The sequence below is a fragment of the Spirochaeta cellobiosiphila DSM 17781 genome (assembly GCF_000426705.1).
In the GTDB taxonomy this organism is placed as follows: domain Bacteria; phylum Spirochaetota; class Spirochaetia; order DSM-17781; family DSM-17781; genus Spirochaeta_E; species Spirochaeta_E cellobiosiphila.
The window spans coordinates 115,343-157,671 of the sequence record NZ_KE384555.1 but is presented as its reverse complement, the minus strand read 5'-3'; the positions used below and the strand labels follow the sequence as shown (position 1 = coordinate 157,671).

The 42,329-nt window shown below is 38.2% G+C and carries 34 protein-coding genes and 1 tRNA gene (1 of these 35 cut by a window edge); 11 read left to right on the top strand and 24 right to left on the bottom strand.

The window, feature by feature from the left end:
- Positions 1-252: 252 nt before the first annotated feature.
- From K345_RS0111050 to K345_RS0111035, 4 genes are all read right to left on the bottom strand, one after another.
- Positions 253-780, bottom strand: a complete 528-nt coding sequence (locus tag K345_RS0111050; protein WP_028974197.1) for a hypothetical protein — start codon at positions 778-780, stop codon at positions 253-255.
- Positions 781-908: 128 nt separating this feature from the next.
- Entirely contained in the window at positions 909-1,625 is a 717-nt protein-coding gene (locus K345_RS22395) for a hypothetical protein (protein ID WP_028974196.1), read from the bottom strand.
- 987 nt (positions 1,626-2,612) lie between these two features.
- Positions 2,613-2,686, bottom strand: a tRNA-Pro gene (locus tag K345_RS0111040).
- Between the two features lie 70 nt (positions 2,687-2,756).
- The gene (locus K345_RS0111035) at positions 2,757-3,824 is read right to left on the bottom strand and encodes an ATP-binding response regulator (protein ID WP_169714803.1); all 1,068 of its coding nucleotides are present in this window, start codon (positions 3,822-3,824) and stop codon (positions 2,757-2,759) included.
- A 229-nt stretch (positions 3,825-4,053) separates the two neighbouring features.
- On the opposite strand from K345_RS0111035, the gene K345_RS22390 reads away from it, so the two are divergent.
- Positions 4,054-5,520 (top strand): sensor domain-containing diguanylate cyclase, encoded by a 1,467-nt coding sequence (locus K345_RS22390; protein WP_053228239.1) that lies wholly within the window; start codon positions 4,054-4,056, stop codon positions 5,518-5,520.
- Here the strand turns inward: K345_RS22390 and K345_RS0111025 are convergent.
- From K345_RS0111025 to hflK, 4 genes are all read right to left on the bottom strand, one after another.
- Positions 5,517-6,743, bottom strand: a complete 1,227-nt coding sequence (locus K345_RS0111025) for a peptidase U32 family protein (RefSeq protein ID WP_028974194.1) — start codon at positions 6,741-6,743, stop codon at positions 5,517-5,519. The genes K345_RS22390 and K345_RS0111025 overlap by 4 nt on opposite strands.
- 56 nt (positions 6,744-6,799) lie before the next feature.
- Entirely contained in the window at positions 6,800-7,927 is a 1,128-nt protein-coding gene (locus tag K345_RS0111020) for an HD domain-containing phosphohydrolase (protein ID WP_037572085.1), read from the bottom strand.
- 87 nt (positions 7,928-8,014) lie between these two features.
- The gene (gene hflC, locus K345_RS0111015; RefSeq protein ID WP_028974192.1) at positions 8,015-8,992 is read right to left on the bottom strand and encodes a protease modulator HflC; all 978 of its coding nucleotides are present in this window, start codon (positions 8,990-8,992) and stop codon (positions 8,015-8,017) included.
- The gene (hflK, locus tag K345_RS0111010) at positions 8,992-10,026 is read right to left on the bottom strand and encodes an FtsH protease activity modulator HflK (RefSeq protein ID WP_028974191.1); all 1,035 of its coding nucleotides are present in this window, start codon (positions 10,024-10,026) and stop codon (positions 8,992-8,994) included. Before hflK ends, hflC begins: the two co-directional genes overlap by 1 nt.
- 117 nt (positions 10,027-10,143) lie before the next feature.
- On the opposite strand from hflK, the gene metG reads away from it, so the two are divergent.
- A complete protein-coding gene (gene metG / locus K345_RS0111005; RefSeq protein ID WP_028974190.1) occupies positions 10,144-12,324 on the top strand; it encodes a methionine--tRNA ligase in 2,181 nt (726 codons plus the stop codon).
- Complete coding sequence (locus K345_RS20760; protein ID WP_037572082.1) at positions 12,325-13,281, top strand: lipid II:glycine glycyltransferase FemX; 957 nt, start codon at positions 12,325-12,327, stop codon at positions 13,279-13,281.
- Here the strand turns inward: K345_RS20760 and K345_RS0110995 are convergent.
- Positions 13,278-14,315, bottom strand: a complete 1,038-nt coding sequence (locus K345_RS0110995; RefSeq protein ID WP_156888378.1) for an OmpA family protein — start codon at positions 14,313-14,315, stop codon at positions 13,278-13,280. The genes K345_RS20760 and K345_RS0110995 overlap by 4 nt on opposite strands.
- A gap of 65 nt (positions 14,316-14,380) precedes the next feature.
- The gene (locus K345_RS0110990; RefSeq protein WP_037572079.1) at positions 14,381-15,463 is read right to left on the bottom strand and encodes a 6-phosphofructokinase; all 1,083 of its coding nucleotides are present in this window, start codon (positions 15,461-15,463) and stop codon (positions 14,381-14,383) included.
- 108 nt (positions 15,464-15,571) lie between these two features.
- Here K345_RS0110990 and K345_RS20755 point away from each other — a divergent pair, with 108 nt between their 5' ends.
- Entirely contained in the window at positions 15,572-16,072 is a 501-nt protein-coding gene (locus K345_RS20755; RefSeq protein ID WP_053228238.1) for a chemotaxis protein CheX, read from the top strand.
- Here K345_RS20755 and K345_RS0110980 read toward each other — a convergent pair whose 3' ends face one another.
- Both K345_RS0110980 and K345_RS0110975 read right to left on the bottom strand, forming a co-directional pair.
- Positions 16,073-16,480 carry a response regulator gene (locus K345_RS0110980; protein ID WP_028974187.1) on the bottom strand — a complete coding sequence of 136 codons (408 nt, stop codon included), beginning with the start codon at positions 16,478-16,480 and terminating at the stop codon, positions 16,073-16,075.
- An 18-nt stretch (positions 16,481-16,498) separates the two neighbouring features.
- Positions 16,499-18,955 (bottom strand): ATP-binding response regulator, encoded by a 2,457-nt coding sequence (locus K345_RS0110975; protein ID WP_028974186.1) that lies wholly within the window; start codon positions 18,953-18,955, stop codon positions 16,499-16,501.
- A 74-nt stretch (positions 18,956-19,029) separates the two neighbouring features.
- On the opposite strand from K345_RS0110975, the gene K345_RS0110970 reads away from it, so the two are divergent.
- A complete protein-coding gene (locus tag K345_RS0110970) occupies positions 19,030-19,473 on the top strand; it encodes a YiiD C-terminal domain-containing protein (protein ID WP_037572228.1) in 444 nt (147 codons plus the stop codon).
- Here the strand turns inward: K345_RS0110970 and trhO are convergent.
- Genes trhO through K345_RS0110955 form a run of 3 tightly spaced genes read right to left on the bottom strand, consistent with a single transcriptional unit; the run spans position 19,457 to position 23,612 of the window.
- Positions 19,457-20,353: an oxygen-dependent tRNA uridine(34) hydroxylase TrhO gene (gene trhO, locus K345_RS20750; protein ID WP_053228236.1), complete on the bottom strand. Its 897-nt coding sequence runs from the start codon at positions 20,351-20,353 to the stop codon at positions 19,457-19,459. The genes K345_RS0110970 and trhO overlap by 17 nt on opposite strands.
- Positions 20,354-20,403: 50 nt before the next feature.
- Positions 20,404-21,555 carry a POTRA domain-containing protein gene (locus tag K345_RS0110960; RefSeq protein WP_028974184.1) on the bottom strand — a complete coding sequence of 384 codons (1,152 nt, stop codon included), beginning with the start codon at positions 21,553-21,555 and terminating at the stop codon, positions 20,404-20,406.
- On the bottom strand, positions 21,552-23,612 hold the full coding sequence (locus tag K345_RS0110955; protein ID WP_028974183.1) for a DNA topoisomerase III: 2,061 nt from the start codon (positions 23,610-23,612) through the stop codon (positions 21,552-21,554). The genes K345_RS0110960 and K345_RS0110955 overlap by 4 nt, the downstream gene beginning before the upstream one ends.
- Positions 23,613-23,678: 66 nt before the next feature.
- Here K345_RS0110955 and K345_RS0110950 point away from each other — a divergent pair, with 66 nt between their 5' ends.
- Together K345_RS0110950 and K345_RS0110945 are read left to right on the top strand one after the other, a co-directional pair.
- The gene (locus tag K345_RS0110950) at positions 23,679-23,927 is read left to right on the top strand and encodes a hypothetical protein (protein ID WP_037572076.1); all 249 of its coding nucleotides are present in this window, start codon (positions 23,679-23,681) and stop codon (positions 23,925-23,927) included.
- A 3-nt stretch (positions 23,928-23,930) separates the two neighbouring features.
- Positions 23,931-24,551, top strand: a complete 621-nt coding sequence (locus tag K345_RS0110945) for a DJ-1/PfpI family protein (RefSeq protein ID WP_028974181.1) — start codon at positions 23,931-23,933, stop codon at positions 24,549-24,551.
- A gap of 56 nt (positions 24,552-24,607) precedes the next feature.
- On the opposite strand, the gene K345_RS0110940 is transcribed toward K345_RS0110945, so the two are convergent.
- From K345_RS0110940 to K345_RS0110925, 4 genes are read right to left on the bottom strand one after another with little or no spacing between them, the layout of a single operon-like run.
- On the bottom strand, positions 24,608-24,901 hold the full coding sequence (locus K345_RS0110940) for a PG0541 family transporter-associated protein (protein ID WP_028974180.1): 294 nt from the start codon (positions 24,899-24,901) through the stop codon (positions 24,608-24,610).
- 1 nt (position 24,902) lies between these two features.
- Positions 24,903-28,061 carry an efflux RND transporter permease subunit gene (locus tag K345_RS20745; RefSeq protein WP_037572073.1) on the bottom strand — a complete coding sequence of 1,053 codons (3,159 nt, stop codon included), beginning with the start codon at positions 28,059-28,061 and terminating at the stop codon, positions 24,903-24,905.
- 10 nt (positions 28,062-28,071) lie between these two features.
- Positions 28,072-29,040, bottom strand: a complete 969-nt coding sequence (locus tag K345_RS20740; protein ID WP_037572070.1) for an efflux RND transporter periplasmic adaptor subunit — start codon at positions 29,038-29,040, stop codon at positions 28,072-28,074.
- Positions 29,041-29,044: 4 nt separating this feature from the next.
- Positions 29,045-30,364, bottom strand: coding sequence for a TolC family protein (locus tag K345_RS0110925; protein WP_028974179.1), 1,320 nt, complete (start codon positions 30,362-30,364; stop codon positions 29,045-29,047).
- Positions 30,365-30,584: 220 nt separating this feature from the next.
- On the opposite strand from K345_RS0110925, the gene K345_RS0110920 reads away from it, so the two are divergent.
- Positions 30,585-31,886: a sensor histidine kinase gene (locus tag K345_RS0110920; RefSeq protein ID WP_037572068.1), complete on the top strand. Its 1,302-nt coding sequence runs from the start codon at positions 30,585-30,587 to the stop codon at positions 31,884-31,886.
- A complete protein-coding gene (locus K345_RS0110915) occupies positions 31,879-32,550 on the top strand; it encodes a response regulator transcription factor (RefSeq protein WP_028974177.1) in 672 nt (223 codons plus the stop codon). The genes K345_RS0110920 and K345_RS0110915 overlap by 8 nt, the downstream gene beginning before the upstream one ends.
- Positions 32,551-32,659: 109 nt before the next feature.
- Here the strand turns inward: K345_RS0110915 and xylA are convergent, their stop codons facing one another.
- The gene (gene xylA / locus K345_RS0110910) at positions 32,660-33,997 is read right to left on the bottom strand and encodes a xylose isomerase (RefSeq protein ID WP_028974176.1); all 1,338 of its coding nucleotides are present in this window, start codon (positions 33,995-33,997) and stop codon (positions 32,660-32,662) included.
- A 27-nt stretch (positions 33,998-34,024) separates the two neighbouring features.
- Entirely contained in the window at positions 34,025-35,506 is a 1,482-nt protein-coding gene (gene xylB / locus K345_RS0110905; protein WP_028974175.1) for a xylulokinase, read from the bottom strand.
- A 95-nt stretch (positions 35,507-35,601) separates the two neighbouring features.
- Here xylB and K345_RS0110900 point away from each other — a divergent pair, with 95 nt between their 5' ends.
- Positions 35,602-36,408, top strand: coding sequence for a helix-turn-helix domain-containing protein (locus K345_RS0110900; RefSeq protein ID WP_028974174.1), 807 nt, complete (start codon positions 35,602-35,604; stop codon positions 36,406-36,408).
- A gap of 168 nt (positions 36,409-36,576) precedes the next feature.
- On the opposite strand, the gene K345_RS0110895 is transcribed toward K345_RS0110900, so the two are convergent.
- The 3 genes from K345_RS0110895 to K345_RS0110885 all read right to left on the bottom strand — a co-directional run bounded on the left by K345_RS0110895 (position 36,577) and on the right by K345_RS0110885 (position 41,729).
- Entirely contained in the window at positions 36,577-36,900 is a 324-nt protein-coding gene (locus K345_RS0110895) for a hypothetical protein (RefSeq protein ID WP_156888377.1), read from the bottom strand.
- 172 nt (positions 36,901-37,072) lie between these two features.
- The gene (locus K345_RS0110890; RefSeq protein WP_028974172.1) at positions 37,073-38,242 is read right to left on the bottom strand and encodes an ROK family transcriptional regulator; all 1,170 of its coding nucleotides are present in this window, start codon (positions 38,240-38,242) and stop codon (positions 37,073-37,075) included.
- 64 nt (positions 38,243-38,306) lie between these two features.
- Positions 38,307-41,729, bottom strand: coding sequence for a hypothetical protein (locus K345_RS0110885; RefSeq protein WP_083963731.1), 3,423 nt, complete (start codon positions 41,727-41,729; stop codon positions 38,307-38,309).
- A gap of 262 nt (positions 41,730-41,991) precedes the next feature.
- Between K345_RS0110885 and K345_RS0110880 the strand changes: the two genes are divergently transcribed.
- Positions 41,992-42,329, top strand: partial view of an extracellular solute-binding protein gene (locus K345_RS0110880; RefSeq protein WP_028974170.1) — the beginning only. It continues 943 nt past the right edge of the window; only the first 338 of its 1,281 coding nucleotides appear in the window; the start codon lies at positions 41,992-41,994; its stop codon lies off the right edge, out of view.

The following is a 42,329-nucleotide window of genomic DNA, read 5'->3' as shown; positions in this document are numbered from 1 at the left end:
GTGGTTATTTTATCTGGGTTGTCGTTTGCTTTATCAGTGTTATCGTTTATAATATCGCATCCAACAATAAGAAAAAAAGAAAATAGTCCTAATAACAATAGTTTTTTCATATTTAATTCCTAAAAAATTTTTCCAATGGTAATAGTTTGTTTAATGAAAATCATATAACTATAGTGTTTACTTCTCTGTTTAAACTTCTAAGTAATTGAAAGACTCCCTTGTCTTGGCAAGGGAGGTTCAGTCTCAAAAATACTATTGTTTAGTATATACGAATGGTGTGTTATCATGGCCAGAAACTGTCATTTTGTTACCAGAAATAGAGTATTTAACATCATTTGGTGATGTATAGCTTTTATAGATCGGTACCCACTCAGAATCTGTTCGAGGTTCCCCATGGTCCTTTTCATATGCAGATCTAAATGCGCTCTCATTACTTACGTCATACATAGTTCCATCCATTTCCTGTTTAAGAAGTATTTGTCTTAGTGTGTAGTCTCCTAAATTTTGAATAGTTCCCAATGATTTATCCGAATCTTCATCTGTAACAGAACCGTCATTTTCTACACGTCTGTAGTTAGACTCATTTACAAAAGTAGTTTTTGTTAAAATTAATTTATAAGAATGATACTTAGTCCCATCGCCATCTTTCTCTGTAGATGAAGCAGTCCAAGTTCCAACATAGCTATAATCCTTATCATCGCCGTCGTTGTCATCGTTTATAATATTGCATCCAACAAAAAGAAAAAAAGAAAATAGTCCTAATAAGAATAGTTTTTTCATATTTAATTCCTTAAAAAAATTCCAATGGTAATAGTCACGTTTAATGGAAATCATAGAAATATAGTGTTTACTTCTAAGTAATTGAAAGACTCCCTTGCATTGGCAAGGAAGTATTGATATCAAAAATACTATTGTCTAGTATATACAATTTCTCCAACTGTCATTTTGTTGCCAGAAACGGAGTATTTTAAATCATCTGGTGATGTATCGTCTTGATAGATCTCTGCCCAGTCAGAATCTGTTTGAGTTCCATTTTCCTTTTCATATGCAGATCTATATACACTCTCATTACTTACGTCGTACATAGTACCATCAATTTCAGATTTAACAAGTATTTGTCTTAGTTTGTAGTTTCCTAAATTTTGAATAGTTCCCGATGATTTACCCGAATCTTCATCTACATACCCATCTTTGAGTATATATTTATAGCTATAGTTTTGTTCAAAAGTAGTTTTTGTTAAAATCAGCTTTGAAGAAATATACTCTGTTCCATATTCATCTTCAACTGTATATGAATGAGTCCAAGTTCCAACATAGCTATAATCGTAGACGATTTTATCATCATCGTCGCTTACTTTGTCATCGTCAGTGGTTGCTTTGTCATCGTCAGTGGTTGCTTTGTCATCGTCAGTGGTTGCTTTGTCATCGTCAGTGGTTGCTTTGTCATCGTCAGTGGTTACTTTGTCGTCGTCAGTGGTTATTTTGTCGTCGTCAGTGGTTATTTTGTCGTCGTCAGTGGTTATTTTATCAGGGTTGTCGTTTGCTTTATCAGTGTTATCGTTTACAATATCGCATCCAACAATAAGAAAAAAAGAAAATAGTCCTAATAAGAATAGTTTTTTCATATTTAATTCCTTAAAAATTTTTCCCATGTTAATAGTCTGTTTTAAAAAAAGCAATAGTTATTTAAACAATCTGTCATTTTAATAGTATTTGCCTGAGGTACAAAGGACATCTTTGTGGTATTGGTGATCATTATATAGTAGATCATAAGTAGGAAATTTACCTTTAAAAGTAAATAATAAAAAACGAAATAAAATATCAATTGCTAACGAGTGTAAAATTATAATGCTTTGCCCTTAACATTACAATTTCAAAGGTTGTTCAATGGTAACTATCAATTCGCCAACATTAAAACAAATACACAAGAATGGCGTTATTTGCAAAAGTATATTCTTTATACACTGTTTTCAATCCCAAAGATTAGTAGTGTAAGGATAATTTATTGTGTAGCTATTAATATTTATCTTTGTATCACTAGAAGAGAAACTATATTTCAGGATTCAGAAAATTAGTTAAAAAGTCAGTGGGGCTTCTTGCTTCTTCTTTTTTGTTCTTGTTGGACAAGTGTAATTGGCTATATCAAGGATGTCTATTGGTAAAGAACTGGATTCTTTCATTGTATGAAGTAATTATATACAGACAAATTTCCCTGTTTTCCTATCGAGTCTCTAGCATGAAGGAATAGATTATCTCAAATAGAAATGTTGTTACGAAGTAAAATAAACTGATATTATAAAAAATCTACTAATATGATGGAGTATCGTTTTAGTCTTAGTGAACATGACAGAAGTTGTAACTCCTATAAAAAATTGTAGATGATGTAGTTTTTTTTGATAACAAGACAAGAAGGCTGTCTCTATAGATCTTAAAAAGATATATAAACTCTATATATAAAGAAGTAACGAGTGTGGATCTAAAAAACTTTGGATATAAATGAAGAAAATATTACAGGCTTCAAAAATCTAGATATTAATTAGTCTCTAAAACGAAAATATCATAGACCTTTTCATAAAAAAGGATGACTTTCATAAAAGTCATCCTTTCTTCTATCGGGCTGGCCGGATTTGAACCGGCGACCCCAAGTCCCCCAGACTTGTACGCTAAACCCCTGCGCTACAGCCCGTTGTTAAAAACGCAAAAGAAAACTAGCATAGCCAATGTTTTATGTCAACTGGGCAGAACGTATCTCCTCTTTAGCTTCGTTTATTTATGGCGGGAAGGGTAATGATAAACTCTGTTCCCTTATTTAACTCGGATTGAACACTAATTCTACCATTATTCTTTTTGACAAATTCCCAACACACAACCAGGCCTAATCCTGTTCCTCTTTCCCCATTCGTTCCTTTGGTAGACTTCTTTGTTTCTATTTGGAATAGGTTGTCTTTTATTTGAGGAGACATTCCCACTCCATCATCTATGATATGAATTTCAACCTTTTCTCCCACTTTCAAAGCCTCAAGCCATACGTTTCCACCAGTTGGTGTAAACTTAATCGCATTTGTTATTATGTTTCGGATTATTGTATTCGTCATATCCTTGTCTGCGTAGATCATAATGGTTTGATCTATATTGTTATGAAGTTGTATCTGCTTTTCTTTTGCCTGCTGATTAGCTGCTAACAATGATTCCAAAACAATGGGATATAATTCTGTCAAATAAGCTTTGCATTCAATTCGATCCCCTTGGGCATTGGCCCAAAGAAGAAGGCTTTCTACCATTTTATAGGTGTTAGCCGATGCATTATGGAGGGCCATGATGAACTCTCTAAGTTTTTCGGGGGTGTATCTCTCTAAGTTGTCTGCCAGGAATTTTGTTGTTTCCATAAGACTGAAAAAAGGGCTGCGAAGGTCATGACTAATGATACTAAGTAATTTATTTTTGCTGGACACAGTAGTGCGAAGCATAGCCTTTAACTTATTTCTTTCGATACTAAAATAAATGGATCGTTTCAGCCATTCCACATCAAGTTTATCTTTAATAAGATAATCCTGTGCTCCTAACTTGACCATTTCAATGGCTAGTTTGTCGTCATGTTCTGATGTTATAACAATAATAGGTAATTCTTGAGCTATCGTTCTTACTCTAACTAAAAGGTCGACTTCTGCTTCTGTTGTGTTGCTTAGATTTAATATGATGATATCAGTTGAGTTTGAAGAAAGGAAATCAGGTAGTTCATCCATTAAGACCGTATCCGTTTGGATATTATTAATGTTATGGAGATAACTGAGTATCTCTGGGGTTCTTTGTTCTGTCTCTTCCACTAATAGGACTCGGAGGTCTCTGAAGATCAAATTATGAACCTCTCTTCATTGATAAATGATTATAACATATAGGTAAAATAATGGGCAAGAGAAAATCAAATAGCGCCTTTTCTTTGCGTATTCTTATATTATATATTATTCTATTACTATATTTTAAAAGAGCAGTGAAATTGTGATTTCTATGTGGCACAGTTCTCTATTGTTTCAATGGCGTGGGAGTATCAAAAAAATGATCAAGAAAAACATTGGTATAATAGTATTTATCTGTTCCTTTGGTTTATTTGTGTTGTTTGTCATGCTGTTTCAAACATATAGCTGGCTTGTTATTAATAAGAGTCAACAACAGGCCAATTTGTTAGATTACGCCGGTAATGTATATAAGAACCACTTATCAGGTTATCAACAACAATGGTCGGTTCTTACAAAAGAGAGTTTTTGGGTTGAAATTCTAAAGAATGATGATCGTGGTAATTATTTTCTAGATTCTCTAAGCCATGTTCTTGGGGAAGGACTAATTTATATAGTCGATACAAATGGTGTTGTTACCCATGCTTCATTGGAAGGGCGGTCGGATGATTTGGTCGGTACTGACTTGAGTTTTCGACCCTATGTAGAAAATGCTCTCAAAGGGGAGTCTTCTTTATACTCCGCTCTTGGGGTTGTTACTAACAAGCTTGGTGTTTATTTTGCAGAACCCGTATTTGATGGTGATCAGGTCTCCTTTGTACTAGTACTCAAGATACAGGCAGAGAAAATCTTGGAAAACATTAAACCTTGTAACGATGAAGTAATTTGGGTTACCGATCAATATGGAGTGATTTTAGCCTCAACCAACAAAGATCTTGTCCTGAAAAGTTATCCTAACTTAACGACTGCCGCTCTTATGCATATTAGAAATAAAAGAAATTATCCTGATGTTAATATCTACCCTTTAACCATCAGCTCTTATGGGGACTGGAGCATATGGGATGGGCGTAGGGGACTGGTGGATCAGCTAGATCTATCTATTCCCGGTTGGCACCTGTATTCCTTTCGTTACCGGGAGAGTTTTAATCCCATTGCCAATTCTCAAAAATACCTATTAATGGCTTTTCTCATTATTAGTTTTTTCTTTTCCCTTACTTTGAGTATTTTGACAATGGATATAAAAAGACGAATAGCTATCGAAAAGGAATTGGAAGCTATTGCCCACACAGATCCTTTAACTGGACTCCTTAATAGACGTTACTGTGTAGCAAAGTTGAAAACTATGATAGATAGGTCTTCCAGAGGACAACTTAATTTTTCCTTATGTTATGTAGATCTAAATTACTTGAAGCTTGTTAACGATGAATTTGGTCATAATGCTGGTGATAAGTACATTAAGTCAGTATGTTCTGTAATAGAAAAACACACCAGGACATCGGATATTTTTTGTCGTGTAGGAGGAGACGAGTTTATTGTGATTCATCCCCGTACCTCCTATGATGAGGTTCAGTCGATTTGGGAACGAATTGGAAAAACGATTGATGAGATGTCAAATGAAAATGACCTGCATCGCTATTCTATTAGTTATGGGATAGTGGAGTACAATACTGCAAGTTCTCAAACGGCTATGGAACTGGTTGATATGGCAGATAAAGTTATGTATAAAAGAAAGATAGCTTATAAAAACTCAGATGATGGTTCTCAAGATACCTTTCTTAAAAGAAATTAGCGTGATGTTTGCTTAAATTTAAGCTCCTTATCTGTAATTCCACGACGAATAAGATAACCTTCCTCTAAGGGGAGTTTTGTTTCAATAATATATTGTTTGCCATGATCTGCCTGGTCGACTACTTGGTTATTAACGTCATAGATCGTGTAATCCCTGTCTTTAAGAAAAAGAACATCAGGTCCTATAAATTCAAGCTCTTCAGGGGGGAGTACCTGATTCTTCAGGTTAAGCTCATATTGGCCTTCAGATATTTTTTTGCCTACGATTCCAAGGAATGTATAGTATCTCTCATATCCTTCTTTGTTGGGCTTTTCTATATCCTCTTTGCCAAAATAAAAGCCTGTGGAAAATTCTCTATGACTCACTTTGTCTAATTCTTCAGCATAACTTTCAAAGTCGGGAACATCTTTACCTTCCAGGACGTCAAGAGCTTTTCTGTAAGCCCTTGCTACTGTAGCTACATAATAAATGGATTTCATTCGCCCTTCAATTTTAGCAGAGTCAACTCCGGCCATCTTTAGATCCATTAAGTGATGTATCATATTTATATCTTTGGAAGACAGGATCGAAGTAAAACCATCTCCTTCATAGATGGGATAATATTCTCCAGGGCGTTTTTTTTCTTCTAGTACTTTATAGTCCCAACGACAGGAGTGACTACAACCTCCCTGGTTTGCTGAACGATCTGTCATCCAGGATGATAAGAAACATCTTCCCGAATAGGCAAGACACATAGCTCCATGGACAAAAGCTTCTAACTCTAGATCTGGTACTTTGTCTTTTATCTCTTTTATCTCGTCTAGTCTGACTTCCCTTCCTAGAACGACCCGGTCGAAGCCCATGTTTTTGTACATACTTGCCGCTTCTGCGTTTGTACAGTTTGCTTGTGTGCTAAGATGTAATTCTGTGTTTGGGAATTTTCTTTTAAGCATTGGTACGATTCCAATGTCTGAAACAATAAATGCATCAAAGGGGTATTTTTCAAAGTAATCGAGTTGTTCTTCCAGTCGGCGGATATCAGGATTGTGGAAATAGATATTGAGAGCACAGTATAACTTTTTATTGCCCTTTATCTCTTTAATTATCTCCCATTCGTTTTCATGAAAATTGTCAGCTTTCGCTCTTAACGAAAATTGGCTTATTCCAATATAAGCGGCATCTGCACCATATTGGTAGGCATATTTTAGTTTTTCCAAGTTACCTGCAGGGGCTAATAGTTCCACAGTCATCCTCCTAGGGAGGTTAAATTAGGCCAAAAGACGGGCTTTGGTCAAGTTGACTACTTTTGTAAGGCTAACTTTTCTTCATTACCTTCCACATTTTCTAAAGCGATTTGCCTAATGGATTCTGCAATCTCAAGAAAAACATCAACAATAGCTGGATCAAAGTGGCTTCCCCCTCCTTCTTTAATGATGGATACAGCTTTTGAATGGGGGAAGGGGATTTTATAGACTCTTTCTGAGATAAGAGCGTCATAAACATCAGCTACAGCCATGATTCTACCTGGAAGAGGGATTTTTTGTCCTTTTAAATGGTAGGGGTATCCAGAGCCATCCCACTTTTCATGATGTGATATGGCAATTTTTTTGGCTATAGCAAGGTAGGTCGTTTTTCCTATAGCCGCTTCAGCCTGCTCCAGAGCCTGATACCCATAGATTGTGTGTTTCTTCATTTCTTCAAATTCTTCAGCTGTGAGTTTACCCGGTTTTAATAAAATTTTATCTGGAACTCCTACTTTACCTATATCGTGAAGAGGGGCTGTCGCTGCCATTATATGAATAGTTTGTTCATCTAACTCTTTTACATAAACCCCGCGTTTACGTAACCCAAGAGCTAATTGTTCCACATATAGTTTTGTCCGCTTGATATGGCAGCCTGTTTCATTGTCTCTCGTTTCAGCGAGGCTGGCCAAAGCTGTAATGATGGCCTCTTGTGCATGGGTCACTTCCTTTGTTCGTTCCAGAACCAGGGCCTCTAGATATTCTTTTTGATGGGTGAGCCTCTGTTGTGCGAATTTAAGCGATAGATGCAAATCCACTCTTGCTTTAACTTCCTCTTTATCAAAAGGTTTCGTGATGTAATCCACCGCTCCTAAGGCAAAACCTCTTGTTTTATTATCCAGTTTATCCAGAGTTGATAGAATGATTACAGGAATATCCAGAGTAAAGGGGTTACCCTTCAATGCTTTCAAACATTCAAATCCATCCATCTTTGGCATTACAATGTCAGTCAGGATGATGTCTGGAAGGATTTCCTGAGCTTTCTTATATCCTTCACTTCCATTGGATGCTGTGTACAGGTTTTCATAATCTTCCAATGCTTCTTGTAAGAAGAACAAGTTGGTTCTTGTGTCATCAATCATTAATATTTTGGCTTTGCTTTTCTCAAAATTCCCGATCCCACTCATAGTTAGTAGCCTCTCATATTTTGTATGGTAAAAAAAAAGACCTCTATTAAATTTTAATAGAGGTCGTCAGGAATACAAGGGTTTATTTTAACGTCCGTCTGGACTGTAGAGATATTGGAAGTAATCCATATCAGTAGTAAGTGTCTTATTAAAGTTACCCATTGTCTTTTTATAGGATTCTAAAGCCAGCCAGAACTCTGTAAAGCTAGGATCTTGTCCGTAAGCCAAGGCATAAATATTAGCCGCTTGAGCATCCCCTTGTCCTTTGATCGTTTCAGACTTTGCGTAAGCATCAGATAGAATTTCATCTTTCTTTCGATCTAATTGTCCTAGGATTTCTTGCTTTTTACCCTGTCCATAAGAACGGTATTGTTCTGCTTTTTGTCTTCGTTCGGCAATCATTCTCGAATATACAGATTCTGTTAGGTCATCTGAGTATCTAATTTGTCTTATGACTACATCAATAACACGGATACCAAATTGTTCTTCTGTTATATCTGCGACTTTCTCTAACATCTCTTCGCTGAGAGCAGAACGTCCTTTTGTTATATTTTCATAAGTTTTTAATTCTGATTGTGACCCTAAGTCTTCAATAATAGTCATTTCTTCTGATTCAGTAGATGTACGATCTATTTCATTAATAACATTTGAGTTTCTCACTGATTCTAGTAGAGGATTGGTACTGACTACATTTTTAACAGCAGAATCAATAACATCATCAAGTCGAGAGTAAGCTCTATCAATATTGGCGATGGATTCATAGAAAGTCTGTAGGTTTGTGATTTTCCATCTCGCTGTGGTATCAACCCATATAAATTGATTTTCCTTCGTAGGTATTCGCTGGGCATCTCCATCCCAACTCATAATCTTTGTTGGAAATTTAACGACATTATCCACCACAGGCATTCTGAATTTTAAACCGGCTTTTTCTTCTGTTTTAATCATTTCCCCAAATCTGGTAATGGCCGCTTGTTGACCCTCTTGAAGTACATAGAAAGGTCCCATTGCAATGAAGACAATAAAAGCTATAAGAAGAAGTGATAAAATAACCATTAACTTTTTCATTATTGAACCCCTTCTACATTATTTTTATTATTAGTTCCTAGATTCTTGATGGGAATAAAGTTACTTAAAGACTCATCAATGAGGTCAATATCCTTTTCATTTTCGAATACTTCTTCAAGCATTTCGTAATAGAGTCTCGTTTTTGTTACACGGGGACTCTTACGATACTCTTCTAGCATGGCTTTGAATCTGGCCACGTCTCCTTCGGCTTCATTTATTCGTTTAGCCTTATATCCCTCTGCTTGCTGGATTATTTGGTCCCTTTCTCCATTAGCCTTGGGTATAACTTTATTATACTCTTCCTGACCTTCGTTAATGAGTCTGTTCATATCTTGTTGAGCAATATTTACATCTTCAAAGGCATCTTGTACGGTTCCCAGTGGTGGAACGATGTTCTGTAACTGAACTTGTTGTATTTTAGCTCCCAGTCCATATTTAACAAGAAGTTCATTCATTAATTCCTGACCTTTGGTTTCAATCATCGTTCTTTCAGATCCGATTACGTCAAAGATCGTTCTATCACCAACTAGCTGGTTCATTACCGTTTGGGAGATATCCCGTATTGTTTTTATTCGATTATCTAATCTTTGCATCGTGATTTCATCAGTACGTACTGAATCATCTACATTGAATAACCAAGCTTTGGGGTCTTCAATCCTGTACTGTATAACCCATTCCACATCTATGATGTTTAAATCTCCTGTGAGCATTCGTGATTCATTTGGGTATTCTTTATCAGAATATCGTGAGTCTACTCCTGCGTTTTCTGTGCGGAAACCAAACTCCTCTTTTTGTACAATCTTAGTGGGAACATTAAAGCTTTTTTCTAAAACAGGGATCTTCCAGTTCATTCCAGGACCGACAGTTCTGGAGTATTTGCCTAAAAACAAAACAACTGATTCTTCAGTTTGATCAACAATAAAAAAACTATTGAGACCTAGGAAAATAGCAAATACAACAACAATAATTAATACTACGCTTCCCACTCCTAAGTGAAAAGGCAGATTTCCAGGGGATACATCCCTTTCAGCCATAAGTTTCTCCTTTTTTAATAATAGTAGTCTAAGGTTAACAAGCCCTTTATCGGTCGTCAAGAAAACAATTTGTTAGGATTATTGACCTAAGCCTAAGCGTAGCCTAGAATAGGGCCTATGAAAAAGAGATTGATAACTTCAGCTTTACCTTATGTAAATAATATCCCTCACCTGGGAAATATCATACAAGTTTTGAGTGGTGATGTATTTGCTCGTTTTTGCCGCTCCTTTGGCTATGAAACTTTGTATGTGTGTGGAACTGATGAATATGGAACAGCTACGGAAACACGAGCGTTAGAAGAAAAAACGACACCGCGAGAACTGTGTGATCATTATAATAAGATTCACAATGAGATCTATGAGTGGTTCAATATTAGCTTTGACCGTTTTGGCCGAACTAGTGATCCTATACAAACTGAAATCGTACAGGATATTTTTAAGAAGGTAGATGCTGCAGGATATATCTCTGAGCAGGAAATCGAGCAACTTTATAGTCCTGACCAGGACATGTTTCTTGCTGATAGATATGTTCGGGGTACTTGTCCTCATTGTGCTTATGAAGAGGCCAGAGGCGATCAATGTGAAAATTGTGGCAAATTATTAGAACCTACTGAACTAATAAATCCCTATTCTCCTTTAGGGGGACAGTTAGAAATTAGGAAGACCAGGCATCTCTACTTAAACCTGCCAGCAGTGCTTCCTCAATTTGAAAAATGGATGAACAAAGCATCAAAAGACGGCTTTTGGGCACGTAATGCTATCCAGATGACACAAGCCTGGGTTCGCGATGGATTAAAGGAACGGGCTATTACTCGAGACCTTAAATGGGGGATTCCCGTTCCCAGAAAAGGTTTTGAGAACAAAGTCTTCTATGTGTGGTTTGATGCTCCTATCGGTTACATTAGTATCACCGCTGGTTTAACTGAGAATTGGAAGGACTGGTGGCAAAATCCTGATAATGTTGAATTATTTCAATTTATTGGAAAAGACAATATTCCTTTCCATACAGTCATTTTCCCTTCCTCCTTATTAGCGACAGGTGATAACTGGACAATGCTTCACCATATGTCCAGCTCTGAGTATCTGAATTATGAAGGGGGAAAATTCTCCAAGTCTGCCGGCATGGGTGTTTTTGGAAACGATTGTCAGGATACAGGTATTCCTGCTGATGTGTGGCGATTCTATATTTTCTATAACAGACCTGAAAAGTCAGATACTTTGTTCACCTGGAATGATTTTCAAGACAAGGTTAATTCTGAACTTATTGGTAATTTTGCTAATCTTATCAATAGAACATTAACTTTTAGCTATAAATTCATGGGTGATACTGTAGGTGAGTTTAATGAACTTCCTCTGTTGTGGGATCAAGTTAATCCTTTGTTAAAAAAGGTGGTTGATCATCTGGAAAGGGCAGAGCTTAAAGATGGTTTAAAAACTATTCTTCAAATATCTGATATTGGTAACAAAGTTTTTCAAGAAGCAGAGCCCTGGAAGACAAAAGAATCTGATCCAGAAGGAACAAAAGATCTTCTGTGTAACTTGATCTATCTTATACGTGACTTATCCATCATGATTGCCCCTTACCTTCCTGAAACCAGTAAGAAGATTGCTGATTTGTTTAAACAAGGGGATTTGGATTGGTCTACCGTTGGATCAAAAACAGGCATAATAAGGATAGGCAAGCCAGAGATTCTTTTCAAAAAGCTTGAAGATGACTTTATTGAGGAGATGCGAAATCGTTTTGCCGGTAGTCAAAAAGACAGACAAAAGAATAGTTCGTCAACAGAAGATACCTCTATCGAGAACCAATTCAATCATAGTGTAGATCTTCGGGTTGCTAGAATAACAGCTGTGGAACAACATCCTGAGGCTGATAAGCTGTATATTGAAACTCTTGATACGGGTGATGGGGAGCCATTACAGATTGTCTCAGGTATAAAAGATTATTATTCCCCTGAAGAATTGGTCGGAAAGAACATAATTCTTGTCAAGAATTTAAAACCTGCTAAATTACGCGGGGTAAAAAGTTTTGGTATGTTACTGGCGGCAAGCAGCGAAGAAGGGGATAAAAAAGCCTTGGAAGTTCTATTTGCTAATGACGATATAAATCCTGGTACTCCAGTCATTATCGAAGGCAAAGATGGTGGACCAGCAGTGAAAACAAAACTAAAAGTCGATAAGTTCTTTGAAATGCCTATCAAAACACAAGATGGTATTGTCTCTGTAGGGGAGACAGCCTTAACTGTTAATGGAGAGACACTCAAAACAAAATCTGTTCTCAATGGAGAAGTAGGTTAATTGAGTTCCTTTCTACAAACATCATACTGGGCTGAATTTAAAGGGCTCTTTGGCTGGACCAGTCAAAGAGTCACTATTAACTATGATAACAAATCTGTCGATTTTTACGTCTTGATACGTAAAATAATCGGACCTTACTCGATTGCTTATATCCCCTTCGGCTTAGGGGGAAGTATTTCTTTTGATCAATCCTTTTATGGAATGATCAAGAAGCAACTGAAAAGCGTATTACCATCTCATGTCATCTTTGTTCGTTTTGATCTGGATATACAGAGAAGTGTAGAAATAAAAGCTTTTAGGAAATCCCCGGTGGATGTTCAACCACCTGATACAGTCATTCTTTCCTTAACTAATTCAGAAGATGAAATCTTAAGTCAAATGAAGAAGAAGACAAGGTATAATATCAAATTAGCATTAAAAAAAGGTATTAAGGTTGTAAAATCCTCTATTGAGGAATTACCAGCATGGTATGCTTTGTATAAGGAAACCGCTGATAGAGATAAAATCGCCATTCATTCCTATGAGTACTATGCCAAACAGTTTGAACTGGCAGAACTAGATAAGAAGGTGAATTATCTTCTTTTACTGGCTTACCATGAAGAGGATTTACTGGCAGGCATTATACTTGTTCAATCTGGTAATCGTACTACTTATCTTTACGGTGCTTCTTCCAATGAAAAGAGAAATCTCATGCCCTCTTATTTACTCCAATGGGAAGGGATAAAAATTGCTAAGAATGAATGGAACTGTACGGAATATGATTTCTTTGGGATTCCTCCTGTGGATGATCCCAATCACCCTATGTCAGGATTATATAGATTCAAAGTAGGGTTTGGCGGGACTGTCGTCCATTATCATGGATGTTGGGATCTTCCATTAAAATCCCTTCTTTATTCTTCTTACCGTATCCTGGAAAAGATGAGACATTTTTATTACAAGAAAATACGGAAACACTAGTCTTCCAGGACAATTTGTACGCGTCTATTCGCATCTTGATTTTTACCAGTAGTAACAGGATCTGACATCCCTTTTGGGATAATACTGGGACTTGTTTGAGGTTTCCATCCTAATTTATAGAGATAATCCCTAACGGCAATAGCTCTGTTTTCGCTGATTTCTATTCTTCCTGCTTCCGATCCTGCTATAGCGGTATGTCCAATGAATAATACTTGACTGTTGGTCTGATTCAGTAGAGGTAAGAGGTTTTCCAATTTCTTTTTCTGTCCTGGTAATAGGCTCCAGTCGTTGGGTAAAAAGTAAATAATCTGTTTTTCTATCATGATATCATATTTGGCTATTTCAGCTTTCCTGGCTTCTTCTGCCTTCCTGGCTTCTTCTGCCTTTCTGGCTTCTTCTGCTTTCCTGGCTTCTTCTGCCTTCCTGGCCTCTTCTGCTTTTCTAGCTTCTTCTGCCTTCTTGGCTTCTTCTACTTTCGTAGCCTCTTCCGCTTTTCTGGTTTCTTCTGTCTTCTGAGGAATACTAGGTTGTTTGACTATTGGCGTATTTTGAGGAGCAGCTGTCCTTTTCACCATATTGGTTTGAGTATTCTGATTGGATTTTGTTTGACCTGTACGAGACGGTTGGTTCAACTTAGGAAGAAAAAATAATAATGATCCTATTAGTAAAAGAATCGCTCCCATAGTAATTAAGGCACCTATAAACCATTTAGGCATAACCCAAGGAAGAGTATAGCTCTCATTTAGCTTTTCTTTTCCTGATAAGGAGATTCGAAGGTCGAGAGCTCTATTACCGTTATATCTTCCCTTTAGGTAAATTATATTTTTGCTTGCTTCAGGATAGGGGAGGGGTTTTAGGACTATTTCCTGAAAAAGCTCTTTTCCCTTGTCATTAACAATGTAGAGCTTTATATGAGCTTCTTTTTGATTATCTTTAATGGGAGTCAGTTTTAATTCTTTTTGTCCAGAACTCTCTAGATCAATAAAAGAAATAAGATCTCTATTGTTGATCTCTACTTTCAAGCTTCTACTCATAAGTATTAATAATATGAGGTTAGTTAAAAGGGTGCAAGAACTTAAATTTTACTATTTGTTTTTATTTAGTCACCAAAACAGGTTCCTATCATACGTGCTGTTCTAATATGGTCATGATCTGTAGGGACAAGCTTTAGTTTTCCAGCAACTTTTGATAAATCCTTAGCGACTACTTTGTCATCTTCAAGGGCGACCATTTTTCCATATTCCCCTTTTTGTAAAAGATCTAATGCTGCTGTACCAAATCTCGTTGATAATATTCTATCATATGCCGAAGGTTTGCCTCCTCGTTGCAGATACCCAAGAACTGTCACTCTTGCTTCTGCATCTGAATGGGCTTCTATCTCCTGGGCTAATCTATAGCTTATACTGGGATAGCCTTCACTTGCACGTTTTTTACGTATTTCCTTTTTTCCTAATTTTGCTTCTTCTGTACTTACGGCTCCTTCTGCTACGGCGACAATGGAAAAGTTTTTGCCTTCTGATGATCTTTTACCTAGATGTTCTATAACACTGTTGATGTTATATGGTATTTCTGGGATGAGTATGACATCTCCTCCACCTGCTAAGCCAGAATAAAGGGTTAACCAACCAGCTTTATGACCCATTATCTCCACCACCATAACTCTATTGTGGGAATCTGCTGTTGAATGTAGGCGGTCAATGCCTTCTGTGGCAACATCCAGAGCGGAATGAAAACCAAAAGTCATATCTGTACCCCATAGATCGTTATCTATTGTTTTGGGAAGGGCTACAACGTTAAGTCCTGCTTCTGACAGTAGGTTTGCTGTTTTAACAGTCCCATTCCCACCTAGTACAACTAAAGCATCTAAACCCAACTTTTTATAGTTCTCAACAATCAAATCCGGTTTATGTAAACCTTCTTTACTATCCTTTTCGGATTTAAATGGTTTTTCCCGACTAGTTCCTAATATTGTCCCGCCTCTTGTCAAAATCCCGGATACTTCTTCAGATTCCAACCAATGTCCATCACCAGTGATCATTCCCCGAAAACCACCACGGCTTCCCCAAACGTTCATTCCATAGAGTCCGAAAGCTGGTTTGACAACCCCTCGAATAGCCGCATTTAAGCCGGGACAATCTCCTCCACTAGTCAAAATTCCAAATTTTTTTGTTGCAGAACTCATAATGTAACTCCTATGTCTTCCATTTTAACTTGATTTCAATGTAAAAAGAAAGGGAATTGTCAAATCTTGAATATAACAATAACATGATAGGGAGAGGAGTTACAGTTCATGAAGGCGGAATACATAAATCCCTTTTTAGATTCGACATTGAATTTGATTAAAAGCATGTTAGGTGAAGACGCTCGAGTGGGTGAGAAATATGTGCTAACCCATTTTGGAAACCATAGATGGGAGATCTCTGGAGTAATCGGACTTACAGGAAATGTGGAAGGTTTGGTTGTTATCAGATTATCCAGGATACTGGCTAAAAAGATATTAGAGAAATCCGGTTTAGAGGTTAGCAGGGATCCTGATGAGGTCAGTAAACTCATTAATGAAATGGTAGGAGAACTAGTCAATATAATCGCAGGTAATGGTCTATCAGGTTTAAATGATCCTGATGTGGATATTACCGTTCCTTTTTGTGTACAAGGTAAAAATCACAGCATAGCCTGGCCGATGAATAACCCTATCATTGTCATCCCTTTTAGTACCACAGCAGGACCTTTCGAAGTGACTGTGAGTTTGAAAGGTAATGAGAATCGAGTTTCAAAAGGAATAAGACGCTAATTACTCATAGAGTGGAACAAAGCCGATTTTTTGCATTTCAGACTCTATTTTATCTTTATCTACTGGCTTAACCATGTAACTGGTAGCCCCACCTTTATGGTAGGCTTTAACAACATTTTTAGGATCATCAAGCACTGTTGACATGATGATTTTAACTTCATCTTTTTGATGTATTTTCATTTCTTGTTCGATATTTCTAATGTCTTGTATGGCTTCATGACCTGTTTTTTCGGGCATCATTATGTCCATAAAGACAACGTCATAGGGAATATTCTCCTGCCAGGCCATTTGAAAGGCATTGACTGCTTCTTCACCATTTTCTGCCAGATCAACCTCTCCATAGGTTGTTAATAACTCTTTCATAAACTGTTGACTTCCAAAATCATCTTCAGCAACCAAAATTCGCATATAAACCCCCTCGTATCCTTAAGTATTAATGACATGTACTAACTGATTCAAATAATCTTTTAATTTTTCTATATTTTTATTTCTTACGGCGAATAGCATTCCTAAGAGGAATTGGGATAGACTTACACTTGACTCTCTGTATTCACTTCTTATTTCTTTTAATAGGCTATCTAGTTCATGCCAGTTATTTTTAGTTAGTAGATCTTGGATTTGTGGTAAGTGATTTTTGAGGTTAAACTTGTGTTCTTCATTGATAACTAAAGTCAGTTGGGTTGAATGTAATCTTTTCTCCTTGGTTAATTCTTCCATTAGTTGGTTGATGGCTGTGATAAAATGGGTAGATAAACTTGCTGTTTTCATAAATACCCGTATTCCTGCGTTCTTTCCTTTTTTAATGATGGAAGGGTTTAAAAAATTATCATGCACTAATATGGATAAATAACGGTTTAGATCGGGATTATCTGCTATAAAACTATCTATATCACTGTTTTCCTTTCTATACCAGATAACTATCTCTTTTCCTGTTGGAGCAGGAGGGGGCCAATCCATTGACCCAAAAATGTCATTATTCTCTTCAAAAAGGAATGAAGACCATGTAATAAGATCTGGTTGTATGTATATTTTATAGTTTTGCTCGGACAACTTTTTTTTAAAATTACTTACTTGGAAGAATCTTTTTTTGTCCAAGCCCATGGCTGATTTTATTTTTGTCCTATTCAGAGGACGAAGAATGATATGATCTTTTTTAATCAAGTTAGGGAGAAGTTCTTGTTGATGATGATCGCTAATAAAAAAGAAGTTATAAGGCCGAAGTTCAAATTCTTCATTCCATTCCTGAGGGATAGGGAAGCTATCGCAAAAGTAAAGAAATTCTTCTCCCTGTTCTTTTTTTGCTCCTTCTTCTTCAAGGAAATGGGTCAGCAATCTCTCTTCTTCTTTGTCCTTCAAACAGATTTTGTAAGCACGATTGGCTAGCAGTTGTGAAGAAAGGTTCAGAGTGTCTTTCATAACTAAAGGAAGATCAAATCGAAAAATACTCCCTGTGCCATGAAGAGATTCCACTGTAAGTTTCCCATTCATTATTTCAATAAGTTTTTTTGTGATACTGAGTCCTAATCCTGTGCCGCCATAGGATCTCGTATGTGATCCGTCTATCTGGTAAAAATCGTCAAAAATCCTTTTAGTTTCTTCAACCTTCATTCCTATACCAGTATCCTGAATAATGAAATCCACTTTCTTATTTTCAATGTCAATAAGACACTGAAAACTAATAGCACCTTGATTCGTGAATTTGATGGCATTCCCTACAAGATTATTGATGACTTGGGATAACTTTCCAGAATCACCAAGGAAAATATTATATGCCTCAGAAGGTATATCTGTGAGCAGGAGTAGATGTTTTTTACTGGCTTGTACAGCAATTTTCTCAAAGGTATTCTCAAGGTCTTCTCCAAGGTTAAAAGGTAAACGGGCTATTTTCATTTTTCCTGATTCAAGTTTAGAAAAATCCAGGAGATCGGATATCATTCCCAAAAGGAATTGAGCAGAATTAATGGACACATCCAGACAGTCTTTCAAGTAAAGGTCATTGACTTTTTCCTTTACAAGCTGATTCATTCCTATAACACTATTTAAGGGAGTTCTTAATTCATGGGTCATGTTAGTTAGAAACTCACTCTTTAATCGGCTATGAGTTTCAGCTCTTTCTCTGGCTAGAAGTATGGCTTTTTCATAAGCTAATTGCTTTGTGATATCATGAAAAGCGACTACAATTCCTGTAAATAGTCTATCTGTTTGAAGGAAAACTCCTATTGTGGCTTCTATAGGAATAGAGGTATCTTCCTTATTCCATGGCGTTAAGTCGCCTCTAATAATGTTCTCTGTAGCCATCAAATCAATATTATCACCGTTCATATCAAAGGAAAAAAAGCGCTCATAAGATTCACCGTGTATCTTGTCTGTGGCGGGTATTTGAATGAGTTCTAGAGCCTTCCTGTTTGCTTTATGAATAATACCTTCTTGGCTGATAAGCACAACACCTTCCGCTAAGGAATCTAAGGTCGTTTCTAATAACTTTTCTTTATCTTTTAGTGCATTATCTGATTTGTGTTTGGATAAAGCCCTTTCAATAGTAATATAAATGGCCTCATTTTGAATGGGCTTCAGAATATAGCCATGAGATTCTGTTTCATTAGTTCTTTGAATAGTTTCTTTATCAGAGTAGGCCGTTAGAAAAATAACAGGAATAGGGTAGAGTTGATTTATGACTTGTGTGGTTTCAATTCCATCCATAGTCCCACCTAAATTGATATCCATTAAAATAAGGTCAGGTTGATGATCTTTAAGGTACTCTAAGGCTTCTTCTCCTGATCTCATAATATCAGGAACAAAATAGCCTAATTTGTTTAATCTTGTTTGAATATCAATCCCGATAATTGGTTCATCTTCTACAACAAGTATTTTTATTGAACTCATGTAAGCAATTTTAATCGATGAAATATGACATTGCTAATTTTAGATAAAAAAAAGAAAGGCCGATAATGTATTTGATGAAAAGTAAAGAACTCCTTAAATATTTGAACAAAAATATACCAATCACAAAACGAATGGATTTAACTATACTCGAATCTTCTTCTCAGTGCGTTGCCATAAAAGCAGGATTAGAAGCTAACAGGAATCATAAAAAAACTGCTTTTGGGGGAAGTATAAACACTTTAATGGTATTGAGTTGCTTTTCCTTGCTTAAGATCATACTAGATGAGCAAAATATTGACGCAGATATTGTTATCCAACGATCACAGATAGAATTCTTAAGGCCTGTACAGACCGATTTTACTTCTCGTACAAGAATTGAGGATCAAAATAAGATAAACCTATTCATTGATCAATTGCAAAGACATGGAAAAGGTCGAATTGGCCTTCAGGCAACCATTTCTCAGGATAAAGAACTGGCTGCCTTTAAAGGTGATTTTGTTGCTATGCTGAAGCGTTAACTTTTTGACGGTGATCGTTTCTTTGGTTGAGTCTCTGTCGGGTTTCTTCTGTTAAGGAGTCATAACAGTGAGGACAACTAATACCTTCTTCATACAAATCTGATTCTATTTCCAGCTTTGTGAGTGGTTCTCCACAACCATAACAAACACGATGTATACCAGGTTCTAATTCCTGATTAACTGATACTCTATTATCAAAAACGAAGCATTCCCCTTCCCAAAGGCTTTCTGAAGCATCAATATCTTCAATATATTTTAGAATCCCACCCTTGAGGTGATAAACTTCCTCAACTCCTTCAGACTTGAGAAAGCTAGTTGCTTTTTCACAACGAATCCCACCAGTACAGAACATTGCTACCTTTTTGGGTTTTTGGGGAAGCACTTTTTGGCGAACCCAATCTGGAAACTGTCGAAAATATCTTGTTTGTGGATCCATGGCTCCCTTAAATGTCCCAATTTTGAATTCATAACTATTTCGGGTATCAATCAATAATACTTCAGGATCCTGAATGAGCTCATTCCATTCTGATGGAGAGACATAGGTACCTGCCATGGTGGTAGGATCCATACCTTCTATTCCCATGGTTACGATCTCTTTTTTAAGTTTGACTTTCATTTTATAGAAGGGTGGTTTTCCTGATTCCTGATAAGATAATTTGTACTCAAGATTGGTAAACCCTAATGTGTTTTCTATGTATACCCTTAAAGCTTCTATGGCTTTTTCAGACCCAGCTACTGTGCCATTAATTCCTTCTGAAGCTAACAATAAGGTACCATTAATGTGCCACTTTTTACAAAAGTGGAGCAGACCTGACTTTTCCTCTTTATACTCAGGAAAGTCTTTAAATTGATATAGCGCAGCTATGACATACTTACTCATAGCCGCTGATATTAATATACATTAGTAAAATAGTAAATAATAAGCTAAGCTTATCGGGATATTCCTATACTGAAAACGCTTTCCCAAGTATCTTCTTCTATATTATATATGGAGTAGAATGCCATAGCAGGTATAGCTATCTTCTTGAGAAGCAGCTGAAAGCCTCCTCCTATACCGCTAAACCAGAAAGGGTCTTCATCATCCTGATATCCCCTCTCTCCATATAAATTAAGAGTCGAATAGAAGGAATCTCCTTCATACAAGGCGAAAGCATACTCGCCGTAACTGGTAAAAAAGTTATTTGGATAGTATTCAGAACCTGGAAGACTAAAGCTTCCTTTGCTTCCTCCGATACTGGAACGAAAGGAATCCGGTTCATCAGAATATCTATAAGCGGTATTAACATTAAACAAATTCCGTTTAGAAAATCGGCCTTTATAGGACATTTCTAATGTAGTGGATGGTACCGGTCTTGTATTGCTTACGTCCCAAAATAAGTCATTACTTAAGCCAGCCATAAAACCAGTAGGAGATAAATCTTGCTGCTTTGTTTTATCCCAGTTTAGGTTAAGTGTTCCTCCAGGATAGGATTCCCATTTCTCATCTTCAATGAAGGTTCCTTTTAATCCTGTTGTAATACCAAAAGTTTTATCAAAAAAATCCCTTCCAAAGGCCTGTGTAAATGTTAAACGAGTTATATCCTCTTCATTTCCATAAAAGAAATTGGTAACATTTTTATATGGTGAGCCAAATAGGTTAGGATCAACATAAGTTAGTAGAAATATCAAACTGTCACTAGAGACCACAGATCCTGTTACAAGAGATTTACGCAAGCCCAATAGATTAGAATCTAATAAAAACAAACCACCTGATATGTTTCCTGATGAAACAGTCGCAAAGGGCAGGGGAATTAGGGTCCACTTTTCTTGTAAAAAAATAGTTAACTCACCTGTATCCTCATCGATGGAATTGAACTCTGTTTCAATATCAAAGAATAACCCAGATTTAAGTAAGTCCTGCTTCACCTTCTCATTAGTCTCCTCCGTATATTCGTCCCCTTTTTTGACAGACAATAGATCAAGAACTATAAACTTCTTGGTTCTCTGTAAGCCCATGACATTGATGTTCTCAATTCTTTGTGCTCCCAGAGAAGACAATAGACATAAACTCATTAGGGGTAATAGGAATAAATTTCTCATCATTTCTTCTTATCCTTTTTCTTTTGTGCTTCTTTTAGCATATCAGCTAAAGTATAGGTTTCTTTATCTTGTGATGAATACTGTTTGATAAGTTTTCTCCCAAGAGCTTGTTCTTTTCTACCTGGTTTTCCTCCGGGAGTCACTTCTGATGTACTTTCGTATCCGCAAGACAAGGAGCGACAAACCTGTATAGCCCGTCCCCGTTTGTCTTTAGTATCCAATAATGGTTTCCCACACATGGGGCATGGCTTCCCATTTCCTTTGGGTTCATAGACGGTTTTACTAAGCTTAATCAGATCTGTAAGTTTCTGGGCAGAATCTCTAATATCCTTCTTAAAGGCCTGGGGATTTTCCTTTCCTGTAGCAATATTATTTAGACGCTGTTCCCAGATTGCTGTCAGATTGGGGCTCTTTATCTCTTCAGGTACTAAAGATAATAAATCCAAACCTCTAGAGGTAGGGTGAATAGAGTGGCCTTGCTTCTCTGCGTAAAAACTTGAAAAGAGTTTTTCAATGATGTCTGCTCTCGTTGCAGGAGTCCCCAAGCCTCCTTCCTCTTTTAATACTTTCTGGTATTCTTTGGAATCCACTAAAGCGGAAGGATTTTCCATAGCTGTGAGTAGTGTTCCTTCTGTGTAGCGTGAAGGAGGGGATGTTTTAGACTTCTTTGAGTGAATACCGTTTATATTAAGTGTGTCTCCTTCCTTAATATTCTGTAAATCCTGAATGACTTCATTTTCTTCATTATCCGGTAAACGTCCTGTTATGGCTCGCCATCCCTTATCGAGAGTCTGACGACTCTTAATGAAAAAATATCCTTCTTTGAGTTTGATTTTTATACTAATTTGATTGTATTTGTAGGCTGGAGATAACACTTCAAGAAAGCGATTAACAATAAGTTGCCATAAATTTCTTTCTTCAGGGTTAAGGCGGTCCAGATTAACTCTTTCTTCTGTGGGGATTATGGCGTGGTGATCACTCACTTTAGCATTATTTACGATCATCTTATCATTTTTGATTTTATCCAGATCCAATTGAGGAAGTTTGGATGCATAAGATGTTTTACTTAAAGCTTTTAGCCTATCCCCAAGAGTAGGAACCATATCTGTGGTGATATGCCGGGAATCTGTACGGGGGTAGGTAACGATCTTGTGGCGTTCATATAAAGATTGAAGAACCTTTAATGTTTGCTTCGCTCCAAAGCCTAACCACTTATTGGCATCTCTTTGAAGTTCTGTCAAATCATAGGCTAAAGGACTATGTTCTGATTTTGTCTGATTCTTTCTTTCTGTACAAGTTCCTTCAGATCCTTCTAGGATACTAATAATCTCTTCTACTCTCGCTTCTTTAAATATTCTACTCTGGCCTTTGTCGTCTTGCCATCTGAAGAGTTTATCCCCTGCCTTACCTTCAATGGTCCAGTAGTCTTGAGGAATAAAGTTTTTTATTGTTTTCTCCCTCTCCGCAATAAGAGCTAAAGTAGGTGTCTGAACACGGCCACAGGTTAATTGACTATCATATTTACAACTTAATGCTCTTGATAGATTCAAGCCAATTATCCAATCCGCTTCCGAACGGGCTTCTGCTGCTAAATATAGATTCCAGTATTTCTGTGCTGGTTCTAAATGGGCAAATCCTTCCTTAATCGCTTTAGTCGTTTGGCTTGATATCCATAATCGACTTGTCTTCTTCTTCCAGGCACCCAGTTTTAGGATATTTCTGGCAACGGCTTCTCCTTCTCTTCCTGCATCAGTGGCAATAATGAGATGATCCACATCATTTCGCTGCATAAGCCTTTTAATTGCGTTGAATTGGTGGGATGTTTTTCTAATGACCTTTAACTTCATTTTTTCAGGAAGCATTGGTAAATAGTCTAGGCTCCATGTCGTATATCGAGAGTCATATACCCCCGGTTCTGCTAGTTCTACTAGATGTCCCATTGCCCAAGTCACGATATATTGAGCACCCTCTATATGTGTTTTTGTACTTTTATTGCAACCCAGAACTTTTGCTATGTCACGTCCGACACTTGGTTTTTCTGCTAAAACAATTGATTTCATGGTCATAGTATAAACTAAAAAGGCCTGTCCTTGAAATACACCATCATAATGGTGTAATAATTGTTTATGATTGAAGCTAACTGGGAACAAGAACTATTTGATCGAGTTTACAATGAAGTACTCGACAACCTGAATGAAAAAAAAGAGACAAATAAGATTCAAATGGAGGACGTTGAAAATCTTCTAAGAGATCTTTATATACGAGAGGATAACAATCAGACAGGAAGAGGCCTCTTCAAAGCGACAGAACTGGAAGCTGAAATAGCTGCTCATCAAGCCTTTTTGTATCTATGGAAAAAAGAAACAGGGGATTAAACGATGGATCCCCCCCTTTTAGTAGGCATTTTTCTGTTCAATGAGGTAGAAGTTCTAGACTTTGCCGGACCCTTTGAAGTCTTTAGTGTGACTGAAAATGAACAAACAGGGGATAAGTTATTTAAAGTAATAACCATATCTCAAGATGGGCAATCCATAAAAGGGAGAAACGGATTAACAGTAGTACCTGATTATAGTTTTACCTCTATGCCCTCTGTAGATATTCTTATCATACCCGGGGGATATGGCGCAGAGGAAATAGAAATTAATAATCAAGTAACCCTTGATTGGATTAGAACATGGAAGCCTAAAGTCAGAACTTTAGCTTCGGTCTGTACAGGAGCTTTTTTATTAGCTGAAGCAGGTATTATCACGAATCATCAGGTTACCACTCATTGGATGGATATACCTAGGCTTAGAAAAAGGTATCCTTTACTTGATGTAAAAGAGAATATTAAGTTTATAGACCTTGGGGATACACTCACTTCCGGGGGGATCTCTGCGGGAATAGAACTGTCCTTTTATATCATCTCCTGTTATTTTGATAGGCAGACCGCACAAAACACAGCTAAAAGAATGGAATATGATTGTGATTTTTCTAGTTTTCCTACAGAGGAGGAATAGACAAGGCTGGCAATGACAGCCTTGTCTAAAAGGTTTTATGAAAAATAACTTGTTGTTTATAAGCTGGTCTGGGGGCCTTCCCCCATCCAGCACTTAATTCCTTCTTCAGGAAATTTTTCTTTAATTTGTTTGATGCCTTCCAATATCATTTTTTCATTACCCTTATCCAGATAGATAAAAAACATAACATTCGTTTCTGGCCATACGGCAGAACCTTCTCTTCTTCCTTTCTTCCCCCGCCCATAGACGGGATGAATGTAAGTGAAAGACTCATCATAACCGGCTTGTTCCAGGAGACTGATAATATCTTCTTCAACTGCTTGGTTGGCAATTATTTCTAGTCGTTTCAAATTACTCTCCTTCGAACACTAAGTTTTCTGTTTCCAGGTATTTTTTCTTATTTTTTTTATCCCTGTTCACCAGAGTGTATATGATAGGCGTAACAAAAAGGGTGATAAAGGTACTACCTGTTAATCCTCCCACTATTGTTTGTCCAATAGGCTGTATCATTTCTGTACCTGAACCTGGGAAGAATCCCATAGGAACCATTCCCAAAATGGTTGTTAAACTCGTCATCAGAATGGGTCTGAGACGACTTCTTGCTCCTTCTAGAACAGCTTCTTTTACAGGAGCTCCACGTTTACGAAGAAGATTCATATAGTCAACCATAACAATACCATTATTAACAACGATACCTGCCAGAACCACCATCCCTATCATAGAGAATAAACTTATGGTAGCTCCTGTAATGGTGTATACCAGAACAACCCCTATGAATAAGAGTGGTATGGAAAAGAAGATAATAAAAGGGTCCACTAAGGATTCAAACTGGCTGGCCATAATACCGAAGATCATCATGACTGCTACTATAGAAACAGTAATAAGGGCTGGAATCATAGTGGCAAAACTACTTCTATCCCCGCCAAAATCATAAGTTACCCCATCGGGAAGGATCAGCTTTTCCTTTAAGAGAGAGGCTATCATAGGTTGTACCTGATTGGAGGCCGCCCCTTCAGCCAGGTCGGCAGTGACATGAACAACCCTCTTCTCATCTTCCCTATTAACTGTTAAAGGTCCTGTACTAAGTTCATAACTAACTAAGTTATATAAAGGAACTTTTTCTCCACTGGATGACATAATAGAAATAGAATCAAGATCCAGTAAGTCAGACCTCTCGTCTTCTGCCAACTGGACAATGATATCCAATTCGGTAGCTTCGTCCCAATAAGAAGTGGGGGTCCTTCCATCAACCATATTATTTATAACATTTCCAATTTCTGAAACGGTAAAACCATAGGCCGCTGCCCGGTCTTTATCTATGGTGATTTTATATTCTGGAGTCCCTTCATCAAGGTCTGTGACAGGATCAATCGCTTCGGGGATATTCTCTCTAATCAGGTCACGTATCTCTGTAGCTGTTTCTTCTCCCAATTGTGTATTTTGAGAATACACGGCTATGTTGATAGGTGAACCACCGCCCCAGGAGCGACCTGAGCTTAAAGTTATCTCTGCATCAGGGAATTCGTTTAAATGCTGCCTCAAAACATTTTCTATTTCACTAGGGGACATGGTTTGTTCCTCTAATTCGGGAAGTGTGATTTGTATGCTAGCAGAATTACCTGAGGAACCACTGAATCTTCTCCCTCCTCCCACTCTCATACTGATATGGGTATACCCGGTTACTTCCTCTTCAATGATTTTGACGAAATTAGAGGTGATTTTCTCTGTGTAATCCATATTAGTTCCAACAGGCAAGGATATACTTACTCTTACCGAGTCATCTGAGCCCCCTTGAGGGATGAGACTTATTCCCATATTGGAAAACTTAAGAATGGACATGGTAAAAACCACTAGGACCAGAGTTAGTACGAGGAATCTATTTCTTAAGGCAAAGGCCAACATTTTCTTATAGCCATTTTCCATCCCTTGAAGAATACTTTCTCCAAAGGCATCCATTTTTCTTAGGGTATTATTCTTTATAGGACGTTGTTTATGAGTATAAAGTTTGATTAATTTACTCGACATGGCTGGTACAAGGGTAACAGCAACAAAGAAAGACACTGTTAGTGAAATAACTACAGTAAAAATCATGTCACTGAAGAATTGACCAATTATCTCCAGATCATCCTTCCAGATTATCATTGGAATAAAAACACTCAAGGTGGTAAGAGTCGATGCTACAATGGAATTAAGCATTTCATGGGAACCTAGTATGGCCGAGGCTCTCAGTTTGGCTCCCCGTTCTCTATACTGATGAATGTTCTCCAATATAACTATGGAATTATCAACAATCATCCCCAAGCCCAGTATAAGTCCTGTTAATGACATCATATTCAAGGTGATATCAAAGAAGTACATGGCCATCAGAGTGATCATGATAGATATGGGAATAGATACCCCGATAATGATGGTACTTCTCATATTACGCAAGAATATAAAGAGTACTAACATGGCCAGAATAATTCCCTGCCAGGCTGATTGATACACCTGATTCATTACTGAGCTTATGTAAGTAGTTTGGTCATACAAAAGCTCTACAGCAACTCCATTAGGCAATTCATCATTTATACTTTGTAATTGAGCCAGAACCTCTTCAGCTACTTTAACAGAGTTTGTATTGCTTTCTTTTGAGATCTGAATAGAAATAGCAGACCTTCCATCGATATAGTATATGCTATTGCGGTTCTCTATGCCTTCATAGACATCCGCTACATCTTCCAGACGAACGACACTAGATCTATTAACAGAGGATGAGTTATCTGTTGTTGATATGGTTGATACAACCGTTCTGGCAATATCTTCTATCGATTCATAACGCTCATCTATACGTAAATCATAATCAGTTCCCTCTGTTGTAAGGCTCCCACCGGATATCTGTAGATTTCGATTGGATAGAGCAGATATAACCTGGGATGCTGTGATACCATAAGCTTCCAATCGGTTAGTGGATAGGTCCACATGGACAGCTCGTGTTTCTCCTCCTGATACATCTGCTGATGATACTCCTTCGATTCTTTCCAATCTTGGCTTAACCGTATCTTCTGCCAATCTTTTCAAAGTATCTGCTGTCTCATCTCCCACCATAATAAGGTTCATGATGGATTCACTATTCGTATTAAATTTAAATATGGTTGGTGAGGAGGCATCACTGGGAAGGGCATTTTTGATTTGATCTAGAGAATCCCTAAGATCATTGGTCGCATCATCCAAATTTTTGTTATAACCAAATTCTAAGACCACAGTACTACTGCCTTCGCTGGAGGTGGAACTTATATCCTTTAATCCCCCGATATTAGACAGCTGCTTTTCAAGGATCTCTGTTATACTTTGTTCTACTTCTTCAGGGCTTGCTCCTGGGTAGCCTGTTGACACTATGATCATAGGAAATTCAACATCAGGTGTCATTTCTACAGCCAGGTTAGGAACCATGAAAAGGGATATACCTATTAATAAGGTAGCAATAACCGCAATAGTAATAGGACGGTTAACTGATACTTCAGATAAATTCATTCAGTACCTCCTATTCCACAATTCTTATAGTAGACCCGTCAGAAATAGTAGATAATCCCCTGACTACAACAACTTCACCAGTCGTTAATCCTTCTGTTATCTGTGCATAATCTGAGGAAGATAAACCAATTTTTACTGATCGTCTTTCTACGGTATTATCCTCTTTGACTACATAAACAACATCCTCATCGTAATAGCTTGTTAAGGCTAATTTGGGTATCGTAATAGTGTCTTTTGCTTCTTTTACTACTAAGCGAATGGACGCAAACATACCTACCTTGATACGAGGATCTTTATTAGTAATAGTTAAGGAAATTTTCTGTGATCTAGACTTAGAATCTAAAACAGGACTTACCTCTGTGACTGTGGCATTAAATGTTTCTGTTGGATACGCATCTAAAGTAAAGGAAGCATTCAAGCCTTTTTTTACAGAATTAACATAGCGTTCCGGTATATAGGTCACGATTGTTAATTTTTCCAGGTTTCCTATATTAACAATGGCTGTACTAGTGCCGACGGTTTCCCCTTCATCATAATTGATGCTGGTGATCGTTCCTTTTACAGTGGATTTTACAGAGCTCTTGCTATATACCTGTCCTAATTGGGAGGGGTCAACTGTGGCTACAGTTTGTCCTTTGGTAACAAGATCCCCTACGGATACATTTATTGAACTTAGTTTTCCTGATACATCAGGATAGATACTCACAGAAGAAGTGGAGTCCACATCTCCGTTTACCTTAATGTATTCCTGTACTGTACTTAATGATACTGTTGATACTTCTACAGCTTTTGCATTGGATTCTTCCTGATCCGTGGGGGCTTGTGGTCCTCCTGGGCCTCCTGGGCCTCCTGGGCCGGGACGTCCTCCGGGGCCATTGCTTTTTTTACTAAGCATGATAGGGAAGGTAGCAATACCAAGTGCAATAAGCACTAACAGAATAATTTGTACCAATCGGTCTCCCTTAAGTTTTTCTTTCATTCCTTTACTCCTTCTTTTGTATAGATCCAGATAATTCAGCTAAGTTTTCTAAGCCGAGTGCATAACGGAGATTTATTAAACCATTTAGATAATTGTATTGGCTCTCTAGGTACTCTTGTTTCGCATTAAAATAATTTTGTTGTGTATCTTCCAGGTCCAAACGACCCATACCACCCTGGTTGTAGCTGTATTCACTTTTTTCATAGGTGGTTTTTGTTAATTCTACATTGAGTTTTGCTAATTCAATTTGGGCTGCAGAGGTTTCCAGCTTTGAGACCAGGTTTATAATCTCTGTTCTGGCATCTTCAATATTCTTAACTAAAGTAAGTTTGGCAGATTTTATCTCATCGTCCATTCCTTTTAGAGTGGTATCTGTAGCTGATCCGGGAATAAAGTCATCCAGAGGAATGGACAAACTTAATCCCAGACTAAGCGTATCTGATAATTTCTCCGTATCCCAGGAACTACTTTCAAAGGGTTTCATAACACTTGTTCCCCACTGGGAGGAAAGGGATAGATCGGGAGTCCTGCTGGTCATGGTCTTTTGTTTCTTTTGGTTTTCCAGGATTTCTATTTTCTTTTCCTGAGCCAGGATGTCCCTTCGATTCATCAAGTATTTTTCAATTAATTGATCACTATCAAATTGGTGGATTTCTGTATCTAATGAACCTTCAAGAGTGATCTCTGTATCGGTCGGTAAGCCAATCACATCAAGAAACTCTCTTAAAGCAATATTATAGTCAGATACTGCTTGTAAGTAGGCTGGCTTTAATTGAGCCGCTGTTACTCGGGCTTGTAAAGTGTCCAGTTCTGTGGCCAAACCATTATTAAAGTTCCTAAGTGTAACTTGGTAACGTTTTTCTGCTAAATCAATATTATTTTTGGCAATATCAATATCGGCTTGATTAGCAATAAGAGAGTAGAAAGCCTGTTCTACTTCATTGATCAATTGCAGTCGTGCCGTTTCATAACTGATGGATTGATTTTCATAAGCCAGCTTTATATCTTTGATTGTATAAGCTAAGCCTCCATTCAAGGGCAGTCTGAGTGATAATCCCGCCGAAAGCCTCCAGGTTGTATCTGTATTTTCGCTTAAGGACTTTTCCCCTGATAATTCGGATGTTGCTGATAATTGAGGTAAAAAGTTATTCCATGAGCTATTTTTTTGTCTTTTTGCTTCTTGTAAGCTTATACCTGATATTTGGTAATCCAAATTACTCTCTAAAGCCTGTTCAACACTCTTATCCAAGGTAAGAACAGTTGGGGCTGCCCAGTTTAATAAGGCCGGAACTGTTACCAGCAATAAGATGCCTATTTTTTTCATTAAAAGCTCCTTTTATATCTTTTCCTATATGGATTAAACAAAAGTAATTCAATTAAGATACTTTTTTTATAATACCCATTGTGACAAGAGAATGTAAAATTAGTAAGTGTCCTTAGAAATAACTTCTCATGCATTTAGTAATATAAAGATATGACTATGGTCATATTGTATTATGAGTCTATTCCTGTACTTGCATTGAGGCAACTGTTATATTTTGTGTATGAAGGTAGCACTAGTCCATAAAAATAATATGCAGAATGCGATCAGACTTATTTCAGTCTTTTTGTACTTTCTGTTTTTAACTCCAGGTCTGTTACTACCTCCCAGAAAACTGAGCCTGCTGAATGGGCGATGGACCTACTTCTTTTTATATGCGGCTAGTGTCCTTATTTTTCTTGGTCTGGAGATATTCGAATATTATAAATGGAATTATAAATGTACTAATAAGAAGATTTTTCTATCCTTATTTATCTTTAGATTAGCCTTAGTCTTAGCTCCCCCCCTAGCTATGCTAATCCATAGTCATGAGGTGGATAGGTTTTGGGGATATCAGATATATCAGTCATTCATGTTAATGAGTCTTCTCCCTTTTTATGCCTATTTTGTTTTTAATCATAAGATTAGCCTATATCTGTTGATAATATTTATGGCTCTCCCCCTGGGGTATGACATCTATGCCGGGGACCTAACTAATCTTGATTTGAATTACATTGGCTTTCTTACCTATAGAACTTTGACCTATGTCTTTTTTTATGTCTTAGCCTTTCTTTTGGACAAGGAACGACAGAATGTAGAAGAAAATGACCGTCTTTTAAAGGAACTTCAGGATTCAGAGAATCAATTGCGGGAATATGCAGGTCGTATAGCCCATACGGTAGCTCTTGAAGAACGAACCCGCATTGCTAGAGATATCCATGATAGCTTAGGCCATTCCTTAACGGCCATCAAAATCCAGCTTACCAAAGCTATAGCCTTTGCCTCTGTTAATTATGATGAATCTCTTAATGCCATCAATGCTGCCAAGGCTTCTGCTGATGATGCGATGAGTGACATACGGGATTCCCTGAGGAGATTAAATGGTGGTGAATCGGCAATTAGCATCAAGACAGCTTTGCCCCAGTTTGTACACCGTCTGGAAGATAATGGCATAGAGGTTAATTACACATATGAAGGGGACGAGAGCGGGTATAACTATTCTGTTCTCATGGGGCTATATCGTTTTGTTCAGGAAGGAATGACTAATATTCTAAAACATGCCCATTGTTCTCATGTGGATATGATTGTGTCCTTTGGAGAAGAGCAGGGTTCTATTGAATTAACAGATAACGGTAAGGGGTTTGATATAAAGGAAAGTTCTCCCTGGGAATATGGTACTGGTCATTATGGCCTAAAAGGTCTATATAGACGTATGGAATTAGTCCGGGGAACTTTGTCAATAAAATCGAAAATAGGTAAGGGGACTACTATCCTAAGTAGTGTTCCCAAAGACCCTGTAGTCCTATTGGGAGAGCTGCATGAATGAAGTTAAGGTTATGGTTGTTGATGATCAGCATCTTGTCCGTGAAGGCATAGCTTCTTTGTTATCCCTGCAGGACGCTATACAGGTTGTAGGGACTGCTGAAAATGGGAGAGATTGTCTTAACAAAGTGGACCAGTTTAAGCCTGACCTCATCCTTATGGATATCAACATGCCCGTAATGGATGGTATTACAGCTACACATCTTCTCAGGGAAAAAGGGCCTGGATATAAAGTTCTGATGCTAACCACTTTTGATGATGAAGAATATGTTGTCAAATCTCTCAAAGCTGGCGCTCTGGGATATCTCATGAAAGATATTCCCATTGAAGATTTGGCAAAGGCTATCCTTATGGCCATGAAGGGTATGTATCAAATGGATAAGGAAATCATGGGGGGCATCATTGGACGTTTAGATCAATATTCCTCATCCGACGCCAAAGCAGATGAACAAAGTCAACTCCTATGGAATAACCTTAATGAAAAGGAGCAGGAAATTCTCAAATACCTAGCCCGTGGGGATACTAATAAAGAAATCGCCGATTGTGTCCATTTATCCGAAGGAACGGTCAAGAATTATATATCCAATATCTTAACGACTCTTGGTTTGCGGGATCGTACTAATGCTGCCATCATGGCTCATAAGAATGGTTGGATTTTCAAAGATTAAGAATAGATACTACTATTAGTTTTTAGAATATTATTGATAACAGTAGTTCTGAGTATTCCAAATAAAAAAAAGCCAAAAGGGCATAACCCCTTTGGCTTCATTATTGTTTTTAGCAACCAAACATTACTTGGTTGATGAGATTTTCAAGGTATTCCTGTTTACCACTAGTTAGTTTTGTTTCACCAACAGAAGCCGCATGATCACGAAGATCTACCAGGCTAAGTTTACCAGCTTCGAAGTCTTTACCTTTTCCACTGTCAAAAGAGGCATATCTATCGCTTCGGAATTTTTCTAATCGACCATCTGTTATGATCTTATCTGCCAAGGTCAAACCAAGGGCAAACGTATCCATTCCCCCAATGTGTGCATGGAAAATATCGTCAGCATCAGTGGAATTACGTCGGAGTTTTGCATCAAAGTTAAAACCTCCACCCTTTAGACCACCAGCTCTTAATACAACAAGCATAGCTTCAATAGCATCATAAACATTAGTTGGGAATTGATCTGTATCCCAGCCAAGGAATAGATCTCCTCTATTAGCATCGATAGATCCTAACATTCCATTATCAGCGGCAACCTGTAGATCATGAGCAAAAGAATGTCCTGCTAAGGTTGCATGGTTTGCTTCAATGTTAAGAAGGAAATCCTTATCCAAGCCATTGGCCTTAAGGAATCCAACAACAGTTGCTGCATCATAGTCATATTGGTGAGTTGTTGGTTCTTTGGGCTTAGGCTCTATAAAGAAGTTTCCTTTAAAACCAATCTTACGACCATAATCTCTAGATAATGATAGGAACTGAGCCATGTGGCTTAATTCTCTTTTCATATCTGTATTGAGCAGGCTCATATAACCTTCACGGCCGCCCCAGAATACATAATTTTGTCCCCCTAAAGCTACATTCGCATCAAGAGCTGCTTTAACTTGAGCTGCCGCATGAGCTAGTACATCAAAATCAGGGTTTGTAGAGGCTCCGTTGCTGTAACGGGGATGGTTAAATGCATTCGCCGTGTTCCATAGTAATTTAATACCAGTGGCTTTTTGTCTTTCTTTTAACAAATCCACAACTTTAGCCAGATTCTTTTCAGAATCACCAACACTGGCCCCTTCTGGAGAAGCATCTCTATCATGGAAACAGTAATATTCCATTCCTAGTTTAGTAGCTACTTCAAAACAAGCATCTGCTTTGTTGTGAGCAGTTTCCATAGGATCTTTAGTGTCCCAAGGGTGAGCAATAGTACCAGAACCAAAAGGATCAGAACCATCCCCCATAAAAGCATGCCAGTAGGCCAGGGAGAATTTGAAGTGATCCTTCATTTTTTTGCCGGCCACGACCTTTTCGGGATCATAAAATTTGAAAGCTAAAGGATTATCTGATTTAGGTCCTTCAAAAGGGATTTTACCAATACCAGGGTAAAACTCTTTATTTCCAACATAGTAATTAGACATGATGTCCTCCTATTATTTGTTTTGTATTTATTGATACAGAGGTCTTACAACCTCTATATATTGGCAATATTGTTTATAAGTAGCTCTGTACGCCTCAAAATGTTCACTCTTGGGAAGTGTTGTTTTTGTGGAATCCATTTGAATGTGTTCCTTAGCCAATTGGGTAAGGGGGCTGCTAGGGGTGAGAGCCCAGAGAGCTTGAAGAGCGGCTCCCAGAGCTGCGGCTTCTGATGACACAGGTAGTTCGATGGGAACTTCAAAGATATCTGCAAAGATTTGTCTCCATACAGGAGAGTTTGCTCCACCACCGATTAGGTGAATTGCTTTTGGTTTCAGACCATATTCCTGGAAAGCTTCCAAACCTAGTTTTAGACCAAAGGCGGCTGATTCCATAGCTGATCTTAATAGATGAGCTTCTGTCAGGTTTTGACCGTTTAATCCAAAGAGGGTCCCTTTTCCATGGGGAAAGTTAGGAGTTCGTTCTCCATTAAAGAAGGGCAGAAAGATAACTCCATCTGATCCGGGAGGCACGGTCGCCGCCAGTTCACTAATCTGGGCTACGTCTTTTTTTAATAGATCCCTCACCTGTTCTGTAGCAACAGTACAGTTCATAGTACACAGGAGGGGGAGCCATCCATTAGTAGAGGAGCAAAAAGCGGATAATCTTTCTTTTGTATCTACCATGGGGGATTCACGATAACTATAAATAGTACCGGAAGTCCCTAAGCTAACAGTGAGAATACCTTCTGATACGGCGGCTGTACCAATAGCTCCCATCATATTGTCTCCACCACCTGAAGAAACGGGTATCCCAGCGGGCAGTCCCAGTTCCAGGGCTGTTTCCTCTGAAAGATGACCGCCCACCTCTTCATTGCTGATTAGACGGGGAAGTTTGTTTAACAAGTCCGTATCTGGATCGATGGCTTTTAGTATATCTTGTGACCATTGGCGTTTATATATATTGAAATAGGCTGTACCTGAAGCATCACCCTGTTCTGTATATATTTCACCAGTCAAATAGTAATTCAAATAGTCATGGGGAAGGAGAATATGGGCCAGTTGACTATAAAGTTCCGGTTTATGTCTTTTGAGCCATAAAACCTTAGGGGCTGTAAATCCTGGAAGAATCGTAATTCCCTGTTCTTTAATGAGTTTTTCAACACCACCATATGCTTTGGTAATGATACGGCATTCTTCTTCTGTCTCTGTATCATTCCATAGTTTTACATTGTAGAGGGGAGTCCCTTCTTTGTTTAAAGGTACAAACCCATGCTGTTGGCCACTGACTCCAATGGCTGTGGCTGTCTGTTTGATGGCCTCTGGTATCTGGTTAAAGGCATCCTTCAGGGCTGCGATCCACCAGCTAGCCTTTTGTTCTCTTCGGCCGCCCTCTCCAACAATGAGTTCATGGGAGCTCTTGCCTTCTGCCACTATAGACTTAGATTCAAAATCATAGAAAATGACTTTTGTGCTTTGGGTTCCATTATCGATACCGACAACTGTTTTCATACAGACCTCTTCTTTCAACATTTCATGGATATGGTAAGCCCGAAAACGGGACAGTTAAATGGACAAATTTGACAGAGCATGTATATAATTGACCTATGCAAATTCAGGATGTGGTTTTTGTCTATCAAATGAAAGACCAGGATGAGATAAGTTGGCACAGTCGCAGCCATAGTCATGATCAGTATGAATATGAAGTCCATTACTTCATTCAAGGCCGGGGGAGTTTTGTTAACGCACCCCATAGGTATACCATTAGTCCGGGATCTCTTTTCCTGACACGCCCGGGGACAGAGCATTCTATTATAGCGGATGATGTTGATGATCCTGTCTCCTACTATGCCCTTCTTTTTAATGTAGAACCTCAGGAAGAGGTTCTGGCTTTGTTGACAGGTCCCCTGGGAGAGGATCGGATTCATAAGATAGGGACGAATTACCGTTTCTTTTTTGAAGAAATCAAGGAAAAGGGCCTGTCCACTCATCCTTTACTTAAAAAGTCCGGAGAGTTCCAATTTTTAAGCTTTTTGTTCCAATTATCCGATGGTCTTAATCATTTCCATTATGGTAGTGAAAGTAATCACCATATCGAAAAGGCTCTCCGCATTCTACAGAATGCTGTTATGGATGAAATGACCCTTGTAGATCTAGCGGCTAAATTAAAACTCAGTGAGGCTTATCTGGTACGTTTATTTAAAAAGAAAATGGCCATGACCCCTATGAAGTATTATCGTAAGCTAAAGATCGAGGCGGCTATCAGTATGTTAGTCTCTTCTGATATGCCTATCTTTTATATAAGTCAAAAGTTGCATTTCTATTCAGAGTTCCACTTTTCCAAGGTCTTTAAACAGCTAACAGGTTTAAGTCCTTCTCACTATCGTAAAAAGTATTACCAGGTTATTGGATAAATGGTTCAAGCATTTCTTCACTTTGGTCTAAGCAAAAGCATTAAATGCTTAGACCAAATGAGCACTTTCCTTAGACCAAATAGGTCAAATGCTTGTAAGCAAATATAAAAAATGACTGCTGTAAATTCTACAGCAGCCTATTTCATTTATCGCTTATTGTAATACAGGTTAAATAACCTTTGGTAGTGTCTCCATACCATCTTTAATGTTATTAACGGCTTCCGCACAGCTGCGGCCAAGAGGAGCACATATGGCCATACCTCTTTCTCGTATCATAGATAGCATGATCTTACTTACGGTGGGAGCGATGACAAGGTTTACACCTTCTTCTGCCAACGCTTCAAATAGATTGTCTGTTCGATGCTCCTCTAACAGGGTATCACGGTCGATACCTAGCAGGGCATTCGAGCTTTCCTCAAATAGGAAAAAATGTTTTGTATCTTTGATGCAAACCACGGGACTAACGGTCTTTAGTTCCTTGACCGGAATCACGGCTTTCATTCAACACCTCTCGCACAGAAACTTAACACAGATCATAGATAAATCAAGTCTCTTTCTAGGTTAAATGTCGACTTTTCTTTATTAAAATTCAATGAATTTCGATTAATTCCTAAGTGTTGGCATACTTTATGAAGTAGGGGTAAATACTCTGTAGTGGGGGTCATCATTTGCTAATTGTCTCTGTAAAACTGTTGAACAAATCAATACCCACTTTCTGGCTCCAGGGATTCTCTGAAGTGGTCTCAAAAGTAAGAAAGAGATGCTCTAAAAGCATAGCTGCTGCTCCATAGGCTATGGTCATTTCCTTCATGGGAGCCGCCTGAATGTTTACCTTCTTAGGTCTTTCATAGGACCAGTTATCGGTGATAGCCATTTGAAGTTGAGGTTCTAATATGTCTATGTACTTGGACATACTTCCCCCAATTGTGATGGTAGTGAGATTTAACATATTTGTTAGAAAAGCGATATCACTGGCCAATTCCTCTTTGATTCTTACAATAATGTCCCTGTCTGATTGAAGTGTGTTTAATTCTTCGTTGCTTAAGGAGAACTGGGTTTTATTAGGGGCCTGCCATGAAGGACTCTTGTATTCCCCTGTTGAGAACTCTTGGCCATAGTGAACCCTTTCGTTAATAACGATACCCATACCGACTGCCACTACACGAGTCATATCTGCCCTGACTCGGGCCTGTCTGAATTCTCCCAGCACAAAAAGGGAATCAATAGGACGCTTATCTTTGCTATCAGAGAGAACCGCCCAACATCCGCAATTGGCATCGTTATCCAAGAATACAGGGACTTGAAGAAAAGCTTTTATTTCTTCATAGAAGTTTTCCGGTTCATGGATATTCAGGGGATTAGAGTCACTGATAATCCCTTTGTGGGGATTGATCATACCTGATGTTCCAATGCCGACACCCAGTAAGGGTAGGCCTAATTCTTCGATCTCGTTATAAACATCCTTATAAATATTGAGAAAGGTATAAAAAAAGGTATCTACATTCTTAACAGGTCCTTCCATTGTTTTGTACACCTTACCTGTCATATCGATAAGGATGGCGAAATAATAATCAGTTTGAATTTCCAAGCCCAGTATGATTCCGATACCCGTTTTTAGTTTAAGGCCGACGGGACGACGGCCTCCCTGGTAAGGGGTGAGGGATTCTGTCGTTTCTTCAATAAAGCCTAGATCCATTAAGCGGTTGGCGACAACGGTGACTGTGGACTTGTCCAAGCCAATGTCTTTGGATATTTCTATCCTGCTTATTCCTGGCTTGATTTTGATTTCTTTCAATACTCTGATGATATTGTTGCTGTTTTGTACAACTCTCACTGTTGTTCCTTGTTAAGAGGCCGTTATTTTAGCAGAATAACATATTCATTTATTCGATTGACAGTTATAATTTGACAATTATTTCTTTAATCTGTCCCGTTTTATTGAAAATATTCTCGCTAATATCCTCTGGTAATTGATATTCTTTTTGCTTAATGACTTGCCCATTATAATCATAGGCTATTCCTTTATCAGGGTCATTGTTTGTCACTATAATGGGTACATTACAGAAGGTATATCCAAAGGAACCTTTCTGTAGTGTCTTTACAAGCTTAACCCCTTCTCTGTTATAATAAACCCATTGCTTCTCTGTCGTCAGGTATTCCTGTGGGTCAATAAGTATAGGGTTGAAGCTTATTTGTCCTGCTTGGACCTGTAGTCCTAACTCTAGCCATCGTGTTAGGATTTCTTCTTTGACTTGCCCTGTCATCCCGGGCTGTTTGGCCCCTGATCCCCAGGGCGTGTGTGAGTAAGGATCTATAGGGAAGGCTCCATATTGCTGGGGTGTTTTGTGATAACCTAATCCGGATCTAATGTTCTTATAACGTCTCATTAGTGAGGTTGTCAGCTCCTGTTCCCCCTGATCGTAGGCTTTTATCAGGAGTTCCTGTGTGGCAAGGAGTAATTTGGATACCATATGCCAGTAAATGCTTCCTAAGCCTTCATAGGCAAAGAAGGTTCCCGAACGTCCCGTGAAATCCTTATGCTGAAATACTCCTTCAAAAATGTTAAGCAATTCTTGTTCTTCTTCAGGACTTAAGGCCTTCCGGGGATTTGTGTTATTAAATTGTTTTATCCCTGATATAAGGGACTCTTCATTTCTGAATTCTCTATTAAAGTGTCCCTGACCGTGAAGATCTGTATTAATAAGAAGGTTAGGGGAGATTGTCAGAAGTCTTTTGAGCACTGGCGATGATTCCATTTGCTCTCTTGTTAATGTATTCTTTTGGAGAAACGAAGGGAGACTTCTATTCGGATATAACATATAGGAATGCTGATCTTCTCTATAAATGGAGCTCTTTTTTAAGGCCTCCAGAACGGTGAGGCCCTCTTCTGGAGTGATTGCCTCTGAACTAATAGCACTGACCTGACCTTCTAACATTTCATATAAATACTTGACCCCAACTTTGTTTTTCTCGAGATGAATCCGGTTATAGGAATGGAAGAGGCCATCCTCTCTTTTGTTATGGGATAGGGTCTTCGTCAGAACCTGATTGCATAATTCCAGATACTTGTGGATGAAATCGCTCTCTACTTCTGTCGTGGGGGAGGACAGGTCGTTTTTGTATATTTGCTCTCTGTAATCACTTCCTGTTTCTTCTATTTGATCCAGGAATTGTGCTCTTTGGGTATCTTTTAGAGGGGATGTATAAGTAGGTTCGAATGGCTCGAGTATATTAAGTTGTCTGTCTAGCCACAGTGCTACTTCTTCATGGAACTGGTAAGTCTGAGAAGAACTGGGCATGAGGGTCCTGAGTCTTTTGATGAAGCGAATGAGGTAAGAAAGTGTTACCAGGGATAATCCATATCCGGCAAGGGCATTATTAGCATCATTCCATTCAGGACGTTGAGTGTTCATCCATATTCCCCCATCAGGAACAAAGTTCGCCATCTTGGCTAATACAAGGATAAGAAGTTTTTCTACCATATTCGCATGGACTATCCTTTCTCCCTTCTGCAGGAGTTTGCCATCTGAACCTAAGGATTGGGATATATGACTTATGCTTTCATCAAGGGAATAGTCAAAGATGATTGTGTCTCTGGGATTAGTCTTGATGTCTTTATAGGCTTTGATTTTATAGGGCACATTGGCAAAAACATAGATTTCTTTGTCTAACTCTGAGCCAAGTTTCTGAGGATAATACTGGTCTGATAATTCAAGAAGCTTACATAAATAGATGATCTGATGGTCACTCCAATACCCAATATTGGCCCAGGGATTCCCCGGTTCAGGACGTTCCCAGTCGATACCGGACTTGGATATCCGGTAAGGATTATAACCATCTGCTGTGGTTGCATTGAGGAACTTACTAATGACAGGAAGGATATATTGGGGGTTAGAGCATAAGAGGGCTTCCCAATTCTGGAAGATATCTCGCCAGTTGCCTTGATAATCTAAACGGGGACTCCCATCTTCCTTCTGTGTGTTAATAGCAAAATGGTTCCAGGGACGGCTGGGATCTCCATGGCGCCTACTAAAGGTGAGAGGGAGGTATTCCCTGAATAAGCGAAGTAAATCAGGATTGCCTGTCTGTATGATTTTCTGTTCCAAATCTTCTTTGTCCAGGAATTTCTCCCCTTTTGGGAATAAATGCCCATATTCCGATCTGACCTGTTTGTTACTATTTTCAAGGAAGTTATCAAAATCAAGGATATCTATTCTATTATAATGAGCAAAATATCCTCCCCTCATGAGATTAAACATTATGTTGTTAAGATGATGACCTGTGTTTAAATGACTATTTGTACATTGGAGACCATCATTGAGTCCTATGATTTTATAGAGCTGTTCCTCTCCCTTAATAAGGTCTTCCTGGAGCTCCTTGTGTAAAGCTTCTTTGTCCTGTAGTTTGTGGATTAGTTCAAAAATGCTCTTGTGGGACTGGTTCACTTCTCCACAGAAGTAGTATTTCTTTTCTGCCTTAGGTTCCAGGAAGAAATGACTATGGACGAGATAGGCCCCTTTTCTTCCTTTCGTTTCTTCCTCAGTTATTAGGTCTTGACCATGGATAAAGGTTTTCACCTGTGTATTGGATAGAAGGTAGTTGTCTACTTCCAACCCGTAATTCCACCATGTTGTTGCAGACAGGGACTCACTTGGCTCAGCCAAATCGGTTAATCGGGCACTTAAGGCGTATATACCAAGACCTGTTTCTCTATGGAGTTCGTTTCTTTTGTATCCATCCAGTAGATTGCTAAACTCATTTTGTGTCTGACTTGTTATAAAGGTTGGCAGGGTGTTCTGAATACCATCCAAGAGACTTATCTGGTAACCATGATCTGTCTGATTGATCAAAGTAACCTTCTTGAGGAATCCATAGACGGGACTGGTTGTCCATTCCAGTTGGTATGTCAAACCAAGTTCTGTGTGGGTTTCTTCGAAAATGATTCTGTTACCTGCTATGGATTTGTATATGTTATGGGTGAACCTATGCCGATCAGATTCTTTATTGGCGAATGGTTCCCATATATGATTCTGTGCTTTATGAGTAATGATAAGGACAGCTCTGTGTCCGGTGTTCGGCGCATTTTCTGTTATTTTGTCATCAGTATAGTAGGGGAACAAGGCATTGTTAGCGTCTTTACGTCCTGCAGTAAGACCTCCGGATGTACTAATAAAGGCCCAATGATCACTGGAATTGGTCAGGGTCATGAAGAAGGGAGGCATACTGTCGTAATTGTTTATCTTGTATAAAGTGCATTCTTCTTTTTGTAGGAATCCGCCCTCTACAGGCTTATTGGGTTCTTTTTGATCCATGGGTGACATTAATACTCCAGAATTATTTGATAGTTGTTGTTAGCAACATATTCTCATGAGTCCTATTATATGTCAATCAATATGCCTTATTATGTATTATTTGTTTATATATTCTGTAAAATGTTTTATATAAAGTAAATATGTTTTTTTATTTTCTAGGTTTTCCTGGTCTTTCTAATGATGGTCTTGATTAAGTTTTCTTTGACAATTAATTGACTTATTTATTTGCTAAACACATATTATACTGTAAAAATATCTTTAGGAGTTCTCATTGAAAAAGAAAGTTGTACTTGTAATGGTGTTGATCCTTTTGGGTTCGTTTATTTTTGCTGAAGGACAGCAGGCACAAAATAACATCCCTCCTTTTGATCCGGATAAGGAATATACTATAAGTATTGGTGGCTACGGTGGCCTGCAGTCAATCATTCTAGCCCTTTCTTTCACTGAAGATTTTGAAGCTAAGTATTCTAATATTCATATAGAGTTGGATCTGATTGATGAATATGCCCATCATGACAGACTGATTAAGGCCTTGGAAAAGGGTGAAGCGACCAACGATATTGAAGTCTTGGGAGTAGAATATATTTCTAAAATCTTAGAGTTTGATGG

Excerpts from the sequence above, each read along its gene's own strand:
- K345_RS0111050 (WP_028974197.1), bottom strand. The coding sequence starts at position 780 with ATGAAAAAACTATTCTTATTAGGACTATTTTCTTTTTTTCTTTTTGTT.
- K345_RS22395 (WP_028974196.1), bottom strand. The coding sequence starts at position 1,625 with ATGAAAAAACTATTCTTATTAGGACTATTTTCTTTTTTTCTTATTGTT.
- K345_RS22390 (WP_053228239.1), top strand. The coding sequence starts at position 4,054 with ATGATCAAGAAAAACATTGGTATAATAGTATTTATCTGTTCCTTTGGT.
- K345_RS0111020 (WP_037572085.1), bottom strand. The coding sequence starts at position 7,927 with ATGAGTGGGATCGGGAATTTTGAGAAAAGCAAAGCCAAAATATTAATG.
- hflC (WP_028974192.1), bottom strand. The coding sequence starts at position 8,992 with ATGAAAAAGTTAATGGTTATTTTATCACTTCTTCTTATAGCTTTTATT.
- hflK (WP_028974191.1), bottom strand. The coding sequence starts at position 10,026 with ATGGCTGAAAGGGATGTATCCCCTGGAAATCTGCCTTTTCACTTAGGA.
- metG (WP_028974190.1), top strand. The coding sequence starts at position 10,144 with ATGAAAAAGAGATTGATAACTTCAGCTTTACCTTATGTAAATAATATC.
- K345_RS0110995 (WP_156888378.1), bottom strand. The coding sequence starts at position 14,315 with ATGAGTAGAAGCTTGAAAGTAGAGATCAACAATAGAGATCTTATTTCT.
- K345_RS0110990 (WP_037572079.1), bottom strand. The coding sequence starts at position 15,463 with ATGAGTTCTGCAACAAAAAAATTTGGAATTTTGACTAGTGGAGGAGAT.
- K345_RS20755 (WP_053228238.1), top strand. The coding sequence starts at position 15,572 with ATGAAGGCGGAATACATAAATCCCTTTTTAGATTCGACATTGAATTTG.
- K345_RS0110980 (WP_028974187.1), bottom strand. The coding sequence starts at position 16,480 with ATGCGAATTTTGGTTGCTGAAGATGATTTTGGAAGTCAACAGTTTATG.
- K345_RS0110975 (WP_028974186.1), bottom strand. The coding sequence starts at position 18,955 with ATGAGTTCAATAAAAATACTTGTTGTAGAAGATGAACCAATTATCGGG.
- K345_RS0110970 (WP_037572228.1), top strand. The coding sequence starts at position 19,030 with ATGAAAAGTAAAGAACTCCTTAAATATTTGAACAAAAATATACCAATC.
- trhO (WP_053228236.1), bottom strand. The coding sequence starts at position 20,353 with ATGAGTAAGTATGTCATAGCTGCGCTATATCAATTTAAAGACTTTCCT.
- K345_RS0110960 (WP_028974184.1), bottom strand. The coding sequence starts at position 21,555 with ATGATGAGAAATTTATTCCTATTACCCCTAATGAGTTTATGTCTATTG.
- K345_RS0110955 (WP_028974183.1), bottom strand. The coding sequence starts at position 23,612 with ATGAAATCAATTGTTTTAGCAGAAAAACCAAGTGTCGGACGTGACATA.
- K345_RS0110950 (WP_037572076.1), top strand. The coding sequence starts at position 23,679 with ATGATTGAAGCTAACTGGGAACAAGAACTATTTGATCGAGTTTACAAT.
- K345_RS0110945 (WP_028974181.1), top strand. The coding sequence starts at position 23,931 with ATGGATCCCCCCCTTTTAGTAGGCATTTTTCTGTTCAATGAGGTAGAA.
- K345_RS20745 (WP_037572073.1), bottom strand. The coding sequence starts at position 28,061 with ATGAATTTATCTGAAGTATCAGTTAACCGTCCTATTACTATTGCGGTT.
- K345_RS20740 (WP_037572070.1), bottom strand. The coding sequence starts at position 29,040 with ATGAAAGAAAAACTTAAGGGAGACCGATTGGTACAAATTATTCTGTTA.
- K345_RS0110925 (WP_028974179.1), bottom strand. The coding sequence starts at position 30,364 with ATGAAAAAAATAGGCATCTTATTGCTGGTAACAGTTCCGGCCTTATTA.
- K345_RS0110920 (WP_037572068.1), top strand. The coding sequence starts at position 30,585 with ATGAAGGTAGCACTAGTCCATAAAAATAATATGCAGAATGCGATCAGA.
- K345_RS0110915 (WP_028974177.1), top strand. The coding sequence starts at position 31,879 with ATGAATGAAGTTAAGGTTATGGTTGTTGATGATCAGCATCTTGTCCGT.
- xylA (WP_028974176.1), bottom strand. The coding sequence starts at position 33,997 with ATGTCTAATTACTATGTTGGAAATAAAGAGTTTTACCCTGGTATTGGT.
- xylB (WP_028974175.1), bottom strand. The coding sequence starts at position 35,506 with ATGAAAACAGTTGTCGGTATCGATAATGGAACCCAAAGCACAAAAGTC.
- K345_RS0110900 (WP_028974174.1), top strand. The coding sequence starts at position 35,602 with ATGCAAATTCAGGATGTGGTTTTTGTCTATCAAATGAAAGACCAGGAT.
- K345_RS0110885 (WP_083963731.1), bottom strand. The coding sequence starts at position 41,729 with ATGTCACCCATGGATCAAAAAGAACCCAATAAGCCTGTAGAGGGCGGA.